At 46.1% G+C, this 57,671-nt stretch carries 57 protein-coding genes and 1 tRNA gene (2 of these 58 running past the window's edge); 27 read left to right on the top strand and 31 right to left on the bottom strand.

The window, feature by feature from the left end; all coding sequences use genetic code 11:
• Together MC24_RS05610 and MC24_RS09860 are read left to right on the top strand one after the other, a co-directional pair.
• A protein-coding gene (locus MC24_RS05610; protein WP_038053341.1) for a galactokinase crosses the window boundary here: on the top strand, window positions 1-951 show its 3' portion. 102 nt of this gene lie to the left of the window's left edge; only the last 951 of its 1,053 coding nucleotides appear in the window; its start codon lies off the left edge, out of view; its stop codon occupies window positions 949-951.
• Window positions 952-1,030: 79 nt separating this feature from the next.
• Window positions 1,031-2,581, top strand: a complete 1,551-nt coding sequence (locus MC24_RS09860; RefSeq protein WP_235280320.1) for a GGDEF domain-containing protein — start codon at window positions 1,031-1,033, stop codon at window positions 2,579-2,581.
• Between the two features lie 5 nt (window positions 2,582-2,586).
• Here MC24_RS09860 and MC24_RS05620 read toward each other — a convergent pair.
• Window positions 2,587-2,662: transfer RNA gene (locus tag MC24_RS05620), tRNA-Asn, on the bottom strand.
• 89 nt (window positions 2,663-2,751) lie between these two features.
• A complete protein-coding gene (locus tag MC24_RS05625; protein ID WP_038053348.1) occupies window positions 2,752-3,762 on the bottom strand; it encodes an acyltransferase family protein in 1,011 nt (336 codons plus the stop codon).
• Between the two features lie 43 nt (window positions 3,763-3,805).
• On the opposite strand from MC24_RS05625, the gene MC24_RS05630 reads away from it, so the two are divergent.
• Window positions 3,806-4,771: an AI-2E family transporter gene (locus MC24_RS05630; protein WP_038053581.1), complete on the top strand. Its 966-nt coding sequence runs from the start codon at window positions 3,806-3,808 to the stop codon at window positions 4,769-4,771.
• A 4-nt stretch (window positions 4,772-4,775) separates the two neighbouring features.
• Entirely contained in the window at window positions 4,776-4,982 is a 207-nt protein-coding gene (locus MC24_RS05635; RefSeq protein ID WP_038053350.1) for an FmdB family zinc ribbon protein, read from the top strand.
• Here the strand turns inward: MC24_RS05635 and MC24_RS05640 are convergent.
• From MC24_RS05640 to MC24_RS05650, 3 genes are read right to left on the bottom strand one after another with little or no spacing between them, the layout of a single operon-like run.
• Window positions 4,979-5,476 carry a methylglyoxal synthase gene (locus MC24_RS05640; protein WP_038053353.1) on the bottom strand — a complete coding sequence of 166 codons (498 nt, stop codon included), beginning with the start codon at window positions 5,474-5,476 and terminating at the stop codon, window positions 4,979-4,981. The two genes, MC24_RS05635 and MC24_RS05640, sit on opposite strands and share 4 nt — an antisense overlap.
• Window positions 5,469-7,400 (bottom strand): sensor domain-containing diguanylate cyclase, encoded by a 1,932-nt coding sequence (locus MC24_RS05645; protein ID WP_038053356.1) that lies wholly within the window; start codon window positions 7,398-7,400, stop codon window positions 5,469-5,471. Before MC24_RS05645 ends, MC24_RS05640 begins: the two co-directional genes overlap by 8 nt.
• Window positions 7,397-8,536 carry an aldo/keto reductase gene (locus MC24_RS05650; protein ID WP_038053358.1) on the bottom strand — a complete coding sequence of 380 codons (1,140 nt, stop codon included), beginning with the start codon at window positions 8,534-8,536 and terminating at the stop codon, window positions 7,397-7,399. The genes MC24_RS05645 and MC24_RS05650 overlap by 4 nt, the downstream gene beginning before the upstream one ends.
• Before the next feature lie 73 nt (window positions 8,537-8,609).
• Between MC24_RS05650 and smc the strand changes: the two genes are divergently transcribed.
• From smc to MC24_RS05680, 6 genes are read left to right on the top strand one after another with little or no spacing between them, the layout of a single operon-like run.
• Window positions 8,610-12,122: a chromosome segregation protein SMC gene (smc, locus tag MC24_RS05655; protein WP_038053361.1), complete on the top strand. Its 3,513-nt coding sequence runs from the start codon at window positions 8,610-8,612 to the stop codon at window positions 12,120-12,122.
• Window positions 12,123-12,124: 2 nt separating this feature from the next.
• Window positions 12,125-12,664: an NUDIX domain-containing protein gene (locus MC24_RS05660; RefSeq protein ID WP_038053366.1), complete on the top strand. Its 540-nt coding sequence runs from the start codon at window positions 12,125-12,127 to the stop codon at window positions 12,662-12,664.
• Entirely contained in the window at window positions 12,661-13,254 is a 594-nt protein-coding gene (locus tag MC24_RS05665) for a hypothetical protein (protein WP_011943992.1), read from the top strand. The genes MC24_RS05660 and MC24_RS05665 overlap by 4 nt, the downstream gene beginning before the upstream one ends.
• 11 nt (window positions 13,255-13,265) lie before the next feature.
• On the top strand, window positions 13,266-13,679 hold the full coding sequence (gene fliS / locus MC24_RS05670; protein WP_038053369.1) for a flagellar export chaperone FliS: 414 nt from the start codon (window positions 13,266-13,268) through the stop codon (window positions 13,677-13,679).
• Window positions 13,676-14,515 carry a GNAT family N-acetyltransferase gene (locus tag MC24_RS05675; RefSeq protein WP_038053371.1) on the top strand — a complete coding sequence of 280 codons (840 nt, stop codon included), beginning with the start codon at window positions 13,676-13,678 and terminating at the stop codon, window positions 14,513-14,515. The genes fliS and MC24_RS05675 overlap by 4 nt, the downstream gene beginning before the upstream one ends.
• Window positions 14,512-15,189 (top strand): YjjG family noncanonical pyrimidine nucleotidase, encoded by a 678-nt coding sequence (locus MC24_RS05680; RefSeq protein WP_038053373.1) that lies wholly within the window; start codon window positions 14,512-14,514, stop codon window positions 15,187-15,189. Before MC24_RS05675 ends, MC24_RS05680 begins: the two co-directional genes overlap by 4 nt.
• A 61-nt stretch (window positions 15,190-15,250) precedes the next feature.
• Here MC24_RS05680 and hcp read toward each other — a convergent pair whose 3' ends face one another.
• Window positions 15,251-16,546, bottom strand: a complete 1,296-nt coding sequence (gene hcp / locus MC24_RS05685) for a hydroxylamine reductase (protein ID WP_038053378.1) — start codon at window positions 16,544-16,546, stop codon at window positions 15,251-15,253.
• Window positions 16,547-16,635: 89 nt separating this feature from the next.
• Between hcp and MC24_RS05690 the strand changes: the two genes are divergently transcribed.
• From MC24_RS05690 to MC24_RS05700, 4 genes are read left to right on the top strand one after another with little or no spacing between them, the layout of a single operon-like run.
• A complete protein-coding gene (locus MC24_RS05690; protein WP_038053382.1) occupies window positions 16,636-17,241 on the top strand; it encodes a Crp/Fnr family transcriptional regulator in 606 nt (201 codons plus the stop codon).
• 17 nt (window positions 17,242-17,258) lie between these two features.
• On the top strand, window positions 17,259-18,356 hold the full coding sequence (locus MC24_RS09865; RefSeq protein WP_235280323.1) for a transporter substrate-binding domain-containing protein: 1,098 nt from the start codon (window positions 17,259-17,261) through the stop codon (window positions 18,354-18,356).
• Window positions 18,337-19,116 carry an HD-GYP domain-containing protein gene (locus tag MC24_RS09870; protein ID WP_235280324.1) on the top strand — a complete coding sequence of 260 codons (780 nt, stop codon included), beginning with the start codon at window positions 18,337-18,339 and terminating at the stop codon, window positions 19,114-19,116. Before MC24_RS09865 ends, MC24_RS09870 begins: the two co-directional genes overlap by 20 nt.
• Window positions 19,094-19,807, top strand: coding sequence for an SDR family oxidoreductase (locus MC24_RS05700; protein WP_038053385.1), 714 nt, complete (start codon window positions 19,094-19,096; stop codon window positions 19,805-19,807). Before MC24_RS09870 ends, MC24_RS05700 begins: the two co-directional genes overlap by 23 nt.
• 26 nt (window positions 19,808-19,833) lie before the next feature.
• Here MC24_RS05700 and malP read toward each other — a convergent pair whose 3' ends face one another.
• From malP to MC24_RS05735, 7 genes are all read right to left on the bottom strand, one after another.
• Window positions 19,834-22,302 (bottom strand): maltodextrin phosphorylase, encoded by a 2,469-nt coding sequence (gene malP / locus MC24_RS05705; protein WP_038053387.1) that lies wholly within the window; start codon window positions 22,300-22,302, stop codon window positions 19,834-19,836.
• A gap of 160 nt (window positions 22,303-22,462) precedes the next feature.
• Window positions 22,463-23,035 (bottom strand): hypothetical protein, encoded by a 573-nt coding sequence (locus tag MC24_RS05710; protein WP_004080202.1) that lies wholly within the window; start codon window positions 23,033-23,035, stop codon window positions 22,463-22,465.
• A complete protein-coding gene (gene hemW, locus MC24_RS05715; RefSeq protein WP_038053390.1) occupies window positions 23,032-24,156 on the bottom strand; it encodes a radical SAM family heme chaperone HemW in 1,125 nt (374 codons plus the stop codon). The genes MC24_RS05710 and hemW overlap by 4 nt, the downstream gene beginning before the upstream one ends.
• Window positions 24,153-25,001: a thiamine pyrophosphate-dependent enzyme gene (locus tag MC24_RS05720; RefSeq protein ID WP_038053393.1), complete on the bottom strand. Its 849-nt coding sequence runs from the start codon at window positions 24,999-25,001 to the stop codon at window positions 24,153-24,155. The genes hemW and MC24_RS05720 overlap by 4 nt, the downstream gene beginning before the upstream one ends.
• Window positions 25,002-26,678 carry a 2-oxoacid:acceptor oxidoreductase subunit alpha gene (locus MC24_RS05725; protein WP_038053396.1) on the bottom strand — a complete coding sequence of 559 codons (1,677 nt, stop codon included), beginning with the start codon at window positions 26,676-26,678 and terminating at the stop codon, window positions 25,002-25,004. It abuts the gene before it with no gap.
• Window positions 26,675-28,150, bottom strand: coding sequence for a GGDEF domain-containing protein (locus tag MC24_RS05730; RefSeq protein WP_038053399.1), 1,476 nt, complete (start codon window positions 28,148-28,150; stop codon window positions 26,675-26,677). Before MC24_RS05730 ends, MC24_RS05725 begins: the two co-directional genes overlap by 4 nt.
• 12 nt (window positions 28,151-28,162) lie before the next feature.
• Window positions 28,163-28,843, bottom strand: coding sequence for a metal-dependent hydrolase (locus MC24_RS05735; protein ID WP_011944003.1), 681 nt, complete (start codon window positions 28,841-28,843; stop codon window positions 28,163-28,165).
• Between the two features lie 207 nt (window positions 28,844-29,050).
• Here MC24_RS05735 and mgtE point away from each other — a divergent pair, with 207 nt between their 5' ends.
• Genes mgtE through MC24_RS05750 form a run of 3 tightly spaced genes read left to right on the top strand, consistent with a single transcriptional unit; the run spans window position 29,051 to window position 32,279 of the window.
• A complete protein-coding gene (mgtE, locus tag MC24_RS05740) occupies window positions 29,051-30,391 on the top strand; it encodes a magnesium transporter (RefSeq protein ID WP_011944004.1) in 1,341 nt (446 codons plus the stop codon).
• A gap of 12 nt (window positions 30,392-30,403) precedes the next feature.
• Window positions 30,404-31,324 (top strand): alpha/beta hydrolase, encoded by a 921-nt coding sequence (locus MC24_RS05745; RefSeq protein ID WP_038053402.1) that lies wholly within the window; start codon window positions 30,404-30,406, stop codon window positions 31,322-31,324.
• A 4-nt stretch (window positions 31,325-31,328) separates the two neighbouring features.
• The gene (locus MC24_RS05750) at window positions 31,329-32,279 is read left to right on the top strand and encodes a hypothetical protein (protein ID WP_038053405.1); all 951 of its coding nucleotides are present in this window, start codon (window positions 31,329-31,331) and stop codon (window positions 32,277-32,279) included.
• Here MC24_RS05750 and MC24_RS05755 read toward each other — a convergent pair.
• The 4 genes from MC24_RS05755 to MC24_RS05770 are packed head-to-tail and all read right to left on the bottom strand — an operon-like array spanning window position 32,193 to window position 34,787.
• Complete coding sequence (locus MC24_RS05755; protein ID WP_038053407.1) at window positions 32,193-32,915, bottom strand: hypothetical protein; 723 nt, start codon at window positions 32,913-32,915, stop codon at window positions 32,193-32,195. The genes MC24_RS05750 and MC24_RS05755 overlap by 87 nt on opposite strands.
• Window positions 32,916-32,927: 12 nt before the next feature.
• The gene (locus MC24_RS05760; protein WP_038053410.1) at window positions 32,928-33,611 is read right to left on the bottom strand and encodes a type 1 glutamine amidotransferase; all 684 of its coding nucleotides are present in this window, start codon (window positions 33,609-33,611) and stop codon (window positions 32,928-32,930) included.
• A 1-nt stretch (window position 33,612) separates the two neighbouring features.
• Window positions 33,613-34,407, bottom strand: a complete 795-nt coding sequence (locus MC24_RS05765) for a hypothetical protein (protein ID WP_038053413.1) — start codon at window positions 34,405-34,407, stop codon at window positions 33,613-33,615.
• On the bottom strand, window positions 34,404-34,787 hold the full coding sequence (locus MC24_RS05770) for a PspC domain-containing protein (RefSeq protein ID WP_038053416.1): 384 nt from the start codon (window positions 34,785-34,787) through the stop codon (window positions 34,404-34,406). Before MC24_RS05770 ends, MC24_RS05765 begins: the two co-directional genes overlap by 4 nt.
• 88 nt (window positions 34,788-34,875) lie before the next feature.
• Between MC24_RS05770 and zwf the strand changes: the two genes are divergently transcribed.
• Genes zwf through MC24_RS05805 form a run of 7 tightly spaced genes read left to right on the top strand, consistent with a single transcriptional unit; the run spans window position 34,876 to window position 42,447 of the window.
• Window positions 34,876-36,366 carry a glucose-6-phosphate dehydrogenase gene (gene zwf / locus MC24_RS05775; protein ID WP_038053418.1) on the top strand — a complete coding sequence of 497 codons (1,491 nt, stop codon included), beginning with the start codon at window positions 34,876-34,878 and terminating at the stop codon, window positions 36,364-36,366.
• Window positions 36,351-37,013 (top strand): 6-phosphogluconolactonase, encoded by a 663-nt coding sequence (gene pgl, locus MC24_RS05780; protein WP_038053420.1) that lies wholly within the window; start codon window positions 36,351-36,353, stop codon window positions 37,011-37,013. Before zwf ends, pgl begins: the two co-directional genes overlap by 16 nt.
• A gap of 25 nt (window positions 37,014-37,038) precedes the next feature.
• Window positions 37,039-37,944, top strand: a complete 906-nt coding sequence (locus tag MC24_RS05785) for an ABC transporter permease (RefSeq protein WP_052125269.1) — start codon at window positions 37,039-37,041, stop codon at window positions 37,942-37,944.
• Complete coding sequence (locus MC24_RS05790; RefSeq protein ID WP_038053423.1) at window positions 37,941-38,912, top strand: ABC transporter ATP-binding protein; 972 nt, start codon at window positions 37,941-37,943, stop codon at window positions 38,910-38,912. The genes MC24_RS05785 and MC24_RS05790 overlap by 4 nt, the downstream gene beginning before the upstream one ends.
• Window positions 38,899-39,876: an ABC transporter ATP-binding protein gene (locus tag MC24_RS05795; protein ID WP_004080230.1), complete on the top strand. Its 978-nt coding sequence runs from the start codon at window positions 38,899-38,901 to the stop codon at window positions 39,874-39,876. Before MC24_RS05790 ends, MC24_RS05795 begins: the two co-directional genes overlap by 14 nt.
• 15 nt (window positions 39,877-39,891) lie before the next feature.
• Window positions 39,892-41,397 carry an ABC transporter substrate-binding protein gene (locus tag MC24_RS05800; protein WP_004080231.1) on the top strand — a complete coding sequence of 502 codons (1,506 nt, stop codon included), beginning with the start codon at window positions 39,892-39,894 and terminating at the stop codon, window positions 41,395-41,397.
• A gap of 42 nt (window positions 41,398-41,439) precedes the next feature.
• Window positions 41,440-42,447: an ABC transporter permease gene (locus tag MC24_RS05805; RefSeq protein WP_004080232.1), complete on the top strand. Its 1,008-nt coding sequence runs from the start codon at window positions 41,440-41,442 to the stop codon at window positions 42,445-42,447.
• A gap of 20 nt (window positions 42,448-42,467) precedes the next feature.
• On the opposite strand, the gene MC24_RS05810 is transcribed toward MC24_RS05805, so the two are convergent.
• The 12 genes from MC24_RS05810 to MC24_RS05865 form a co-directional block, all read right to left on the bottom strand.
• Window positions 42,468-43,667 (bottom strand): NADP-dependent isocitrate dehydrogenase, encoded by a 1,200-nt coding sequence (locus tag MC24_RS05810; RefSeq protein ID WP_038053426.1) that lies wholly within the window; start codon window positions 43,665-43,667, stop codon window positions 42,468-42,470.
• Between the two features lie 159 nt (window positions 43,668-43,826).
• Window positions 43,827-44,486, bottom strand: coding sequence for a thioredoxin family protein (locus MC24_RS05815; RefSeq protein WP_011944018.1), 660 nt, complete (start codon window positions 44,484-44,486; stop codon window positions 43,827-43,829).
• Window positions 44,487-44,501: 15 nt separating this feature from the next.
• The gene (locus MC24_RS05820; RefSeq protein WP_011944019.1) at window positions 44,502-45,152 is read right to left on the bottom strand and encodes a cytochrome c biogenesis CcdA family protein; all 651 of its coding nucleotides are present in this window, start codon (window positions 45,150-45,152) and stop codon (window positions 44,502-44,504) included.
• Window positions 45,153-45,240: 88 nt separating this feature from the next.
• Window positions 45,241-45,888 (bottom strand): CBS and ACT domain-containing protein, encoded by a 648-nt coding sequence (locus MC24_RS05825; protein ID WP_012311257.1) that lies wholly within the window; start codon window positions 45,886-45,888, stop codon window positions 45,241-45,243.
• 12 nt (window positions 45,889-45,900) lie between these two features.
• Window positions 45,901-46,620, bottom strand: coding sequence for an ABC transporter ATP-binding protein (locus MC24_RS05830; RefSeq protein ID WP_004080267.1), 720 nt, complete (start codon window positions 46,618-46,620; stop codon window positions 45,901-45,903).
• Complete coding sequence (locus MC24_RS05835; protein WP_012311258.1) at window positions 46,613-47,467, bottom strand: ABC transporter ATP-binding protein; 855 nt, start codon at window positions 47,465-47,467, stop codon at window positions 46,613-46,615. The genes MC24_RS05830 and MC24_RS05835 overlap by 8 nt, the downstream gene beginning before the upstream one ends.
• A complete protein-coding gene (locus tag MC24_RS05840) occupies window positions 47,464-48,540 on the bottom strand; it encodes a branched-chain amino acid ABC transporter permease (protein ID WP_012311259.1) in 1,077 nt (358 codons plus the stop codon). Before MC24_RS05840 ends, MC24_RS05835 begins: the two co-directional genes overlap by 4 nt.
• The gene (locus MC24_RS05845; RefSeq protein ID WP_012311260.1) at window positions 48,540-49,439 is read right to left on the bottom strand and encodes a branched-chain amino acid ABC transporter permease; all 900 of its coding nucleotides are present in this window, start codon (window positions 49,437-49,439) and stop codon (window positions 48,540-48,542) included. The genes MC24_RS05840 and MC24_RS05845 overlap by 1 nt, the downstream gene beginning before the upstream one ends.
• 78 nt (window positions 49,440-49,517) lie before the next feature.
• On the bottom strand, window positions 49,518-50,630 hold the full coding sequence (locus MC24_RS05850; protein WP_012311261.1) for an ABC transporter substrate-binding protein: 1,113 nt from the start codon (window positions 50,628-50,630) through the stop codon (window positions 49,518-49,520).
• 83 nt (window positions 50,631-50,713) lie between these two features.
• Window positions 50,714-51,970, bottom strand: coding sequence for a hypothetical protein (locus MC24_RS05855; protein WP_012311262.1), 1,257 nt, complete (start codon window positions 51,968-51,970; stop codon window positions 50,714-50,716).
• Window positions 51,960-53,198 (bottom strand): DUF58 domain-containing protein, encoded by a 1,239-nt coding sequence (locus MC24_RS05860; protein WP_038053428.1) that lies wholly within the window; start codon window positions 53,196-53,198, stop codon window positions 51,960-51,962. Before MC24_RS05860 ends, MC24_RS05855 begins: the two co-directional genes overlap by 11 nt.
• On the bottom strand, window positions 53,195-54,112 hold the full coding sequence (locus MC24_RS05865; protein WP_038053431.1) for an AAA family ATPase: 918 nt from the start codon (window positions 54,110-54,112) through the stop codon (window positions 53,195-53,197). Before MC24_RS05865 ends, MC24_RS05860 begins: the two co-directional genes overlap by 4 nt.
• A gap of 159 nt (window positions 54,113-54,271) precedes the next feature.
• Between MC24_RS05865 and MC24_RS05870 the strand changes: the two genes are divergently transcribed.
• Entirely contained in the window at window positions 54,272-55,507 is a 1,236-nt protein-coding gene (locus MC24_RS05870; protein ID WP_012311265.1) for an aminotransferase-like domain-containing protein, read from the top strand.
• Between the two features lie 11 nt (window positions 55,508-55,518).
• Window positions 55,519-56,403, top strand: coding sequence for a phosphate acetyltransferase (locus MC24_RS05875; protein ID WP_038053435.1), 885 nt, complete (start codon window positions 55,519-55,521; stop codon window positions 56,401-56,403).
• On the opposite strand, the gene mtnN is transcribed toward MC24_RS05875, so the two are convergent.
• Both mtnN and MC24_RS05885 read right to left on the bottom strand, forming a co-directional pair.
• The gene (gene mtnN / locus MC24_RS05880; RefSeq protein WP_012311267.1) at window positions 56,400-57,053 is read right to left on the bottom strand and encodes a 5'-methylthioadenosine/S-adenosylhomocysteine nucleosidase; all 654 of its coding nucleotides are present in this window, start codon (window positions 57,051-57,053) and stop codon (window positions 56,400-56,402) included. The two genes, MC24_RS05875 and mtnN, sit on opposite strands and share 4 nt — an antisense overlap.
• A 40-nt stretch (window positions 57,054-57,093) precedes the next feature.
• A complete protein-coding gene (locus MC24_RS05885; RefSeq protein WP_012311268.1) occupies window positions 57,094-57,585 on the bottom strand; it encodes a ferritin in 492 nt (163 codons plus the stop codon).
• A gap of 84 nt (window positions 57,586-57,669) precedes the next feature.
• On the opposite strand from MC24_RS05885, the gene MC24_RS05890 reads away from it, so the two are divergent.
• On the top strand, window positions 57,670-57,671 hold a 2-nt sliver of the coding sequence (locus MC24_RS05890; protein ID WP_012896576.1) for a prepilin-type N-terminal cleavage/methylation domain-containing protein. 499 nt of this gene lie beyond the right edge of the window; only 2 of the gene's 501 nt are visible here; its start codon straddles the right edge of the window (only 2 of its three bases are visible, at window positions 57,670-57,671); its stop codon lies beyond the right edge, outside the window.

The raw sequence follows: 57,671 nt of genomic DNA on the forward strand, positions 1-57,671 counted from the left end.
TCGATCGAAGGCTCAGATAGATTCATCTTCCACTCAGAGAACATGAACGAAACGGTGGAGATGGAAAGGATAGAAAAACTCAACAAATGGACGGATTACATCTCGGGGGTCATTGCTTCTTTTGAGAAAAGAGGCTACAGGATGTCTCCTGTTAAAATCTCCGTTTCTTCCAATCTTCCCATGGGAGCGGGTCTTTCCAGTTCCGCTGCTCTCGAGGTGGCAAGCGCTTACGCGATTTCAGAGTACTTAGGTTTCAACGTTCCAAAACTTGAACTCGTGAAGATTGCTCGTGAAGCCGAAGTGGAGTTCGTGGGAGTCAGGTGTGGCATCATGGATCAGTTCACTTCCGCTTTTGGAAGGAAAGACCACGCGATCTTTCTGGATACGATGACTCTCGAGTACGAGTACGTTCCTTTGAAACTGAAGGGTTACGAGATCAACCTCGTCGATTCGAATGTGAAACACGCACTCTCCTCTTCTGAGTACAACAAAAGAAGACAGGAGTGTGAAGAGGTACTGAAGGTGCTTGGGAAAAAGAGCTTTCGAGAAGTGACAAAAGAAGATCTCGAAAAGCTTTCAGGCACTCTGAGAAAGCGGACCCGGCACGTGATCGAAGAAAACGAAAGGGTTCTAAAGAGCGTTCAGGCTTTGAAAGAAGGAGATTTTGAAACCCTTGGAAAACTGCTCTTTTCCTCTCATGAGAGTCTCAAAGACCTGTACGAAGTTTCCTGTGAGGAAACGGATTTCATCGTGGATTATTTGAGAGGAAAAGAAGGTATCCTCGGCGCGAGGATGGTCGGCGGCGGATTCGGTGGAGGAGTTATCGTTCTTTCGAAGAAAGGGGCTTTTGGGAAAGTAAAAGAAGAGCTGGCAGAGTCTTATAGGAAGCGTTTTGGAATAGATCTCACCTTCCACGAAATAGAGAGTTCAGACGGTGTTCAAAAAATCTAAGGGGGCCATGAGCTCCCTTTTTTGTTAAAATGAAGTTGGTATTTCCAGGTTCAGGGGGGGGTCTGCGATCTTTGTTTATTTGAAATACTATTTTCCATCCATAATGGTGGCGACCGCTCTGTTCATTTTGATATTCTTCATCTTCTTCTACGCTGTGAACGTGGAAGGATATCTGATCGAATCGTGGACAGCTGTGAGTGAATCCGGAGAAACAGGAACCCTGGGGTCCACGTTTGACAGAATGTTTTCACAGCCTTCCACAATCTTCCTCACCACCAGAATTGGAAGATCTGAACTACCATATCAGGACAGGTTGTACCTCTATATTCCACAGATGTACCGCTCTTATCTTGCTGTCTATGTCAATGGTGTGAAAAAAGGAAGTTGTGGTTTTGCAGAGAAAAGGGCCGGCTACTTCTGGAATCAACCAGTGATATTCGAACTTCCCGACGATTTCAATGAGATCACCTTAGAGGTGAGCGGTCTTTATAGAATTGGAACGGGTTCTGGTGTGTACATCATCCCATACCTGGAGACGAAAAAATACAGATTACTTTCGTTCATGACCAGGGTGATGATCCCACTGGCTATAGGTATGGCGCTTTCCATAGGGGTAGTACTGATTCTTTTATCAACGTCTCTTTCTTCTTCAGATGAGAGAAAATCTTACATTTACTTTGGAATGGCGGGTCTTCTTGCGGCCATCTGGTTGTTTGATTTGATCGACTACTCAAATATGGGATCTGTGGCTTTTCTGCTTTTCTTCAGAAAAACTGCGGTCAGTTCCGCGTATCTGGGGTTTTACTTTCTTGTGAAAGGTTTTTCGAAGATGTACAACAATAAAAACGGATTTTTTGATAGATTGATTCTCTTTCTCGATGTTTCAGCTGCTGTTGTGTTCTGGCTGGCACCTGATCTGATCACCATGGAAAAGTTCATAAGCACAGTGGCGATTGTGCTTTTTGTGAACGCTTTTTATTTTGTCTTCCAACTTCCAGAGATTCAATCTAAAGTTCTGGTGAGTTCTATTTTGTTTTTCATGACCTGCGTCGTGCACGATGGACTTGTAATAGGCTTTGGAATAGATAATTTGAAACTTCTCTCCAACTACGGAATAGTATCCATGTTCATCGGTTTCACGTATGTTTTGGTTATCCATTACAGAGATATATTGACTCGACTCACCATTACTCACACGAAAAGTCTCACAGATCCTCTCACGGGAGCCTACAATCGAGGAATCCTTGCAGAGCTTCAGTTCAGTGGGGACGAAACTTTTGTTTATGTAGATCTGGACAACTTCAAAAAGATCAACGATACCCACGGACACGAAATCGGTGACGAGATTTTGAAGACCCTCGTTCAAACAATAAGGAAGAATGTGAGGCAATCTGATGTCGTTGTGAGAATGGGAGGAGACGAATTTCTCGTGATACTGAGAGGATGCAAGCCGGAGAAAGCACAGGAAATCTTCCAGAAGATACTGATTGAATTCAAAAACAGCCATCCTCTTCAGTCGGAGTTTTCCTACGGTGTGGTTCTCTTTAAAGAAACTCTTGAAAAAACACTGAGAGAAGCCGATGAATTGATGTACAGGATGAAGGATGTTAAGAAGGGGACATTGAAATAAAAAAATGGCTCCGGCGGCAGGACTCGAACCTGCAACCACCTGGTTAACAGCCAGGCGCTCTACCGATTGAGCTACGCCGGAACCTCCAGGGATAATTGTACTACATACTCTCTCGAATTTCAAGTGGGATTGATGGTAAAATGAATGAAAAAATTGAAAAAAGGTTGATATCAGGCCCCGATGACTATTTTTCTTACCGGTTTTGGAAGGATCCGTGCCAGTTTCAGCAAAATTTCCATGAACATTAAAGAAAACATCACCATGATAGTCACCCAGCACCACTTGGGAAGATCAACAAAAGAGTCGAGAAACACGTAGAACATCCATTGAAACGGCATGTGAATCATGAAAAGAAGGAAAGAATACCTTCCCATCCTTTTCAAAAAAGGCAGATTAACTTTTTCAGCTAGCCAGGTTAACACTTCTATACTGTAGATTCCCAAAAACACTCCTGTGAGAGAAAACTGATCGATTCCCAGGAGTGTATGAAATTTTCCGTACGCGTTCCAATACTCCAGAGATCCGATCACAAAGAAAAAGACATATAGGAACAAAAACAACTTCCTTGGTTTTCTCTTCTTTCTCTCGGCAGCGTCTTTGTATCCTATCAAAAATGGAAAAAGCCAGTGAACAGGATTGAGATAAGTGATCAACGCACCTTCTATGGGAGGAAGGAGTCTGTCCTTCGTGAGAAACCAGAAACTCACGAAGGAAGAGTTAACAACAACTCCGGCGAAGGAAACCGGCAGAATCTTCCTCGGATCTTTTATGAAAATCGATATCAGCAGCAGAATCATTACAACCAGTACGAAATAGTACTGCCACGATCCTGTGAAAGAAAAGATAGTGATCAGATATTTTTTGAGTATTGAATCGTCAACGCTGAAAACCCTCTTTGTCACCCAAACGTTTGTGTATTTTCCATTTAACAACATATAAACAAGGAAAGAAAGAGAAGCCCAGAAGAGATAGAAGTGAAAGAAGGTAGAAGCCTTACGAATAATCCTCAAAGGGTTCTTTTTCACCCTTCCCTGTGAATAACCAAACAGATATACGAAAACAAAGACAGAAGGGCTCACGAATCTGAGCAGAGGAACGAGAAAGGTGAGGTCTCTGTACACCCCAACGATGGCGTGTCCCGTTAAAACGAACAGAATCAAAAGTCCTCTCAACGACTCCAAGTTTCTCACCTCTGATAAAATAGTATCGAAAGGAGTGAAGAACTTGAAGAACCAACACTTTGCCCTGCTGTATCTTGTTCTGTTTCTAGTACTCGCGAAACTTTCCCCTTTTATTATAACCGCCCTGATAATGGGGCTGTATCTTTCGATAATTATCGATTACATTGCACGCTTTTTGGGGGTATTCATAAAAAAACCGCGTGTTCTTCCTCGCGTGATATCGAACGTTCTGGTTTTCCTCACGATAGCTTACTCAGCTGTCAATTTCTTTCCGGTGATCGTAAGAGAAGCGCAGAAGGTTTTTTCTGAGATAGACAGAATAAGATCGGGTTTGGAGAACATCGACATACCCGGATGGTTGTCTTCCGTATTGAACAACATCAGCACATCCTTCTCGGAAGGAGCGCTCTCGTTTGTGAACAAAATCATAGGCTACGTTCCTTCTTTCGTAACGGCTGCAATACTCATAGTGATCACCGCTTTTATCGTGTCTTCATTGAAGAGACTCATAAGAAAAAATGTACACTACCTGTTTCCCACGAATCCCAGTGATGGTAGAGAGTTCCTGAAGACTACTTACACCGAGTTCGAAAGGTTCGTGGGTGGTCAGGTGCTCGTTGCAATATTCGTTGGTCTGTTCGTTGGCTTCGGTGCTTTCATTTTCAAAATACCGAGTGCGTTCTTTCTGGGAATGCTTGCTTTCGTGACGGATTTTGTCCCGTACCTTGGAGTGGTGATATCTGCTATTCCTCTTCTAATGCTCGCCTTCTCCGTTCATGGCCTGAGCGGTCTTCTCATAGGAACGATCATCCTCGTCGCAGCGAATCAACTGGAAATGTGGGTGCTCGCTCCAAAGATACAGAGTAACACCTTGAATGTTCACTGGTTCATTATTCTGATCACGATTCTCATTCTCGGCGATCTTTTCAGTTTTGGTGGCGTTCTAATTGCGCTTCCGTTTCTGATATTCCTGAAAAACTTCTGGAAGCAGTACGTGATGGGAGGCTGAGACAATGCCCACTTACACATTCAGATGCAAGAAATGTGGAGAAGAATACACAGTGTTCACCTCTTACAGCAAAATAGACGAGTTGAGATGTTCTAAGTGTAACTCAAAGGAGAAGGAAAGAGTGTACAGGAAGATTTCCTTCTCCGTTCAGGGTGGTTCCTCTTCCTCCTCATGTGGTGGAAGCTGTGGAGGGTGTTCGGGCTGTAGCTAAATATCCTCTTCACCCTCTACTACTTTTCTGATTCTTTTTTCCAGTTCTTCTTCGTAATCTATCTGAATCTTCTCGTACACATCGTTCATGAGCGGTGAGGAGATCAAAAAGTCCGCTGTGGATCTTGTGATGGCAACGGGGAGGTTGTACACCGTGGCTATTCTGATGAGTGCTTTCACATCCACATCGTGTGCCTGTGGTTCCAAAGGATCCCAGAAGAATATGAGCACGTCTATCTTTCCTTCGGCGATCATCGCACCGATCTGCTGATCTCCACCGAGAGGCCCGCTTTTCAGTCGGTGTACTTTGAGACCGAGTTTTTCCTGAAGGAGAGCACCGGTTGTGCCCGTAGCGTAAAGCTCGTGTTTGGAGAGCGTTCCAAGGTTGAAACTCACCCATTCAAGAAGATCTCTCTTTCTCCTATCGTGAGCGATGAGAGCGATCCTTTTCTTTTTATCCATGAATATCTTGTACCTTCTTGGTCTGTCAGACATTCTCTCTCCTCCTCTTTTTGCTGAATTTATTCATGTACATTCTTTCATCTGCGATCTTCAGGAGTTCTTCTATGCTTTCTCCGTCGTCGGGAAACACGCTGATACCATAACTGAAATTCACAGAAAACAACTCCCCATCCACCGAAACAGGCTCTCTAAAGTGCTCTTCCATTCTTTTCATGAGAATTTCTGCTCCTGCTCGATCCGTTTCAGGGAGTATGATACCGAATTCATCACCCCCGATTCTACCAACTACATCCGATTTTCTCAGAAGTGAGGTGAGTCTATTTACAAACTCCTTCAAAACCCGATCTCCAACCAAGTGGCCCTTTGAATCGTTTATACGCTTGAAATCGTCAAGATCGATGAAGACGAAGGAGAGTTTTCTGCTGTACCTTTTTGAAAGGTTGATGAGGTAAGCGAGTCTGCTTTCGAACGCTTCTCGATTGTACACACCCGTTAAGGAATCGCGTTCTGCAAGCCAGAGGATCCTTTCCTCTCCCTTCAATTTCCAGTAGATGAGTTCCAAGTGGTTTTTCAAGAGTCTGGTCATCTCAAAAAGTCTCTCATCGGCTTTTCTACAGCCAACGATAAGCACGGCGAAGATTTCCGTTTCATACTCAAGAGGAATTCTCAACATTCCGTTTTCACAATCTATGTCTTCTGGTATCTTAGGTAGAATCTCTTCGAAAGAACCGTTGAGAGAGGCTGTCAGAACGAAATTCCCGTTCTTTTTTTCGTATAGAGCCACACTCTTTGAACCGAATACTTCGCCGAGTGGAGAAAGATACTGTCTGAACACGAAATCGTTCCATCCGAGCGATAAAAGATTCTTTGAAAGATCCAAGAGAAGCTGATAGAATTTTTTGTCTTTTTCCAGAGATGTGAGATTTTCTTTCAACTCGGTGATGTCAAGACCAGTTACCATTACTCTATTTTCTTCGAGGGGTATGAACACCCATCTTATGATTCTTCCATCTATTCTACCTTCGTGCACCATTTTTTCTTTGAACGATCTTTCAAAAATTTCGTGAGGAAAACTTCCGGAGAACATGTCGAACCAGTTTTTGTTCAGAAGGTGTTCTCTGTTCACTCCCAGAAGTTTACAGCCTGTTTCGTTCACATCTTCAATCGTTCCATCTTCTCTCAGGATGACGCTCAAAACGGGAGTGTTGTTGAAATAAGCGAGGAATCTTTTTCTTTCTCTTCTGATCTGGTCCTCTATTTTCTTTATATCATCGATGGGACGAGCGATCTCTTGAATCATAGCGAGTTTCTTTCCTTCATATACTGGAATCAACTTGCTTTCACATATAACGGTTCTCCCATCCTTTGAAAGAAATTCTCTTTCCAGACTCTTTATCCCATCGTGTGAGAAATTCTCGATTTGAAACAAAAATCTTTCTTCAACTGAACCGGAGATCTCCTCTATGGTTTTTCCGAGAAGGTCAGTACGGGTGTACCCCAGGAACTTCTCGACGGCTTGATTCACTTCAACAATCTTTCCAGATGGATCGTAGTAGATCACCATGTCGTTGTTTTCTTCGAAGAGTCCTTTGAACATCAGGATTAATCTCTTCAGTTTTAAAAGTACCCTAGAAATTCCAATCAAAATCAGGAGGGAACCGAACACGTAAAATATCGATTTAACGGGATAGAACAAAGGCGGATAAACAAAGAAAAATTCCAGAAAATTTATCAGCGCTCCAAAAAACAGAGAAGCGCTTCCGAAAAGAACCACATACGATCCCGTCAGGGAAAACAGGGCGTTCAGCAAGAAAGATCCGAGAAGAAAAAGAACTCTGGGAAGGACAATTTCCCAGTGAGTCGCTAAGTGAATTTTAAGAGGGGTGCCGATCAAGAAAGAATAAATGATCAGAAGGGCGGTGCCCGCGAGGAGCACCTGCCAGACGAGTTTTTTCATTTGACCCCTACCAGCTCCTTGTGGACTTTTTTCAAAAGGTTCGGTATGTCGAGCTTTTGCGGACACTTACTGAGGCATTCACCACATTCAACACAGAAGGAAGCGGCGGATTTTTGACTCTCGAACCATCTGTACGTTCCTCTTCCACCTTCCCAATCTTCGAACATGATGGTTTCGTTGTACAGACGGAAGTTTCCGGGTATATCCACACCGTTCGGACACGGCATACAGTATCCACACTGAGTACAGTTTATCACAGCGAAAGATTCGAGGGTTCTTCTTATCTCTTCTATCATCTTCATGTCTTCGTCTGTGAGATTGCCGGGAGTGATCTTGCTCATGATCTCTATGTTTTGTTTCACCTGTTCGAGGGTGCTCATTCCACTCAGTATGGTGGAAACTTCCGGGTGATGTCCAAGCCATCTAAAACTCAGTTCCACTGGAGACCAGTTTCTGTTGTATTTCCTTAGAATTTTCATGACCTTCTCTGGAAGTCTCGCGAGCTTTCCACCTTTGAGCGGTTCCATGATCACAACGGCAAGTCCTTTTGATCCAGCGTATTTCAATCCTCTCAGCCCTGCCTGGTAGTTCACGTCCATGTAGTTGAGCTGTATCTGACAGAAGTCCCAGTCGTACCCATCGACGATTTCTTTAAAAACTGGATAGCCGTCGTGGAACGAAAAGCCCGCGAATCTTATCTTTCCATTTGCTTTCGCTTTCTCGAAGAAATCAAAGAATCTCAGATTCCTGATTTTTTCCCATCTTTCTTTGTTCAGAGCGTGCATGAGGTACATATCAACGTGATCCGTCTGGAGCTTCTCCAGCTGTTCATCAAGGATCTTCTCGAAATCTTCGTGTTTTTCCACTTTCCAGACGGGAGACTTGGTTGCAAGGAACACCCTCTCGCGGTATCCGTCTTTCAGTGCTTTCCCCACGATTCTTTCACTGTTTCCTCCGTGGTAAGGATAGGCAGTGTCAACGTAGTTCACGCCGTGATCGATGGCGTACCGGATCATTTCGATGGCTTTCTCTTCATCGATATTCGAGTGATCCTCTCCAATAACGGGAAGTCGCATGGCTCCAAAACCAAGGAGCGACGTCTTCACTCCGGTTTTTCCGAAATCCCTGTACTGCATATTTTCACCTCCTTGCAGTTATCAATTTTATCACTCTATGATGATAAAATCTAACGTGTGGGAGGGGATCGGTTTGAGACTGAAAAAACTATACTTAAAGGGTTTTAAATCCTTTGGAAGACCTTCCCTGATAGGTTTCTCCGATCGTGTAACCGCTATCGTTGGCCCCAACGGTAGTGGAAAATCTAACATCATAGATGCTATAAAATGGGTGTTCGGTGAACAGTCGAAGAAAGAGCTCCGCGCGAGTGAAAAGTTCGATATGATCTTTGCGGGATCAGAGAACCTTCCACCCGCTGGTTCTGCCTACGTGGAACTCGTCTTTGAAGAGAACGGAGAAGAAATAACCGTGGCCCGTGAATTGAAGAGAACAGGAGAGAACACTTACTACCTCAACGGAAACCCGGTCAGATTGAAAGACATCAGAGATCGCTTTGCAGGTACCGGTCTTGGAGTGGACTTCTACTCCATTGTGGGACAGGGACAGATAGATAGAATTGTTAATGCCTCTCCAGAAGAATTGAGGTTGCTGCTGGAAGAGGCTGCAGGGGTTTCCATATACAGGGAGAAGAAAAAGGAAACAGAGATGAACCTCGAAAGAACGAAGGTGAACCTCGACAGAGTGAAAGACGTTCTGTTCGAGCGTGAAAGGCAGATGAAATCTCTCTACCTCAAGGCCAAGCGTGCTGAAAGGTTCAGGGAATACACTGCTCAGATTGAAGAACTTCAAAGAATCTACTACGGAAACGCTTTGAAGAGAGAAAGGAAAAAACTGGAATTCTACCAGGAAGAAGAGAAGAAGACAAACGAGAAAATAAAGAATATCCAGAAAGAACTGGTGGAACTGGAGACGAAGTGGAGTACTCTGAGAAGTGAGTTCGGAGAGATGGACCAGGAGATAGAACGTTACACGAAGCTCCTCGAGGATTATAAAAAAAGACAGAATGATCTTGTGGAGATGAAAGGATTCTACTCTTCAAAGCTCGCAGACAGTGAAAACAAGTACGTGGAGTTATCCACCAGGCTCGACGAGCTGGAAAAGCGAAGAGAAGAGCACAAAAGACGTCTTGAAGAAATGGAGTACATATTCAAGGGAGTGACAGGAGAATACGAGAAAAAGGCAAAAGAACTCGAAGCGTTCGAAAAAGAAAAAGAAAATCTTCTCTCAAGATTCAGTGAGAAAGAGAAAGAATTTCTGAAAGTCAGGGACGAGATCTCCAGGTTAGAAAAGCAGATACTCAAACTGGAGAGCGAGCTTTTGAGGATAGGAGAAACACTCGAGGACCTCGAAAAGAGAAGAAAAATAACGGAAAACCAGATACTGACAAGGAGAAGAGAACTCGAAGATAAGAAGAGCGAATTCAAAGAAATATCAAAGCGTGTGGAAGAATTCGATGAGAAAGAAAGAAAATTGACAGAAGAATTGAACACTGTTCGTGAGAGATTGGAAGAGGTCGAGAAAGAAATCAGAAAAATCACCTCGGAAATAGACGTGAAGGAGAGAAGACTGAGAGAGATCCTGTTCGAAAAAGAAATGATCGAGCGTGACATGAGAGAGTACAAGGGATTCTCACGGGCCGTGAGAGCAGTTTTCGAGGAAAAGGAGCGCTTTCCCGGACTCGTTGATGTAGTCTCGAACCTGATAGAGGTGGATGAAAAGTACTCCCTCGCTGTGAGTGTACTTCTCGGTGGGATGGCTCAGAACATCGTGGTGAGAAACGTAGATACAGCGAAGGCGATCGTGGAGTTTCTGAAGCGGAACGAAGCAGGAAGAGTGACGATACTTCCACTCGATCTGATAGACGGTTCTTTCAACAGGATATCCGGACTGGAAAAAGAGAAAGGGTTTGTGGGGTACGCCGTTGACTTGGTGAAACTTCCTTCAGATCTCGAGGTTCTTGGAGGATTTCTCTTTGGGAATTCCGTAGTGGTGGAAACACTCGACGATGCGATCAGGATGAAGAAAGAATACCAGCTGAACACCAGAATCGCTACCCTCGATGGTGAACTCATAAGCGGAAGAGGGGCTATAACAGGAGGAAAGGAAGAAAGATCGATCAACGTGTTTGAAAGACACATAAAACTGAAGCATCTGGAGCAGGAAATGGAAGAAACAGAGAGACAAATCGCAGAAAATAGGGATGAACTGGCCAGTCTGAAGACAGAACAGGAAAACCTGCGAAACCAGGAAACGCTCGTCCAGAGGGAGCTGTTCGAACTCTCCAGGAAATCGTCTTCGACCAAGACTGTTCTGTCCGAGATCCTGAGAACCATCAATCAGCTTCAAGAAGAAGTGGAAAATCTGGAGAAGCTCCTGGTTGAGTACAGAGCAAAAGAAGAAGGACTGAACGCGAGAAGAGAAAAGATCTTCGAGGAAATCGACGAACTGAAACAGAACAGAGAAGACCTTCAAAAATCGTTGGCCGAATACTCCGAAGAACTCGAGAAAGAAAAGAGGATCCTCGATGAACTCAACGAAAAGATTTTCACACTCAGAGCAGAGGTTGGAAATCTCCTGGAAACAAAAGATCGATACGAAAAGGAAATGCGAGACACAAGAAAAACGATAGAACGAATTGCTCGGGAAACGGAAGACATAAAGTTGCAGATGACGAGCCTTGAAGAGGAAATGGAAAACTACAGAAAGTTCATAAGAGAACACGAAAGAGAAATCGAGCACTTGAAGAAAGAAATGGACAATGTGTTCGAAGCCATGAAACTCCACAGATCAGGTAAAGAAGAGAAGATGCGAGAACTTCAAGAAGTGGAAAACAGAATGAACGAACTGAAGGAAGAAAAGGAAGGACTGAGAAACCACCTCCATCAGATAGATCTGGCTCTCCAGGAGACCAGGTTAAAGATAGCGAATCTTCTGGAGGAGTTTTCCGGAAACGAAGAAGATGTAGAGGAACTCGGTGAGGAAAAGCTCGAGGAGATCTATAGACAGATAAAAGATTTGGAAAACAAAATAAAGTACCTCGGCCCCGTCGATCTCACGGCGATAGACGAGTACGAAAAACTCCGCGAAGAGTACGAAGAAATACTGAAACAGAAAGAAGATCTCGAGGAAGCGAAACGAAAACTCGAAGAGATCATAGAAAAAACGGATCGAGAAGCAGAGAGTTTACTCTTCGACGTTTACCAGAGAGTGAACGAAAGCTTCAACAGGTTCATTTCTCTTCTCTTCTTCGGTGGTGAGGGAAGGCTCAACATCGTTTCTGAAGCCAAAAGTATTCTCGACGCGGGTTTTGAAATATCCATAAGAAAACCGGGAAGAAGAGATCAGAAACTGAGCCTTCTTTCGGGTGGTGAGAAGGCGCTCGTGGGATTGGCTCTGCTTTTCGCCCTCATGGAGATAAAACCGAGCCCCTTCTACGTGCTCGACGAGGTTGATTCTCCTCTCGATGACTACAACGCTGAAAGATTCAAGAGGCTCCTCAAAGAGAACTCGAAGCACACCCAGTTCATCGTGATCACGCACAATAAAATCGTGATGGAAGCTGCCGATCTTCTACATGGGGTGACCATGGTAAACGGTGTGTCGGCCATCGTTCCGGTAGAAGTGGAGAAAATACTGGAGGTGTAAAGGTGAAGTTCTACGAAGAGAGAATCGAGAGCAAAAGAGTCTTCGAAGGAAAGATGATAAGTGTGAGGGTAGACCATGTGAGGCTTCCAGATGGCAAAGTGTCCACCCGTGAAGTGGTGGATCATCCCGGTGCTGTGGTGATCGTTCCTGTGCTCGGTGAGAAGATTCTTTTCGTTGAACAGTACAGGTATCCAATCGAGCAGGTCCTTCTGGAGCTTCCCGCGGGAAAGATGGATCCCGCAGAGTCTCCTGAAGAGTGTGCAGAAAGAGAGCTCGAGGAGGAAACTGGCTACAGGGCGAAGAAGCTTTCTTATCTCGGAAAGATCTTCACCACGCCGGGTTTCACCACGGAAGTGATACACATATTCGCTGCCGAAGACCTGGAAAAGACCACTCAGAACACAGATCCGGATGAGTTCATTGAAGTTAAGGAATTACACATCGAAGAGGTACTTTCTCTGCTCAGGAACGCGGAGATAGAAGATTCCAAAACCATCTGTGCGCTAACACGGTTTTTCTTTGCGAAAGGAGTGATTCGATGAAGGTGATCGTGAACGGTGAGGAGATAGTCGTTGAAGGGGTCCAGACTTTGGGAGAACTTCTCAATCGAGTGAGAGAAAACAAAGAGAATCTCGTTGTGAAAAGAATAGTTATAGACCAAGAAGAACAGCCTCTCTCCAGACTGGAAGACTTGAAGCAGATGGAAATAAACGAGGAAATGGAAATCGAACTGGAACTCTCTCCATTGAGGGATTTTCTCCTCGAAACAATTGAAGAGGTGCTCAGGTACATAGAACGGGTGAAACCTCTCCTTAGTAAGGTGGCAGACGCAGTTGTTGCTGGAACCACAGAGGGATACAGGAGTATAAACGATCTCGCCGAAGGACTGAACGCGATGGAGAACGTTCGTATGAACACCGTAAGAATCACCGGGATCAATTCGAAAGAACTCGGACTGAAAGTTGAAGAGGAGAACCTGGTTCGTATCCTCACAGACTTTGTGAACGCTCTTCAAAGTAAAGATCTGGTGAAAATAGCGGATCTTATAGATGGGGAGCTCAAGGACGTCTTTGGATACTATGAAGAGTTCTTCAGAAGAGTTGAAGAGTTGCTTCAGAAAGAACCGTCCTGAGAGGTGAAAAGATGAAGGAAAACACCTATCTTGAAAAGATGGTGATGACCGCAAGTCCCGCTAAGCTCGTTCAGATGCTCTACGAGAAGGCGATAGAAGTTTTGAAAGAGGCCGAGAATTTGTTGGCCGATAAAAAATTCGTTGAGTTCAACGAGAAAGTGACGAGGGCACAGGACATCATCACCGAGCTCAACCTTTCCCTCGACATGGAAAAGGGTGGGACGATCGCACAGAACCTGAGAGCCCTTTACAACTACATGTTCCAGAGGCTTGTTGAGGGGAACGTGAAAAAAGATGTGGAAAAAATCAAGGAAGTTCGTGGAATGCTCGAAGAACTGCTCGAAGTTTGGAAAGAAGCCGTGAAGAAGGCGGGAAACGTGACTCCTCCCGAAAAAAAGCAAGGGGGGTTGAATCTCATGGGGTGACCATAAAGAAAGCGAGTGAAGTTTCTGTGATAGATCTTGTGAACCTCGTGAATGAGATTTTCAGGGATTATGCGGTACCCGTGAACTGGGATGTTTACAACTTCAACCTCGATGTGAGAGAAAATTCGATCTCTCTTGACGATTCTTTCGTGTTTTTTGAAGATGGAGTTCCGGTGGGATTCATCCTCCTATGCATAAGGAAAGACAGAGGTAGAATAGACTCCATGGGAGTGATCAAACCGAAAAGAGGAACAGGCCTCGCAGATATGATCTTGAAGCATGCGCTGGAACATCTCATGTGGAAAGGTGTAAAGAGCGTTGTTCTCGAAGTTGTAGCGGATGATCAAAGAGCGGTTCGATTTTACGAGAAGAATGGTTTCAAAAAGAAAAGGGAGCTCTACAGTTATTTCTTTGACAGGAGGATAGATGGAACGGGTACGGTGAAGTTCTTCGAAACGGACGAGAAAAGGATCCATATGTACGCCCTCAAGGCGAGAACGGATTTTAAAAGAAACCCGAACTGGCAAAGGGAGTGTACCACTCTCCTTCTTGCGGATGGGCGATATCGAATGGAGAGAGCAAGCTGGAGAGAGGGAGAAGGGTACCTGGTCTGGGGTGAGACTTCCCAGAGTGTCTACATAGTGGACGCTTTTGCCCTGCGTGGAAGCATGGACGAGTTCATCAGAGAGTGTGTGGATCATATACAAAAAGAGAGCGGAAAAACTACTGTGACATGCACAGCAGTGCCCGAAGATGATCCTCTTTCTCGTTCATTCGAAATGAATGGCTTCCAGAGAGTTCTCGTACAGTACGAAATGGAGTTGAAATTGAGTTGAAAAAAGGAGTTCTATTCGATTTAGACGGGACGATTTTGGATTTTGAAAAGAGCGAAGATCAGGCTCTGAAAAGAACGTTCTTGAAGTACGGAATTCCTCTCACCGAGGAACAGGTGTTTTTGTACAGAGAAATAAACAGAAAGTGGTGGAGGTTACTCGCAGAAGGCAAGGTATCGAAAGACGTCGTTGTTATAGCCAGGTTCGAAGAATTTCTGAAAACGCTGGACCTTCCGCTGGATCTGGGAGAGGTTGCAAAAGATTACCTGGAGTTTCTCTCTGAAGAGGCCTATTTCCTTCTAGGTGCAGAAGAATTCCTCGAAAAGCTGAAGAAGAAAGATCTCCGAATGGCTGTTGTGACGAACGGAGTCAAATTCGTTCAGGAGAAAAGAAGCAGGAAACTGAGACTCGATAGATTCTTCGATTTCGTTCTCACTTCCGAAGAAGCGGGAGTTGAAAAACCAGATCCTCGCATTTTCTGGATGGCACTCGAGAGAATGAAATTGAAAAAAGAAGAAGTCCTCTACGTGGGGGACGACCTCAACAGTGATCTCGAGGGTGCCAGGAGCACCGGAATAGATTTCGTACTCTTCTCACCTGAAGGTGATTCCTCTGGAGATTTCCCGGTTGCAAGAAATTTCGAAGAACTGGGGAAGATCGTAGAAGAGTTTCTATGAGATTCGTAAAGTAAAAAACCCCGCCGGGTGGCGGGGAAAATCATACCTTCAGTATTTCTTTTCATACCTTCAGTATTTCTTTTATGTCCTTTTCCGGTTCCGAGATCGTCTTCAATCCGAACTCTGCGGTGAGTACTTTCAGAATGTCCTCGTTCACCCACGCGGGAAGAACGGGTCCAACGTATATGTTCTTCAGACCGAGCGCGAGAAGTGTCCACAGGATCGCAACTGCCTTCTGTTCCATCCAGGTGAGAACGAGCGTGAGAGGAAGATCTGTGACTTCCACACCGAAAACTTTCGCGAGTGCTTGGGCGATTTCTATCGCCACGATCGTGTCGTTACACTGTCCCACATCGATGAGTCTCGGAATGCCTTCTATGTCTCCAAGATCGAGGTCGTTTATCCTGAACTTCCCACATGCGAGTGTGATCACAACGGTTTCCTTAGGGAGTTTCTGAACGAACTCTCTGTAGTACTCGTTCCTCTTGAACGGTACATCGCATCCTCCTACGACGAGGAAGTGTTTTATCTTCCCAGCCTCCACGAGTTCTTTTATTCTGTCTGCAAGAGAGACCACTGCGGACGTGGAAAATCCTGTTCTGAGTTTGTAACTTCCCGGCTTTTCTTCAAGATCTGGCAAGCTCTTTGCCTTCTCTATCACCTCGGTGTAGTCGTATCCATCTATGTGTTTCACACCGGGGAGTCTTGCGATGCTTGTTGTGAACATCCTGTCTCTGTACGATTCAGAGGGAATCAAGACACAGTTTGAAGTTCCCAGGATGGCAACGGGGTACTCTGCGAACAGCTTTCTTTGATCGTACCAGGCTTTTCCTAAGTTCCCCACGAGATTCTTGTACTTTCTCAGACCGGGGTATCCGTGCGCTGGGAGCATCTCGGAGTGTGTGTAAACGTAGACGTTTGTTCCTTCGACCTGTTTCAGGAGTTCTTCGAGGGCTTTCAGGTTGTGACCTGTCACGATGATTCCCTTTCCTTTCTTCGTTCCAGTTTCCACCTCGACAGGAGTGGGTTCTCCGTAAGTTTCGATGTGTGCCTTCTTCAGAAGCTGCATCGCTCTCAGATTCATTCGGCCCGCCTCGAGTGCGTACTCCACAAAGGACTGTGCGTCGAAATTTACGTTGGTGAGAGTACTGTAGAGTGCTTCATCGAGGAAACCTGCGATCTCGGGATCATCGTAACCGAGTTCTCTCGCGTGGTAGTAGTAGGCGGAGATCCCTTTTATGGCAAAGACGAGGTTGTCTTGGAGCCTTGCAACCGTCGGACTCTTTCCACAAACACCGTACTCTGTACAACCAGTACCATTCGCAGCCTGTGAACACTGATAACAGAACATCTGCATGCTTTTCCCTCCTTTTTCTGGGTTTTCCACCATGAAGTATAATTAGGTTGGGATAATCCTGTCTGTAACAATTGTTACGAGGTGAGAGAATGGATCTGAAAAAACTGCTCCCATGTGGGAGAATAATCGTGTTCAAAAAAGGTGAAATCGTGAAATACCAGGATGAACCGATAGAAGACGTGCTTGTTCTCTTGGAAGGAACTTTGAAAACGGAACATGTCTCCGAAAACGGAAGAACCCTTGAGATCGATGAAATAAAACCCGTTCAGATCATCGCATCTGGTTTCATCTTCTCCAGCGAACCTAGATTCCCGGTGAACGTGGTGGCAGGAGAGGATTCAAAGATCCTCTCAATACCAAAAGAGGTTTTTCTCGATCTTCTGATGAAAGACAAAGAGCTTCTTCTTTTCTTTTTGAAAGACGTATCGGAACACTTCAGGGTAGTTTCTGAGAAGCTCTTTTTCCTCACCATGAAGACGCTCAGAGAAAAAGTGTTGAACTTCCTGGTGCATCACATGAACGAAGAGAGAGAATTGATACTCCCTGTCACCTTAGAAGAGCTCTCCAGACTTTTTGGTTGTGCCAGACCGGCGCTTTCGAGGGTCTTTCAGGAACTGGAGAGGGAAGGATACATAGAGAAACATGGAAGAAGGATAAAGGTTCTCAAAGATCCTCTCGAACATGATAGAATCTAAACAGAACAGGGAAGAGGGTGATAGGGATCAGGGGGATTGTTCTTTTCTTTCTGATTTTATCGATTTCGATTTTTTCTCAACCCCTTCGGATAGCCCTCGATGAGGACTACGCACCATTTTCTTTTTACGATGAAAACGGAAATCTTATCGGGATCTCCGTCGATTTCTGGAAGCTCTTTTCAGAAAAAACCGGTGTAGAAGTTGAGCTCGTGCCTGTGAAGTGGTACAAGGCGCAGGAATTGTTGACTGAAGGAAAGGTTGACGCGATCGATCAGATCTTTAAAACCCTCGAGAGAGAAGAAAACCTTTCTTTTTCCAGACCTGTCTTCGTAATGAATTCCTGTGTATTCTTCAGAAAAGCCCTTCCCATAAGAGATTTTTCGGACCTGTCCTCTTACGTTGTCGGCGCTCTCAAGGGAGAAGGTGTTGTGGAAACTCTTCGCAAGAAAAATCCGGATGTGGAGTTCGAGTTCTTCGACGATTATTCCTCCATTGTGAAGGCGTTGAAAGAGAGAAAGATATCGGTTTTCCTAGGTGATGATATAGTGGCAAGGTACTACCTTTCAAAGGGTGATCTCCTTTCTGAATTCCGAACTCTTCATCTTGAGACGAATTATCTCCATGTTGCTGTTTTGAAGGGTAACGAAAGTATCCTGTCGCTTATAAATTCTGGACTGAGCCGTATTTCCGAAAGAGAAAGAAATGAAATCATCAGAAACTATATACCGCTTGTCTTTGTGACACCTCCGTGGTTCTTGAGGGTAGTCTTTTATGGAATCGCAGCTTTCCTGGTAGTTTTTGGCATTGCCCTGACGTTCATCTATTTGTTGAGAAGAAAAGTTGAGGAAAGAACCCTTCAGCTGAAAGAGGCAAACGAAGAGTTGAAAGCCCAGAACGAAGAGATAGAAGCCCTCTATCAGGAGGTCTTTGCGAACCAGGAAGAACTCGAGAAGCTCTACGGTGAGATCAGAGAGCTCAACGAGAGGTTCAGAGAATCGGTGAGGAGAATGGCCAAACTGGTTTTCATCGAAGACAAATCCAGGTTCTCTTTCGAAATGGGGCAAATCGTGAAATACCTTCTGAACGCAAAAAAAATTGAGAGTAATTCTCGATGATCGTATACTTGAGAAAGTCGAAGGGACGGTATTTGAAATATCTCATTCAGGCGAAAAACACGGTTACATTGTGCTGGAAGACGACCTCAGCGAAGATGAAAAAGGAGTTCTCAAGTCGCTTCTAACCATCATTTCTGCCATATACACGTACAGAAAGTTGATAAGCAGAGAAAGGAAACTCTACAAAGACATTGTGAAAACTTGGGTGAAAGCACTGGAGTATTACGACTATTACACGAAAGGGCATTCAGAAGAGGTGGCCTATTACGCTGTTGAGATCGGAAAGATGTTTGACTTGGGCGATGAAAAGCTGGAAAAACTCTACTGGGCAGGCCTTCTACACGACATTGGAAAGATCTACGTACCCCAGGTTGTTTTGAACAAAACGAGCAAGCTTGATGAACATGAATTCGAACTGATAAAGATACATCCCGTCAAGGGATGCGAGCTGGTCAAGGAAATCGACGGCTTTGAGGATATTGCAATCTGGATAAGGCATCACCACGAAAGATGGGACGGAAAAGGGTACCCGGACGGTCTCAAAGGCGAAGAAATACCCTTCGAAGCCCGTGTTCTGTGTGTGGCGGATTCCTACCAGGCGATGAGAAGCAATAGACCCTACAAGAGAGAAAAAAGTGTCGAAGAATCGATTCAAGAGCTGAGAAGAAATGCGGGGCGACAGTTCGATTCTGCTATCGTGGAGAAATTCATAGAGTTCTTGGAAGGGGGAGGAGACCTTGGAACTGGGCATCGGGGATAAGAAAGCACTCGTTCTTGCGGCGAGCAGGGGTATTGGAAGAGCCGTGGCGAACGCTCTGAGTCAGGAAGGAGCGGAAGTTACCATCTGTGCGAGAAATGAAGAGCTTCTGAAAAGAAGTGGACACGGATACGTCGTCTGCGATCTCAGAAAGGATCTCAATCCGTTGTTCAAAAAGGTGAAAGAGGTGGACATTCTCGTTCTGAACACAGGAGGGCCAAAGGCAGGGTTCTTCGATGAACTTATGGATGAGGATTTCAAAGAAGCGATCGACAGCCTCTTTTTGAACATGATCAAAATCGTGAGAAACTATCTTCCAGCGATGAAAAAGAAGGGCTGGGGAAGGATCGTGGCCATCACCTCTTTTTCCGTGGTCTCACCGATAGAGAATCTCTACACATCCAATTCCGCGAGGATGGCCCTCACTGGATTTCTAAAAACACTCTCTTTCGAAGTGGCACCGTACGGTATCACGGTGAACTGTGTGGCACCAGGCTGGACGGAGACGGAGAGGGTGAAAGAACTTCTCGATGAGGGAAAGAGAAGGCAGGTGGAATCTCATATTCCCATGAAAAGAATGGCGAAACCTGAAGAGATAGCCAGTGTTGTGGTGTTCCTCTGTTCCGAAAAGGCCTCTTACTTAACAGGACAGACCATCGTCGTAGATGGCGGGCTTTCCAAATTTCCACTATAAGGAAAATGAGGGGCAGAAGCCCCTCGTCAGAGAACCTTTTTCCAGACAATCGGTATCTCGGGGAGGAACTTGATGGGAAGTCTGGGATGGTACGGTATCACTCTCACCGCGTAGAACCAACCGGGAGATCCAAGGTGACCGAGAACTCCATTGTTGTAAGTGTAAACAAATAGATCGTTCTTTTTCCTGTACCTTCTGATGTGTATCACTTTCCACACTTCAAGATCTTCCATTCCCTCTCCTCTTCCAGCCATAAGTTCGACCAACACATCATCAGGGGTGAGATCTCCCAGCCTCACAGTTACTTCCACACTTTTTGAATCTTCAAGAACAACGCGTTCTATGGATACATTTTCCCAGTTCTTGAGGATCCTTTCTTTCCAAGCACCGATTTTTTCGACGTTTTCTCTCCTCTCCAGCCATTCCCTGTTCAAAAGTCCCTTTATGTAGAATTTTTCCGTGTACTCTTTGAGCATTCGAGTGGTGCTGAATTTTGGAGCCACGCTCTTTATGCTTTCTTTCATCATGAGAACCCACTTTTCTCTATTTTCGTAGTAGGTAGGAATTATTTCGTTTTCGAGAAGTTCGTACAGGGCTTCAGCGTCCTTTGGATCATCCACTTCTGTTTCTGGAAGCACGCTTTCATCGCCTATCACCCATCCGTTTCTGCCGTTATATCCCTCAACCCACCAGCCATCGTACACGCTCGCGTTCAGAACACCGTTCGCTGCGGCTTTCATTCCGCTTGTTCCACTCGCTTCCATGGGTCTTCTTGGATTGTTCAACCACACATCAACACCAGACACCATGAGTCGAGCCATTCCGATGTCGTAATTTTCAAGTACGATGATTTTGTTCTTGAAATCAGGCATCTGTGAAACTTTGTAGATCCTTCTGAGAAATTCCTTTCCACCCTCGTCCCTCGGGTGGGCCTTTCCAGCGTACACAATGTAAACCGGCCTTTCGGGATTATTGACAATTCTCTTGAGTCTTTCCAGGTTACTGAAAAGAAGAACCGCCCTCTTGTAAGTTGCGAACCTTCTGGCAAATCCTATGATGAGTGCGTTTTCGCTGATCTCCGGCAGTGGCTCGTCGATTCCGAGTCTTTCGTTTCTTCTTTTAATGGACTCTCTTATGTAATCTATGAATCGCTTCTTTGCATTCAGATGCGCTTCCCAGAGTTCTTCATCGGGTATTCTGTCAACTCCGTACCATATTCCTTCGAGATCAGTGTGCTCCCTCCAGATTCTTCCGAGGTACCTGTCGAACAGTTTTCTCATCTCACGGTTGATCCAAGTTCCCATGTGAACACCATTCGTGATGCCTTCAATGGGGATCTCCTCCACCGGAACTCCCTTCCAGACATTTTTGAACATCCTTCTCGATACGTCAGCGTGAAGTTTGCTCACTCCGTTTATAAAGGAGGAGGTTCTCAAAGCAAGATACGTCATGTTGAAATTTCCGTCTTCGTCTCTTCCAAGGTTCATAAGCAGTTCTTTGGATTCGAATCCTTCGAAGAACTTTGTCAGCTTCTTTTCCACGAAATCGAACGGGAACCTGTCGTGACCTGCGGGGACGGGGGTGTGTGTCGTGAAAACTGTGGTCTGTCTGACGATCTCAAGGGCCTCGGTGAAGGAATATCCTTCTTCCATGTAGCTCTTTATCCTTTCGAGGGATGAAAAAGCGGGATGACCTTCGTTCAGGTGGATGACTCCAGGTTTTATCTTGAGAGTCTTCAGGAGTTTCATTCCACCAATGCCGAGCAGAATTTCCTGGGAAACTCTCACATCAGGCTCGGGATTGTAGAGATAGTCGCAGATCTTTCTGAATCTATCCTCGTTTTCCTCGAAGTCAGTGTCGAGAAGATACAGTTTCACCCTTCCGACCTGTACCTCGAACACACGCGCTTTTACAGTATCGTTGTCTATGGGTACTTCTACGATCACCTGGTTTCCGTCTTCATCCCTGAGAGGTTTCATCGGGAGTTCTTCGATGTCGTATTCTGGAAAGATCTCGATCTGTCTTCCGTCACTGTCTATCTGTTGAGTGAAATACCCGTGTTTGTAAAGAAGACCTACGGCTATGAGAGGAAGGCCAAGATCACTGGCTGATTTGAGGTGGTCTCCGGCAAGGATACCGAGTCCTCCGGAGTAGATCGGAAGTGCTTTCGTCAGTCCGTATTCCATACACATGTAAACTATCTTTTCGTCCCATTCGGGATAGTTCACGTTGAACCAGGTGTCTTCCCTTTCCATGTAGTCTGTGAATCTCTCGAGCGTCAGTTCGTAGAGAGCGATGAAGTCCTCGTCTTTCGATAGTTCTTCCAGTCTTTCCTTTGAGACTTCTCTCAGTATTTTGACGGGATTTCTGTGTTCCTCCCACTTTTCTGAATCGATCATTCTCCAGAGCCTCTGAGCAGGTCTGGACCAGCTCCACCAGAGGTTGTAGGCAAGGCTCTCGAGCTCTTTCAGGTTCTCGGGAAGTTTCTCCAGCACAATTTCTCCTCCTCTCAGAGAGGTTTCTTTCAGAAGTATTCTACGTTGATTATAAGATGGTGTCAATTAAAAAATATTTCTGTAAACCAGAACATAGACATGATTAATGAAAGGAAATCTGAAAAGGACAGACTCCTCAGGGGAGGGTGATGAAGAAAATTCAGAACCCAGCCACTTCGTAGAGTTTGTAGGCTATCTCGTGTGTTCTCTTCTTCAGTTCCTCGAAGTTTCCACGGAAGATTTTCCACAGGATCTTTGTCGTGTAGAGAAGAGAGAATCTGGAAAGCATGTTTCTGAGCTCTTCCGTGTTTTCGCTTGGAACTTTCACCATTATTCTGTCAAGCCACTCCTCATAAACACCGATGTGCAGTGAAGAACCTTCTGTTTCGTCTATGAGAGAATTTATAGAGTGAACCAAATCGTAGAGATGGAAGTACTTTGTGAGCTGAGAGATGAGTTTTTTGTCCACGTCCCAGTTGAGTTCCGCAGGAACCGGTTCATAATAAGAAAAAAAGACCACACCATTTGGAAAATCCGCCGATGAGATCTCGAGTTCCCTTTCCATGAAAGCCTTGTTGTCGTAGTAACTCATCATAAAAACTGGCACCTTTTTCATCAAGAGCTTCAAATCCTCGGGATGAACCTTCAAGCTTCCGATCTTCATGTTCAGATTGAGTGAAACCTTCTGTGGTTTTACAAAGAAATCGAGACCCTTGTGAACTATGTGTGTCATCTCCCGCCCTCCCTGTACCATTCGATGAGATCAGAGAGTATCTTCTTTGAGAGGTTCATACCATCCTCGCTCAGAAAAATTTTACCATTTTTCACTTCCACATAACAAGGATATTTTTTTTGTAACTTTTCCAGCAAGGGAAGGAGGATTCTCACCCGGTTTAACTCTACTCCCTCCTTTATCCTCAAACCCATGAAGACGGTCTCCAGTGCTTCCTCTTCTTCTGTGTTTTCATGCACGTATTCGTAAGGTAGTTCTCCTCTGGTGATTTTTTCCTCGTACTCTTTGAGATCAGAGACATTCACGTATCGAAGCCTTCCGATGTGTCCACCCGCGGAAACACCGAGTCCCAGATAGTTTTCATTTCTCCAGTAGAAGATGTTGTGAAGAGATTCCTTCTCTGGCTTGGCAAAATTTGAGATCTCGTATCTGACGAATCCCCGTTCTTTCAGAAATTCGACGAAAAGGTCGTGTCTCCTTTCCACATCGTCTTCTTCGGGGAGTTCTACAAGACCTTTCTGAATGAGATCGAAGAGTTTTGTTCTTTCGTCTACCTCGAGGAAGTAGATCGAAACGTGCTGAGGAGGAAATTCTTCAAGGAAACGAAAGTTCTTCTCCAGTGTGATGTCGGTCTCACTGGGAAGTCCAAGGATGAAATCGAAGTTCACGTTTTCGAACCGCTCTAGGATTATCTTTGCTTTTTTCTTGAGAGTTTCTTCGTTGTAGAGCCTTCCAGTGTTCTTCAGCACAGTGTCGTCGCAGGCCTGAACACCGAGGCTGATTCTGTTGATTCCAATTTGTTTGTAGATCTTCAGTTTTTCTGGTTCAACGGACTCCGGATTGACTTCGATGGTTATTTCAATTGGTGTGAAACTTCTGGAGACTCTCTCCAGTTTTTCCAGAACCATTCCCAAAAAAGAAGGAGAGACGACCGAAGGAGTCCCTCCACCGAAGTAGGCGGTTTTTATCTCGCTTTCCCTGAGTACTTCTTCGTAGAGATCGATCTCTTTCAGGAGACAAGAGAAATACTCGTCGAATTTTTCAGAAACAACGGAGTAGAAGTCGCAGTACACACACTTGCTCTTGCAAAAGGGAACATGGACGTAAACAGCGAGTTTCATGACTTTTTGCTTTCGATCAACTCCTTCAGTCTTTCAAAATTCACTTCGTACTCATAGAGAGGTGTTTTGTCACCTTTTCTTGCGAGTTCCTCGAAGGTCTCTTTGTTTTTGTTCACATAGAATATTCCAAGTGGGAGTTTCTCATCTTCTATAGCTCTTTTGAAGGCGAGTTCTCTATCTGTGGGATCGTGGTCTTTCAGGTAATATGTGTTCTCTTTGTACCATTCGTACGTGTTCAGCTTGTTGAAAGTGACGCACGGCTGGAAGATATCCACGAGGGCGTACCCTTTGTGCCTTATCGCTTCTTTCAAGATGTCTTTTGTGAACTCCATATCTCCTATGAAAGTCCTTGCAACGAAGGAAGCATCGAGTGCTATAGCAACAGCTAAAGGATTAAACGGTTCCAGGATCACACCGTCCACCTGTACGGGTGTTTTGAAGCCTTTCAGACTCGTGGGAGAGGCCTGTCCCTTTGTGAGACCGTAAACCTGATTGTCGTGGACTATGTTCACAATATCCGGGTTTCTTCTGATCGTGTGTATGAAGTGGTTTCCACCTTCACCGTACATACATCCATCTCCACTTTCTGCGATCACAAGGAGGTTCGGATTCGCCACCTTTATCGCCGTCGCTGCGGGAAGTGCTCTTCCGTGAAGTCCGTTGAACATGTTAACACCAACGTACTGGGGCATCTTCGCTGCCTGACCTATACCTGATACAATGACCACCTGTCGTGGATCGACGTTCAGTTCCTCCAGTGCCTTCATGAGAGCGGTTCTTATTCCGAAGTTTCCACACCCTGGACACCAAGCAATATCCTTGCTTATGTATTCATCCAGCCTCATTCACAACACCTCCGCTATTTTCTCTTTCAACTCTTCGACGGAAAACTGAAGGCCACTGTACTTGAGAATTCTATCCTTTATGTGGAAACCCGTCACCTGGCGGATCAGATTCGCGAATTGCCCTGTCGCATTTCCTTCCACTGCCACAACTTTTTCGGCCTTTTCGAAGTACCTCGAGACGGACTCATCGATTGGCCAGACCTGAGAAAAATGAAGGAGCGCCACTCCATTGAGATCTTCTATCGCTTCCTTTATCGGTTCCAGAGTGGAACCCCAGGCCACCAGAAGAACCCGGTAGTTTTCATCACCGATCAGTTTTGGTTCTACAAGTTCTTTTTTCAAAGCTTCTCCTTTTCTGAGCCTCTTGTTGACCATTCTCACACGGGTATCGAAATCTTCAGTTATGTGACCGAATTCATCGTGCTCGTCGCTGTCGACCTTCACAAGACCCTCACCGTATCCGGGAATTCCTCTTGGAGAGATACCATCTTCGGTGATAACGTACCTGATGTAGTCTCTTGTTGTTTTTATGAAGTGTTTTTCCACCTTCAATTCGTCCAAATCAAAACCAGGAAGGTTGTAATACGAGTCAACAAGATACTGATCCGTCAGCACAAAGACCGGCACCTGGTATTTGTCAGCAACGTTGAAGGCTTTCTGTGTCAGATAGAACGCTTCTTCCACGTTTCCGGGAGCATAAATGACCCTTGGAAAATCTCCGTGTCCAGCGTACAGAGCCAGGTTCAAATCTCCCTGCTCCGTTCTTGTGGGAAGACCGGTCGCGGGTCCAGGTCTCTGTGCCAGATGAATCACAGCGGGTGATTCTATCATTCCGGCAAGACTGAGGGCTTCTTCCATGAGGGCAAAGCCTCCACCCGATGTGGTGACAAGACCTCTCGCACCGGCATACCACGCTCCGATGATCATGTTCATGGCGGCGATTTCGTCTTCTGCCTGTTCCACCACTATTCCGAAGTTGTTCTTGTGTTGGGAAAGAAAAACAAGTACGGAAGTGGAGGGAGACATGGGGTAGGAGGAGACAAAATTACAGCCTCCAGCGATCGCTCCGAGTCCCACAGCCTCTGCTCCATTCAGAAGAACCTCATTCTTTATCGATGAATCTTTTTCAACGTCGAATTCGATTTTCTGAGAGAGTTCTTGACCTTTCTTGTATCCTTCCAGCGCAGCGCGGATGTTGTCGTTCACGATGTCTTCACCTTTACTGCTGAACTGTCTGGTGATCTGGTCTTTCAGAGCGGATTCATCGGCGCCGAGCAGTCCAGAGAGAAAACCTATGGCAACTGAATTCGCGTATATGCTCTTTCCAATCTGTTTTGCTATGTTCAGGAAAGGTACCACGATTTTTTCTCCGGGTGATTCTTTGATGAACTCTTCCTCTCCGATGACCAGTGTTTTTTCCGTGATACGATTCTTCAGCCTTTCTGTGGCCCCCTTTCCCAGGGGTATGAGCACGTCTATTCTGTCAACGAAGGAACGAACCCTTCTCGATGAAACCCGGATCTCCGTGGTGTTGTTTCCTCCTCTCACTCTCGACATGTACTCTTTGGTGGCAAACACATGGAATCCGGAGTCTTTTAAAACCCGTGTTAGGACGTTCTCGACTGTCTGTATTCCCTGTCCCGCTTCCCCACTCAAGACAATGCTCACATCTTTCATTCTGAACCACCTCTCTTTTTGAACTTGTTTTTGTAGAGGAGATCGTCTGCTCTCGAGAGCACTCTTTCTATCGGTATGAAACCGTCTATCTCTTCATAACCAACGGAGAATTCTATGTTGAAGGGCAAGTCTACATTTTTAAGGTTTTCTTCTACCCTTTTCAGAACACCGGCAGCGTTCTCTTTGGTGCTATCGACGAGCACCAGGAGAAACTCATCGCCACCGTATCTGAAAACAAGATCTGACTCCCGAATGGTTCTCTTAAGGACTTTGACAAATTCAATGAGTGCTTTGTCACCCATCAAATGTCCGTAAGTGTCGTTTATCATTTTCAAACCATCTACATCCATGATCACCAGAATGGACTTCTTCTGGTTTCGCCTGAGCCACGCCATGTGAGAGAATATCCACTCGTTGAAGTAGTGCCTTGAATAAGCTTCGGTTAGGGGATCTTTCAGTGCGAGTTCGCGGTACTTCTGGTGAAGATGATATTCCCTCAGGTAGAGAGACACCACTTCCGCAAACGTATTGAGAACGCCAAAGAATGAAGGTGCTATGTTTTCATTCGACAGAAAAACCATGTGGTAAGAAGGTATGTTTTCATCCTTCAGATTCACGATGATGTAATGAGCACCTTCTTTCTCCAGTTTTTCTATTTTTTCTGTCTCTTCTCGGGATTTTCCAAAATCGAATTCCGGTATCTTCTCCATACCCATATGAAATACGGGGATGTCCCCTTCGAATACGATTCCCCCTGTGAAAACATTACTCGCTTCTACGATCTTCTGCAGGGCCTCTTTGAGAAATTCTTCGGCTGAGATGGGTTTTCTGAAAAGGAGCAAGAGGGTGAATATGGTGCTCATGATCTTTTGAAGTTGCTGTTCGTTTGTCAGAGTTTTTCTCATGAGAAGATAGGTGCTCGTAAGGTTTCCAAGTGATTTCAAGATCTTTTTTGAAAGTTCTGAAAAGCCAAAGTAAGGACTGTCGAGGGCGATGTTTCCCACAAATTCGTCTCCAGAAAATATACCCACAACGAGGCTCTTTCTCGTACCTCGGAGAGTCTTTTCAAAGAATTTCCACATGTCGTCTGGAAAAAGTCCCCTGTCATAGTCAAGGAAATCAACCTCTAATGGATCTTTTCCAGCTCTGAACAGATATCTGGATGGAAATCTTTTTCCAAACAGATCTACAATGTGTCCCCTCGAGGCAACAAAGACCCAGTCTCCTGATGGGGTGATTCTGGAGACGCTTCCTTTTGTTGCTTCTGGAACCACTTCCATCGCGATATCCAGGATTTTCTGAAAGAACTCTTCTTCAGGCGAGTTCGGATCGAGTTTTGAAAGTCCATCAACTATGGTATCGAGGCTCTTTTCCAGCTGTCTGTAGTACTCGATCTTCCTTCTCACATGACAGAAAAGATAAAGCGCAAACACAAGAAATCCAAACGAGATAACGTAAAAGAAAACCTGCAAACTATTTCCCCCTCACAATTCCAGCGATTCTCCCGGCTCAAGAATCACACATTCAACACTCATTTCCGTCACTTTCTTCTTGAATAGTTCCACATCCGCGAAGATGAGTTCCCATGTTCCATAATGCATGGGAACAACCTTCTTCGGTTTTATCATCGCCGTTGCTCTCACGGCGTCTTCCACGTCCATGACGAAATTTCCACCGATTGGAAGAAACGCTACATCCACGTTCTCTTCTCCGAGAAGTTCCATCTCCCTGGTCAAACCGGTGTCTCCTGCGTGGTATATCTTTTTTCGCTCGAGCGTGATGAGAAAGCCAGCAGGATTTCCTCCGTAGATCATACTGTCTCCATCGAGAATTCCAGAGCCATGAACGGCAGGTGTCATCTTCACCCTGCCAAAATCGAAGAGGTAGCTTCCACCTATGTGCATGGCATGGGTCTTCACACCTTTTTTTCCGAGGTAATGGCAGATTTCGTAGTTGGATATCACCGTGGCATCGTTTTTCTTTGCTATTTCTACAGCATCCCCGAGGTGATCTCCGTGTCCGTGTGTCACGAGTATGTAATCGATCTTTGGAAGATCCTCCAATTTTACAGGACAAACCGGATTTCCTGAAATGAAAGGATCGATGATGATGTTTTTCTTTCCCTCTATCAGCACCACGGCGTGTCCCAGGAATGTGACTTTCATGTTACCACCTCCTACTTTAGATTATACTCTTTTCGGAAATTAACGTTGAAGAAGGAATATGTTCGTTGAAAAATTCTTCTTTCTGTACTGGTTTCTCTTCCAGCGTAATGTTAGAATAGATCTACGCAGATTACATTTCGGGAGGTGGATCCTAAGTGGAAAGCACCAGTCTTCCTCCGTAAAAAAGCAGCCTGAGGAGGTGTGAGAATGAAGATCAAAGTGGAAATTGATCTTCAGGAATTGATCGAAAAAGGAGACTTCAAGACACTCAAAAGAGTTCTCGAACAACAGGATCCCGCCGACGTGAAGGAGATGATTGAAAAGCTTCCGCCTGACCTGAAAGTGGTCGTTTTTAGACTCCTTCCCAAGGATAAGGCCGCTGAAGTGTTCAGCGAACTCGAACCCGATGATCAGTTGGAACTCATAAAACTTTTCAGAGAGGAACGGCTGAAGGAGATTTTCGAATCGATGGATCCAGACGACAAGGTAGAACTGCTCGAAGAGATGCCCGCGAACGTGGTGAAGAAGCTCCTTTCATACCTTCCTCCACAGGAGAGGGAGGAATTGCTTCACATCCTGAATTATCCCGAAGATTCTGCGGCAAGGCTTGCCACCACAGAATACGTAGAGCTTTTCGAGGATATGACCGTCAGGGAAGCACTGGAAAAGGTGAGAAGAGAAGGAAAGAAGAAAGAGAACATCTACTCTCTCATGGTGATAGATAGAACAAGAAAACTCAAGGGAACCGTTGAGCTCAGAGACATGATCGTTGCCGATCCCGATCAGAAGGTATCGGAAATCATGAACAAGGATCCTGTTTTTGTTCACGCCACTGATGACCAGGAACTCGCGGCGGAACTCATGAAGAAATACGACCTGATCATACTACCGGTAGTTGACAGCGAAGAGAGATTGATTGGTGTGATCACCTTTGACGATCTCGTTGACGTCATCGAAGAAGAGGCAACGGAAGACATACAGAAGATGGCCTCAATGAGTGTTACTTACACACCCTATTTCCACACTCCTGTATGGAAGTTTATTTTGAAAAGATCCCCATGGCTTGTGGCGCTTCTTCTTCTTGAAAGTATAAACAGCAATATCATATCAGGCTATGAAAAGTTCCTCGCATCAATACCACTGATAGCAGCCTTTATTCCAACGATGATGGATGCTGGAGGGAACATTGGTTCTCAGATATCTGCTCTCATAATAAGAGGAATGAGTTTAAACGAGATAACCGCAAAAGACTGGTGGAAGGTTCTGCTGAGAGAATCTCTGATAGGTTCTATCTTAGGTTTTATTCTTGCGGGTGTTCTGTACCTGAGGGCTTTTCTGATCTCTTCTGATCCCACATTGAATTTCGCCGTTGCAACAGCCTTACTCGTAGTAATTCTGTATGCAAATATCTTGGGCGCGCTTCTTCCCTTCATCGCCCGTATCTTCAAAATTGACCCGGCCTTCATGGCAGGACCGCTTCTCACCACGATCGTCGACGTGACAGGCATCATGATATATTTCTACGTGGTGCACAGTTTCTTGAGTTGAAGAGGAGAGACCATGGTTAAGCTGATAATCAAGTTTGGCTTGATAATAATCTCTTTCGTTGTGTTGTTTTCAAATGCCCTTCTGGGGCTTCTTTTCTTTTTCTTACTCTCTCTTCCTGTGGTGAGAAACGCTGTTTTGGGAAGACTTCCGATAAAATTGAAAAAATCGGTAACGGGCAATGTTTACACTTACGAATACAAAAATGGCCTGAAAATGGACATATATTATCCATCTGTGAAAAGAAAGAGTTATCCGTTCGTGCTTTTTGCACACGGTGGTGGATGGATCTCCGGATACAGAAGGCAGCCCAACAACGTTTCGTGGTACAGATTTCTCAATGCAAACGGTTTCGCTGTGGCGACATTTGACTACAGATACGGTTACTTTCATTACATCGAAGATATTCTGGAAGATCTGAAAAGTGCTGTCTCTTTCCTGAATGAAAACAGGGAGCATCTGCTGATTAAAAACCTGAATCTCATGGGACTTTCAGCGGGAGGGCACCTTGTTCTGTACCACGCGATGAGATCTTCGAAGGAAGGAAAAAAAGATTTCGATGGTCACGTGGTAGCCTGGTATGCTCCCTGCGATCTTCTCGACCTGTGGAGCATGGAAACATCCTCTCTCTTCGCGAGGTTCTCTGTTGCAACGACGTTGAAGGGACTTCCCGTACGAAAGAAAGAAGATTATGTGTTCTACTCTCCTGTGACCTGGGTGAACCCGAAGGTGCCTCCCACCATGCTGGTTCACGGCATGAAAGACGACGTTGTGCCTTACATCTCATCTGTTAAAATGTATAAAAAACTCAGAGAAAACGGTGTGCAGGCAAAGCTGAGGCTTCATCCGAAGGGGAAACACGGTTTTGAGTTCGTTCTGAAAGATCCTTTGACGGTGAAGATCCTCTACGAAACGGTATCGTTTTTGAAGAGGTGAAAGTGTGTTCGAACACGTAAAGGTGCCTTCCGATTATTCCCTCGGATACGTTCACAGGACAAAGAATGTCCGGATTTCCATTTTGAAGTTCAAATCGACCTATCCAGACGCGGAAAAAGGAACAGATCCTGTGGAGGTGTACATCTTCTCACCGAAGAGGAAAAAAGTGGGGTCGGTGATGATACTTCAGGGACTTGGAAGCCGAAACGTTCTGTATCTTCTTCGGATGGCTTACTATCTTTCCAAAAGGAAGATAGAGGCGATAGTTCCTGTTTTGCCGGGAAACTTCATCCGCGTAGCGCACGGTTCTGTGAGCGGGAAGGACTATTTTTCCTCCGACCTGGGAAAGATGACCAGGTTCTGGGAACACGCTCTCACAGATCTACTCAGTCTTTTGGAACTTTTGAAAGTTAAGAAGATGTGGCACGAGAGGAACTGCCTCTTCGGGTACTGTCTTGGTGGGATGATCGCTGTTTTACTCAACGCGATGAGCAGCGATTTCAAAAAGACGATCATCATGATGGCTGGTGGTGACTTTGCCACTCTGTTCTGGAAGTCACCCACTCTGTCTTTTGTGAGGCGTGAGTTGAGAAGTGGAAAGGGAGAAGAACACGGAATGACAAATGAGAAAAATTTCTACGACACCTACAGAAACGATCTGGAGAGACTGAAGGAATTTTCCTCGGTTCAGGAAATGTTGAATTCAAACATACATCCTCTTTTGAAGCTCGATCCGCTCGCTTACGCGAAGTTCGTGGATACCTCGCGGATCGTGATGATGGAAGCGATGTTCGACAAAGCACTTCCAAAGAGCACAAGAGACATTCTATGGGAGTACCTTGGAAAGCCCAAAAGGATAAGGGTTCCATCAAGTCACGTGAGCTGGCTTCCGTTCCAGATGCTCGCTGCCAGGTACATAGTGAAGCTTCTCAAAGAACAGGGCGCTGAGGATTGAGAGATTGATCTTCTCGCTTTCTTTTATCTTCCAGAATTCCAGCGGATCCGGTTCACCGCAGATATCCAATCCCAGAATCTTTCTCAAGGGAATGTGACGTAGCACGTTGAGGAGTTCTTCCAGTGAAACTCTTCCTCTTTCCCAGCCAGTTATTCCGATATTCAGAACATCTTTGTCAACACTCAGATACACCGGATATCTTCCAAAAAGTTTCAGGATCTTCTGAGGATCTGTTTCGGAGTAAAACACCCTGTGGATCTTTTCCTGCTCCTGAGTGCCTACAACCACAACTTTCACCAGGTGTTTCAGTTTCAGAGCTTTTCTGATCCAGCTGTCGCAGGTGAGAAACTCCTCCTCTCTGGCATCGAGGTGATTGTCGAACACAACCAGTACGAAAGGCCTCTTTATTTTTTTGATGATGAGGTAAGTGAGGTGGTGAAACTCTCCATCCCCCAGAAACGTTACTCCCGGGTGTGGAGGAAGGATGTTTTCAATTTCAGGGATCTTTTCGGGAAGAACCATGTACCTGACACCTTCGATTCTTTTAAAAAACACAAACTCAGCGAGTGATTTCAGAGTCCGCTGTTCTTCGTAAACTCCGTTGAAATCGAGGATGTGGATCTGAGGAGATCTCACACTAGCACCTCCTCAGTTTTCCACCATCCTTTCCAGAAGAGACCTCAAAAGTCCTTTCAGGACTTTTTCCTCCCTCTCTGCTGTTTCGAGAAGAACCCTGGGATCTATCTTCTTCTCTTCGAGTTCACTCCTGTATGCCTCTATCCAGCGTTTCATGGTCCTGGCTCCTACCTCTATATGAAACTGAAGACCCACAGCCTTTTCATAGACGAACCCCTGGTTTTCGTACTTTTCGGAAGTAAAGACCCTGGTTGCTCCATGTGGAAGATCGAAAGTGTCTCCGTGCCACTGGAACACCAGCAGTCTGTCCGGAAATTTCCCGAAGAATCTATCGTCGGAGACCTTTTCGACGAAGAACCAGCCTATTTCCTCTCCGTTTTTTCCCCTGTAGACACTTGCACCAAGAACTTTGGCGAGCATCTGAGATCCCAGACAGATTCCAAGGAAGGGAATTTCTTTCTTCAGAGTCTCTTCTATCAACTGGAATTCGTATTTCAGGAAAGGGAATTTCTCTTCCTCGTAGGCCCCCATGTAACCTCCAAGAAGCACCACGAGGGAGTACTCTTCGAGAGGTCTTTCAAGTTTTTCTCCTTTTGGAGTGTCCAGGTATTCGAAACCCCAGTTCTTCTCCTTGAAGATATCTTCCATCATTCCAAGGTCCTCTATCTCGACGTGTCTAATAGCGAGCACCTTCACATTAGATACCTCCTTCAAGATGAATACTGAAGACACCGTCTTTCAGGTTGAAGAAGAGATCAGGATTGAGATCCGACTCGACAAGGTTCTCGATGGTCTTCAGAAGAAGTCCGTCTTTCTTATCGATGAAGTAAGAGATCCCGCCGGGTACTCTGAACAGAACTTCCAGAACGCAGTCTTCTGCCTCGAAGTAAAGCGGGACGTTCATCTTTTGAAAGCCGAATCTTATATTCAAAACACTGTCTCTTGTTTCAATCCGTGTGAACCTGTTTTCTTCGAATTCGCCCTTCACCGTGAAAGCACCTTCTTCAAATGAAAGTTCAAATGTATCCCTCGGTAGCTCGACCTCCACCATCTTTGGCCCGAGTTTTTTCCAGAGAGAACCCTTCACGATTAGATTTGAACCGACTTTTGATACTTCTATTCCGCTTGACGTGGACACCCTGAGCTCTTCACCCTCGATGAACCTGACAGTGAATCCTCCACTTCTGAACGAAATTCTATTCACACCGGTGAAAACCTGATATTTTCCAGGTGTCGAAACATACTCGTATGGCCACACAAGAAGCAGTATCAGAAAAGCGGAAAAGACTCCCACGCTCAGGAAGTACAACCACTTTTTCTTCACGCTGAGGTAGATGAAATAAATACCGAAAGTTATCAGCATCATCGGCCAGAAGAGACCAAGATTGTGAAATATTCTTGTGAAGAATGAAAGAGAGAAAAGATCCAGAAAGATCGTTGTAAGGAGCAGAACTCCCAGGAAAATGAGAAATATACCAAATATTATCTTCATTTTTCATCTCTCCTCAGAAGAAGGAGAACACCAAAGATCACTAACAGAACGGCAAGAACCACCTTCCATGCCACACCGAAGAAGATTGGGAAAAAAGCGGACGCGAGAAAGACGATTCCCAGAAAAATGAGAAGCCCACCGACTAACACTTTCAACCCTTCTGCGTTTTGAAGTGGTTTTTCTTCGCTTTCTGTTTTCACCTCTTCTTCAGGTATGATCAACCAGGCGATCATGTAGAGCAGAAGACCCGCTCCCCACGCGAGTGTGATGAGAACCCAGATCAATCTTACGAGAGTCGGATCGACGTTGAAGTACTCCGCAAATCCTCCACAGACACCCGCTATGATCCTGTTCTTTCTGGACCTTTTGAGCTGTTTCATAAGCATCCCCCCTTTCAGAAGATTTTAACATAAAAGAAATTAGACATCCCTTATTTTATGGTAAAAAATTTATAAAGAAGGTGAGAATATGAAATGCAAACTGGGGTTAGAGAGATGTCCAGATGATATCCTCCGGTGTTTCCCCAGGATTGAGCAATCCTTCGGAGTGGTGATTTTCGGTGCTTCTGGTGACCTCACAAAAAGAAAGCTCATTCCCGCTTTGAACAGGTTGTTCGAGGCAGGTATTCTGCCCGAACGCTTTTTCGTTCTCGGTGCGGCACGAACGAATATGGATGATGAAGAATTCAGATCCAGATTCGAAGCTCATCCCGACTTTTTGAGACATTGCAGTTACATCAGCGTGGATTATCAGAATCTTGAGAGCTTCAAACCGTTGAAAAACACCGTTGACGATCTCATGAAGAAGATCGGCTCCAGTAACCTGATCTTCTACCTTGCTGTTCCACCGGATCTGTACATTCCTATTTTGGAAAATCTCTCGAAGGCTGGATTGAACAGGAAACCCGCGCGCGTCGTGATTGAAAAACCGTTCGGGAAAGACTTGGAGTCAGCCAGAAGATTGGAAGATACTCTTCAGAAACACTTCCAGGAAGATCAGATTTTCAGAATTGATCATTACCTTGGAAAAGAAACCGTTCAGAACATACTGGTGTTCAGATTTGCCAACTTCATATTCGAGGAGATCTGGAACAACAAGTTCGTGGATCACGTTCAGATCACGATGGCCGAAGACATAGGAGTCGAACACAGGGCAGGATACTTCGAAAACGTTGGACTTCTCAGGGATATCTTCCAGAACCACATGCTTCAGGTCCTCGCATTGATCGCTATGGAACCTCCTTCTTCTTTCAATGGAGAAAATTTCAGAAACGAGCGGGTGAAGCTTCTCAGATCGATCAGGCCGTTCCCTGTAAAGGAACTGGAAAACTGGATCGTCAGAGGGCAGTATGGAAGAGGAGTTGTAAATGGGAAAGAAGTGCCAGCTTACAGAGAGGAACCGGGTGTGGCCAACGACTCGAACGTGGAAACCTTCGTTGCCATGAAACTTTTCATAGACAACTGGAGATGGAGTGGAGTACCTTTCTATCTGAGGGCTGGGAAGAGGCTTCCCAGGAAGATAACGGAAGTCGCTGTTGTCTTCAAGAGGATTCCTCACTCTATCTTTGCCGGTGTACCTTCCGATAAACTGGAACCAAACACAATAGTCTTCACCTTGCAACCAAACGAGGGAATTTCTCTTGAGTTTCAGGTAAAAAGGCCCTGTCCCGGCATGTTTCCACAGCTTCTCAGTATGGATTTCAAATACGAGAATTACTTCGGTGTGAAACTACCAGACGCTTATGAGAGGCTTCTTCTGGACGTGATACTTGGAGATGCCACGCTCTTCATGAGAAGAGACGACCTCGAAGTTTCCTGGGAACTTCTCGATCCCGTTCTGAAAGCCTGGGAGGATGACCCCGTTCGTTTCTCTCTCAATATATACCCAGCGGGAACGTGGGGACCGAAGGAAGCCGATCTCCTCATAGAGAGGGACGGTAGAAAATGGAGAAAACTGTGATATACCTGCTCGAAGATGGGTACGTTGATTTTGCCGTCGAGAAAATTCATAAGAAAATGAAAAAGCTTCTCGAAGAAAAGGAGAAGATCTTCGCCGTCCTCGCCGGCGGGAGAACCCCCCTTCCCGTTTATGAGAAACTGGCAGAACAGAAACTCCCATGGAATCGCATTCATTTCTTTTTGAGCGATGAGCGGTATGTATCTCTCGACTCTGATCAAAGCAATTTTAAGAACATAAACGAGGCACTTTTCAGCAGAGCAAAGATCCCTTCCAGTAATGTTCACTACATTGACACTTCCCTTTCCATTGAAAAAGCCTGCGAGAAATATGAAAGGGAGATAAGATCGATCACCGACCAGTTCGACCTCGCCGTTTTGGGGATGGGTCCCGATGGCCATGTTGCGTCCATATTCGATCTTGAAACGGGAAACAAGGATGTCTTTGTGACCTTCACTGACCCTTCTGGTGACCCTGAGGTTCCCAGAGTCACCCTGACGTTTCGTGCACTGAACACATCGCGGTACGTACTCTTTCTCATCAGGGGAAAAGAAAAGATAAACAGACTAGCGGAAATTCTAAAGGAAGAACCTCTTCCTGCCTACTTTGTGAGGGGCAAAGAGAAGACCGTCTGGCTTGTGGGAAAATAATTCGGAAATTGAAACTTATTCCAGTATGTGGTATTATTATGAAAAAAGAGAAGCGAGGTCGAAGGTTGTGATCTCTGAGAAAGTCTTCAAGCCAGTCTTCAAACTGTTCAGACGAAGAACGGGTGTTTTGGCTTTTGTTGGAATGATCATTCTTTTGTTTTACATCTTTCTGGCCATCTTTGCTCCTGTTCTTGCCCCCTACGATCCCACTGTGCGAGTGGGAAGGTCTTTGCAACCTCCTTCAGAGAAACACATATTCGGTACCGACAATCTCGGAAGGGATGTCTTCAGCAGGGTGATCTATGGCTCGAGAATCGCTCTGATGGTGGCGTTCCTTGCCGTTGCCATAGCGTCCACGATAGGTATTCCCCTCGGTTTGATTTCTGGATACGTTGGAGGGGTTTTCGACCGTGTTTTAACCCTTGTTATGGATGCTGTTTATTCTTTTCCGGGTCTGATTCTTGCCATAGCGGTTGCGGCAGTTTTGGGACCTGGAATGATGAACATAGCCGTTTCGATCGCCGTTGTCTATGCGCCCACGTATTTCAGAGTGGTGAGAAACCAGGTTGCGAGTGTGAAAAACGAGCTTTACGTGGAAGCGGCAAGAGCACTCGGTGCGAAAGATTGGGAAATTCTGGTTAAATACGTGCTTCCCAACGTTTTTCCATCGATTGTGGTGGTTCTCTCCATGAACCTCGCTGATGCGATCATGACAGAAGCGGGTCTCAGTTTCCTTGGGCTTGGAATAGCCCCTCCCACTCCGGACTGGGGATTCGATCTCAGCAACGGTCAGAGGTTCATCTTGAGCAGAGCCTGGTGGGGTGTGTTGTTTCCTGGACTTGCAATCATCACTTCCGTTCTTGGTTTTTCCATGTTCAGTGAAGGGTTGAGCGAAATTCTCAATCCGAATATCGAGGAGAGAAGCAAATGAAGGTGCTTGAACTGAAAAACGTGAGTGTGAGATACAAAACCGGAGAAAGAACTGTGAACGCCGTCGAAAAAGTCTCCTTTCACCTAGAGAAAGGTGAAACCCTGGGTCTCGTCGGTGAATCCGGCTGTGGAAAGTCTACCCTCGGTTTTTCCATAATGCGGCTTCTTCCAAAAGGAACAAAGATTGATGGGAGTATAAAAATTGAAGGAATAGATATTTCATCTCTTTCGGACGAGGAAATGAGACAGATAAGAGGTTCAAAAGTTGCGATGATTTTCCAGGATCCGATGACGTCGCTCAATCCGATTCTCAGGATAGAGGATCATTTTGTAGAGATGATCCTCACCCACAGACCCGAACTGAGTAAGGAGGACGCCAGAGAACTTGCAGCGAAGGCCTTAGAAGATGTCGGGATAAACAGGAACAGACTGAAGGATTACCCGTTTCAGTTCAGCGGTGGAATGAGACAGAGGGTGATGATCGCCCTCTCCATAGTTCTCAATCCCGCTGTTTTGATCGCCGATGAACCCACTACATCTCTGGATGTGATAGTTCAGGCTCAGATAATGGAACTGCTTGAGAAGTTGACGAAAGAGCACAGAACCGCCATGATTCTGATCACCCACGATATGGGACTGGTCGCGGAAGCCGCAGACAGAATAGGGGTGATGTACGCAGGGCACCTCGTGGAACTCGCATCGAAAGAGAGGATATTCACCAATCCTCTTCATCCATACACCGTTGGTCTTCTGAGGTCTATTCCGAACACGGACGTGAACGATAAAGAACTGAGATACATTCCAGGCTCTCCTCCTGATCTTTCGAATCCCCCTGAAGGTTGCAGGTTCGCTCCAAGATGTGAGAAGGCAATGAAAATTTGCTGGGAGAAAGAACCACCGGAGTTCGAAATAGATGGAACGCGCGTGAAATGTTGGCTTTACGGAGGAGATCAAAATGGCACTGATTGAAGTGCAGAACCTTAAAAAGTATTTCCCTGTGAAACAGGGACCGATAGATGTGCTTTTGAGAAAACCCAGGAAGTTTGTGAAAGCGGTGGATGGTGTGAATTTTCAGATTGATGAAGGAAAGAGTCTGGGGCTGGTGGGGGAGTCGGGATCCGGAAAAACCACAACGGGAAGAGTCATTCTGAGACTTGAAGAACCCACCGATGGCAAAATCATTTTTGATGGTAGAGATATCACAAAACTCTCAAAAGAAGAAATGAGGAAGCTGAGAAAAGAAATGCAGATCATCTTTCAAGATCCAATGGCCTCTCTGAATCCATATATGAGGGTGGGAAAAGCCATAGAACACGCCCTTGAAATTCACGGAATCGGAGACAGATCGTCGAGAAAAGAGATGGTGCTTGAGATGTTGAGGAGAGTGAATCTGGAGCCCGCGGAGGATATCTACAGAAGGTATCCGAGGGAGCTTTCCGGTGGCCAGAGGCAAAGAGTTGTCATTGCCCGTGCTTTGATTTTGAAACCCCGTCTGGTGGTGGCAGATGAAGCGGTGGCTATGCTCGATGTTTCCGTGAGATCGCAGTTGTTGAGGCTCCTTCAGGAACTCAGAAAGGAATTCAACCTCACCATGCTCTTCATCACACACGACCTCGCTACGACCAAATACGTCTGCGACGAAATCGCGGTGATGTACCTCGGAAAGATTGTGGAGATCGGTGATTTTGAGGACATATACCTCAATCCAAAGCATCCTTACACACAGGCTCTTATATCCGCCGTACCGGAACCTTCTCTCAAGAAGAAAAAGAAGTTCATCCCTGAGGGAGAAACACCAAACCCGATAGACGTGCCATCTGGTTGTAGATTCCACCCGCGCTGCCCTTACAGAATGGATATCTGTATGAAAGAAGAACCTCAACTCAAGGCTGTGGAGGAAAATCATAAGGTGGCATGTCATCTTTACAACTGAAGGGAGGTAGTGGGTATGAAAAAGTTAGTCTGGTTGTTTCTGATCTTAACAGTAACGCTCTCCTTCGCGGCAAAAGACATCATCGTGGTGGGTACAACGGACAAAATCAGAACTCTCGATCCTGCCAACTGTTACGATTACTTTTCTTCAAACATCCTTCAAAACGTCATGGTTGGACTGGTTGATTACGAAATAGGAACCAGCGTTCTCAAGCCCGTTCTGGCAGAGAGATGGGAAGTCGATGAAACAGGAACGGTTTACACGTTCTATCTGAGAAAGGATGCAAAGTTCGAGGATGGAACACCCATCGATGCACACGTCTTCAAGTACTCTTTCGACAGGGTGATGAAACTGAATGGAGATCCGGCATTCTTACTCTCTGATGTCGTCGAAAAAACAGAAGTGGTGGACGACTACACCTTCCGTGTAACTCTGAAGTATCCATTCTCTGCGTTCGTTTCCGTCCTCGGTTACACCGTTGCGTATCCGGTGAATCCGAAGGTTTATCCAGCTGATTCCTTCTACGAAGGTATCCCGTCAGCTTCTGGTCCATACAGGGTCAAGGAATGGATCAGAGATGTGAGAATCGTTCTCGAAGCGAATCCGAACTACTTCGGTGAAAAACCAAAGACAAAGACCATCGTGATCAATTTCTATGAGAACGCTTCCACACTCAGATTGGCACTCGAGACGGGAGAAATCGATGTCGCTTACAGACATCTCGACCCCAGAGATGTTATCGATCTCGAGGGAAGAGAAGACATCGTCGTTTACAAAGGTAACAGTCCACAGATCAGATATCTGGTGATCAACGTCACACAACCCCCGTTCGACAACGTGAAGGTGAGACAGGCACTCGCCTATTCGGTGAACAGAGATGTCATAGTTGAAGATGTGTTCGTGGGACTTGCAAAACCACTGTACTCGATGATCCCGGAAGGCATGTGGGGACACAAGGATGTTTTCCCTGAAAGAGACCTAGAAAAGGCAAGAGCGCTCCTCAAGGAAGCTGGCTACGATGAGAACAATCCCCTCGTGATAGACCTGTGGTACACACCTTCACACTACGGAACGACAGAAGCGGATGTCGCTCAGGTGCTGAAAGAGTCGTTCGAAGAAACCGGTGTCATAAAAGTGAACCTGAAGTATGCGGAGTGGTCCACCTACGTGGAGTACTTCCTGAACGGAACGATGGGTCTCTTCCTCCTTGGATGGTACCCCGATTACCTTGATCCGGATGACTACGTCTGGCCGTTCCTCAGTGAGAGTGGTGCGAAATCCCTCGGTAGCTTCTACTCGAATCCTGAGGTAGAAAACCTGATGATAGAAGCGAGAAAACTCACCGATCTGGAAAAGAGAACAGAGATCTACTACAAAGTCCAGGAGATTCTTGCAAGGGATGTTCCTTACATACCGCTCTGGCAGGGAGTTGCAACCTGTGCAGCGAAAAAACAGGTGAAAGGAATTCTGCTTGAACCCACACAGATATTCAGATACTACATACTCTACTGGGAAGAGTGAACTCCGCCGCCCCTTCCCGGGGCGGCTTTCGGAGGTGCCGTGATGTCTCTTAAAAACTACGTGATAACAAGAATTCTCCTCGCTGCCCCCATGATATTCATCCTTCTGGCACTCATATTCCTGGTGCTCAGGATCATACCCGGGGATCCGGTGCTCGCTATTCTCGGAGGGAAAGCACCGAAGGAGGTCATCGAACAAAAGAGACACGAACTCGGTCTCGATAAACCTATCATCGTCCAGTTTTTCGATTACATCGGAGATCTTCTCAAAGGTGACCTGGGAAAATCTACACTGACGGGAAGACCCGTTTGGGAAGAAATAAAGGAGAGATTTCCCGCGACTTTGGAGCTGACACTCTTCGCTTTCATCGTAGCCGTTCTCATAGGCATCTTCTGGGGAAGCTTCGCTGCGTACAAAAGGGACAGTGGAGTTGATATAGGTGCCAGGATGTTTTCAATGGTGATGTACGCGGTTCCGGTTTTCTGGTTCGGTTTGATGATGCAGTACATCTTCGGAGTTATCTTGAGATGGCTTCCCGTTGGCGGACGATTGTCACCCACTATGAATTTGAAAGTGATAACGGGTATCTATTCGATAGATGCGCTTTTCACAGGAAACTGGGAAGCGCTGAAAGACGTTTTCGAACATCTCTTACTTCCGGGACTCACGCTCGGCCTTGTGATCTCCAGCGTCTTTGTCCGTATGGTGAGAAACAACACCGTTTTAACACTGGCCCAGGATTTCGTGAAGGCGGCTCGTGCTCGCGGTTTGAAGGAGAGGGTGGTTCTGTTCAGGTACGCCCTGAAAAACGCTCTGGTACCCATCTTCACGATGATGGGATTGCAGTTCGCACTCCTTCTGGGAGGTGCGGTCCTCACAGAAACCACTTTCTCATGGCCCGGTCTTGGAAGTTATCTTGTGATGAAGATCAGGTACAGGGACTTTCCTGCCATACAGGGCACGGTCGTTTTCTTCGCTTTGATCGTGGTGGTGATAAGCATTCTCGTCGACGTGATCAACGCTCTGATAGATCCCAGGGTGAGATATTGAAAAGAGCGGGACACGCCCGCTCACAGTAATTTTTCGAGATTCTTCTTCACTTCGTCTATGAACTCTTCGAGAGTGACATACTTGTCGATCGGTGGTTCTGTGAAGGGCTGAAGGTCTTTTGTGATCACACCAGATTCTATGGTGTTTATCACGGCCTTTTCCAGTTTGTCTGCGAATTCACACACCTCCGGTGTTCCGTCGAGTTCTCCTCTCTTTCTTATGGCACCTGTCCACGCGAAGATCGATGCGGTTGGATTCGTCGAGGTCTTTTCTCCCTTCAGATATCTGTAGTAGTGTCTCCTCACCGTGCCGTGGGCTGCTTCGAACTCGTAGACACCATCGGGGGAGACGAGAACCGACGTCATGAGACCGAGACTACCGAATCCTGAAGCGATCATATCGGACATGATGTCCCCTTCGTAGTTCATACAGGCCCAGAGCATACCCCCTTCACTTCTCAAAATCTGTGCAGCCGCATCATCTATGAGCATGTATCTGTAGTTCACGCCGGCTTTTTCGAGTTCTTCTTTTCTTTTGTCGACCTCTTCCTGGAAGATGTCTTTGAAGTACGCGTGGTACACCTTGGAGATCGTGTCTTTCGTCGCAAACCAGATATCGACCTTTTCAGAGATGGCGTAGTTTATACACGACTGAGCGAAGCTTCTGATCGATTTCTCCAAGTTGTGCATTGCCATGACAGTACCGTTTCCTTCGAATTTGTGTACGAGGAGTGTTTTGTTCTCTTTGTTTCTGACCACGAGTTCCACTTCCGCCGGGCCTTCCACTTTCACTTCCACAGCGTTGTATATGTCACCGTAAGCGTGCCTTCCTATGATGATCGGTTTCTTCCAGCGCTTCACTAGTGGTGGCACGTTTTTCACCATGATGGGTTTTCTGAAAACCGTTCCATCAAGGTACGCTCTGATCGTTGCGTTCGGACTCTTCCAGGCTTTCTTCAGATTGTACTCCTTTACCCTCTCCGCATCCGGGGTGATCGTTGCACACTTGACGCCGACACCGTACTTTTTGATAGCCTTTGCCGCTTCGATCGTGATCTGATCGTCTGTTTCATCTCTCTTCTCTATTCCGAGATCGAAGTAAACCAGCTGGATGTCGAGATAGGGAAGGATGAGTTTTTCTTTGATCATCTTCCACATCACGCGTGCCATCTCGTCACCGTCGAGTTCGACAATGGGGTTTTTAACCTTGATCTTCTCCACTCTTCGTACCTCCTTTTCTGTGATCGTTGCTATTATTAATGATACCATCCTTTTTTGGACTTCAGATGTGGAGTTTCATCGTTTCATTTAACGCTTTCGTGAAATTTGACTCAAGAGGAAATCGTTGCAAAAAGTAAAAGGGTGCGGAAGCACCCTCTTTCATTTAACGAGCAGAACACGGAGAGCGCCTTTTTCCTGAAGGGTCTTTGCAACATCTGGCGAATCCGTCACGTATATCCTGTCTCTTCTCACTTCGTTCGGTACGGTATCCACTTTCACAGCGTTTTTATCTTTTTTCAGAACGAAATCTGCGTCTTCTTTGGAAATTTCGATGATCAACGGCTCACCCACGAACGGATCGTCTTTCTTCAGGTAGGTCTGGAAGTCTTCTTTCAACTCCTGAGCGACGTATTTCAGAATCTTTATGAAGTTGTCTTTGTCCACGTAGCCAGGAAGGTATCCCAGACCTTCTTTTCCCTTGAAAAAGAAAAACGTAGGCGTTCCTCTCACACCAAATCCAGCGAAGAGATCCCTGTAGCTAACCGATTCCTCTCCCAGAACTTCCTTCGCAAAGAGTGTGGTTTTTTCATCTGTGGCGTACAGCTCAACGAAGACGAAGTTTGGAATCAGAATTTCCTGGAAATCTTCTTTCGGGAATACTTCTTTCTTGAACAGATTACAGTAGTAACAGGTTGGACTCGAGAACATCATGATCAGCTTTCTCTGGGTGATGTTTGCGAGTCTGTAGGCATCATCTAAAGTGAGGGCCAGTGAGATCACACTCAAAGCCAAAATCGCGATGATTAAGAACCTTTTCACAGTACCATCCTCCCATCAGTATGTGATGAACCTTCCCGTGAGAATGAGCACTCCAACGAGAACGAGTGAGAGAGAACCCACTACTTTGAGAACATTCATCCACACAGGTTTTTTGAAACTGACGCGGTTCAAAAGTCTGTTGACGAATCCTCCCATCAGTATGAACGGAATCGAAATACCCAGAGAGTAAAGGAAAAGAAGTACTCCTCCCTTCACCGGTTCTCTTCCACTCGCCACTATCGCGAGGATACTCCCCAGTATAGGACTCGAGCAGGGAATCCACACGAGTCCCACACTACCACCGAGTAAGAAACCATTCAGGAATCCTTCCCCTTTGTAGCGCCACACGTTGGGATTCTTTTTCATCTTCACAAGTTCAACATCGAACAGGTAAAACAATCCAAAGACTACGAGAGCAAGCCCGGAAATCCACGTGAGTATGTAAGTAGGAATGAAATTTCCAAACAGTCCAAAAAGGACTCCTATGACTGAAAAGAGAGAAGATATTCCCACGAAAAAACCTATGATCTTCAGGAAATCTCCTTTCGAGGCAAAGAGTACGCCAAGAAAAGCGGGGATCAGGGGCAGGACACACGGACTGAAAAATGCGAGAAAGCCATATCCGAGAGCCATCCAGTAACTCACTTCTGCGACGGCGAAACTCATGTTCTCTCTCCTCTTCATTTTTTCTACTGAAAAAGTCCAAAATAATTATAACACAGAAACACCCCCTCACAGCGAGGGGGCTAACGATTCAGTTTGAATGGTAGTACAGAAGCTTCACATCGATTTCATCGAGGGATTTCACGAACTTTTCATGGTCGATGTTTTCCACCCTGAGTGTGGCAAGGTAAGAATCCTTCCCTTCTTCGAAAAGTGTTGCGATGGAGATGATGTTCCCGCCTGCTTCGTAGATTCTCTTTGCCACTTCGAGAAGTTCACCCGGTTTGTCTGGCATTTCCATTGTGTACCTTATGGTTCCTTCCCTCTTGGTTCCGAATATCTCTACGAAGACCTTGAAGATATCAGTCTGTGTGATGATTCCAACAAGATGTCCCGCATCGTCAACTACGGGGAGTCCACTTATATCCTTCTCCTCCATTATCCTTGCCGCGTCTTCTATCGGTGTGTTTTCGTTCACTGTGACGACATCTTTTGTCATGATCTCCTCGATTTTGAGCTTGGAAAGAAGATAGTGGAGTTCCCAGATGTTTAGTGTCGTGGCTTTAGAGGGAGATGCGTAGAGAAGGTCCTTTTCTGTCACGATACCGACGATCTTTTCATCCTTCATCACTATGAGGCGTTTGATTTTGTTCTGTTTCATGAGTTTGAGGGCCTCAGAAAAAGAGGTCTCTGGAGCGATGGTGATGGGATTTCTCGTCATGAAATCCTTGACAAGCATGTTTTCCCCCCTTTATGCAACACCGAGATAGGCCTTTCTGACCATTTCGTTGTCCAGAAGCTCACTGGCTTTTCCTTCGAGAACGATCTGTCCAGTCTCGAGGACGTAACCGTAGTGGGCAACCTTCAAAGCACCGAGGGCGTTCTGTTCCACCAGGAGAATGGTGGTCCCCTCCTGGTTGATCTTCTGGATGACCTCGAAAACTTCGGAGACCAGGATGGGAGCAAGTCCCAGGGAAGGTTCGTCCATCATCAGAAGCTTTGGCCTGCTCATCAGAGCTCTTCCGATTGCAAGCATCTGCTGTTCTCCACCGGAAAGAGTGCCTCCGAGCTGTTTCAGCCTCTCTTTCAACCTCGGGAAAAGCGAGAAGATCCATTCCAGGTCACGTTTTATTCCTTCTTTGTCCTTCCGGTTGTACGCTCCCATCATGAGATTCTCATAGACGGTGAGTTCCGGAAAGATTCTCCTTCCTTCGGGAACCAGGGCTATTCCCATTCTGTTTATCACGTGGGCTGGCTTGTTTGTTATGTCCTGGCCGTTGAAGATGATCTTTCCTTTCTGCGCTCTCACGAGTCCTGCTATCGCGGAGAGTGTTGTGGTTTTTCCCGCACCGTTTGCTCCGATCAGCGTTACGATCTGACCTCTCGGGACTTTCAGGTCTATTCCCTTGATGGCGTGGATCGCACCGTAGTAAACGTGGAGAGACTGGACTTCAAGGACGATGTCAGACACTCTCCCACTCCCTTCCGAGGTACGCCTCTATCACACGTGGATCGTTCTGAATCTCCTTCGGCGTTCCTTCCGCTATGATTCTACCGTAGTCCATCACTATGATTCTCTCACAAATTCCCATGACCACTTTCATATCGTGCTCTATGAGAAGCACCGTTAGGTTGAAGTCCTTTCTGATCTGTTTTATGAACTCCATGAGGTCCTCTGTTTCCTTCGGGTTCATACCTGCGGCGGGTTCGTCCAGCAAGATCAGCTTTGGTTCCGTTGCAAGGGCTCTGGCTATCTCCAGTTTTCTCTGCTCTCCATACGGAAGCGAGGAAGCCTTCTCGTACATCACCTTTTCGAGTCCTACCCTCTTGATGAGGTCTTTGGCTCTTTCCACCATTTCTTTTTCTTTCTTCAAATATCCGATTTTCGTGACAGCCCTCCAGAACCAGAAACGTCCGTGGCCCTTTCTCGGTTTTCCGTGCTTCACAAGAATTCTGTCTGCATCGGGATTGGAGAGAACGTGGTGCTGAGCCACAAGAACATTTTCGAGAACGGTCATGTCAGAAAAGAGCCTGATGTTCTGGAAAGTCCTTGCGATTCCAAGGTGTGTGATCTGGTACGGTCTCAACCCCGTGATATCTATATCGTTGAACACGATTCTTCCCTTCGTAGGGGTGTATATACCCGTTATCACGTTGAACACGGTTGTTTTTCCCGCACCGTTTGGTCCTATGAGTCCGACGAGTTCTCCTTCTCTGATCTCGTTGGTGAAATCGTCCACCGCTAAGAGTCCACCAAACTGCATTGTCACATGATCCAGAAGGAGGAGAGGTTTCTTGGAAAGATCCGTGACCGTCATTTCTCTTCACCACCCTTGCGACGAGCAAAGAGCCATCTGTAAAGGTTGTTCCAGGTGAGTTCTTCCCTTCCCATGATACCCCTCTGCCAGAAGATCATCACAAGGATAAAAATGGCGGATATCACGAGGATCCTCATTCCCTTTATACCGGGAACGTGTATGCCGAAGAACGTGAAAGGCTCTTCCAGATCCCTGAGCCACTCGAAGAGTATGGCGAAGAGAGCGGCTCCTATGAGCGAACCCGATATGCTGCCGAGTCCACCCAGAACTATCATGATGAGAACGTAGAAGGTGAGCATGGGACCGAGTGTGGTCGTTCTGGGATCTATCGTGGTGAGCCAGTGCGCGTAGAGCGAACCAGAAACACCCGCAAAGAAGGCTCCTATGACGAAAGAGAGAAGCTGATGTTTGAAAACATTTATTCCCATGGCTTCGGCTGCTATTCGGTCTTCTCTGATGGCCTTCAAAGCCCTTCCGTAGCTACTGTTCACAAGGCTTGCCATGAACAGAACCGTTACAAACAGCCAGCCGTAACACCACCAAATATTTGAGTATTCCGGAATTCCCTTGAGACCGAGAGGGCCGTTTGTGATGCTGATGGCGTTGAGGGCGATGATCCTTATCACCTCTGCGAACCCAAGGGACGCTATCGCGAGGTAATCACCGGAAAGCCTCAAAACCGGCCACCCTATGAAAAAAGCGAAGACGGCTGCCAGAACACCGCCTGCCACTGTGGCGGTGAAGAAGTCGGTGTGCGCGTTCGCAAGCCAGGGAACGATCGGCTCTATTATGAAAGACATCGCTTTCTGCTCTGGTGAAAGTGTGAGAAGAGACGCCGTGTAAGCACCTATCAGGATGAAACCGGCGTGTCCAAGAGAAAAGATACCCGTGATACCGTTTATCAAGTTCAAACTCACCGCCATGATACCGTATATGGCGATGAGCCTCACTACTCTCAGCTTGTAGCTGTCCATGTATCTATCGGCCAGATAGAGAAGAAGGGCCACGAAGATCAGGAAAACAACCGTGAGAATGAAATTCGTTCGTGCAGATAGTTTCTTCTCCATCTTCATCACACCTTTTCCACGATTTTTTTACCGAGAAGTCCTGAAGGTTTGACGAGCAGTATGACGATCAGAATGATGAAAGCGAACGCGTCCCTGTAACCCATAAAAGCCGGAAAATAAGCTGCGAGGAATATCTCAATGAGACCGAGAAGAACACCACCGAGAACAGCTCCGGGGATCGAACCTATTCCTCCAAACACCGCCGCAATGAAAGCCTTGAGACCTGGCATGAAACCCATGTAAGGATGTACATTTGGAAATCTCATTGCCCACATGATCCCACTCGCAGCAGCGAGTGCCGAACCGAGGGCAAACGTAAAACCGATGACGGCGTCCACGTTGACACCCATGAGAGCAGTCGTTGGAATATCCATGGAAATCGCTCTCATAGCCATACCGATCTTCGTTCTGTAAACGATGAAGAACAAAACTATCAGAATGACGACGGTGATGAAAATCACGAGAAACGTGAGGAGTGGTATTCTGGCTCCCGCTACAGTCAGTACCTTGTTCAGTATGGTCCTGTCCTTGAAGACCTTCAGAAAAGACTTGGGAATGGCACCGAACACGACCACAGCGAGACTCTCAAGGAAGAAAGAAACACCGATAGCGGTGATAAGAGCGGAAATCCTGGGAGCGTTTCTCAGAGGTTTGTAAGCAACTCTGTCTATGAGAAAACCCAATAGCGCTGCTCCGAGGATCGCTACGATGGCAGAAAAAAGTGGATTCAGAGAAAGAAGAGTAGCAGCGTAGAAGGCGAAGTAAACACCCATCATCATAACATCGCCATGGGCGAAATTGATGAGCCTCAGAATACCATAAACCATGGTGTAACCAATCGCTATGAGCGCGTACAAACCTCCGAGCATGATTCCGTTGAAGAGATTCTGGAGGAAGAATACCACTCTTTCACCTTCCTTTCTTCAATCAAAGAAAGCGAAGCCCCTGAGGGGCCTCGCTTTTGCTTGTTTTAATGGAAATTTTTACTTGAGATCATCAGGATTGATGACAGCCTCAAAGTCAACTGAACCGTTCTTCACAACGTTTACAACGACGGATTTGATGGCGTCTCCGTTCTTGTCGATGTTTATGATACCGCTGGCACCGTTGAAATTCTCTGTTTTTCTGATCTCTTCAGCGATCTTTTCCCTGTCAAAGCTTCCTGCCCTTTCGATCGCGTCGAGAAGCACCATGTAAGCATCGTATCCGAGAGCGTTGAGCGCAGCTGGTTCTTTTCCGTATTTCTCCTTGTACACTTCAACGAACTTCTTTGCAACAGGGTTGCTGGCTGCCTTCGGATGGTAGTGTGTGGTGAAGAGGAGTCCTTCCACTGCTTCTCCACCGATTTCTATGAGTTCCGGTGCGTCTGCACCATCACCTGCCAGAATGTAACCGGTGAATCCAAGCTGTCTTGCCTGTCTGGAGATGAGGGCGATCTCCGGGTAGTACCCTGTTATGTAGATTGCATCCGGGTTGAACGACATCGCAACGGAAAGCTGTGCGGAAAAGTCCTGATCACCGCTTCTGAAGAGCACGCTCTTCACCTGTCCGCCGAGTTCAGTGAACTTGTCTTTGAAGAAATTAGAGAGTCCGACGCTGTAGTCCTGCTCGACATCCGTGAACACAGCTACTCTTTTTGCACCCAGATTTTTGTAAGCGAATACTGCCATGGCTGATCCCTGGAACGGGTCGATGAAACAAACCCTGGATACGAACTTTCTTCCCTGTGTTACGAGTGGATTCGTGGAGGCAGGAGTCACCATAGGAACTTTGTTCTCTTCTGCAATAGGTGCTACGGCAAGAGAATGTGCACTGGCCACTTCACCGATTATTGCGAGGACCTTTTCTTTGTCAATGGCTCTTGCTGCTGCGTTCGCTGCTTCTGTTTTTTCACTTCTGGTGTCGAGGAGAACGAGTTCTACCTCTTCTCCCAAAACTGTTGGTTTCTCTTCGTGAGCGATCTGAATTCCTTCCCACACCATTCTTCCAAAAGCGGAAATACCACCCGTCATTGGAAGAATCACAGCGATCCTAACGGCCGAGAAAAGACTCAAAACCGTAAATACAAGAAGAACCGTTACCAGTACCTTCCTCATATCTCTTCCCTCCCCTCACAAGAATGATTTTTATAAGTATTTTACAGGCTCACCATAAAACGGTCAAGAAATCCTTTTGAATCTTAATGCAGATTTTTCTGGGGGTTAATGTTTGCCTTTTTCAGTTCTTTCTCTGATTCCGAGAAAATCTTTGCTATTTCTTTCTCAGGCAGTTTTATTCCTTTTCCTGCATATTTACTTTCGACGTACAGCTCGGTCAAACCTCTAAAGTGTCGAAACTTTTTCCCGGATATCAACTCGTACGGAGTGAGATGTTCCTTCCCTGGAAAATATTTCCACCTCAGGAAGAGGTACGCGTCTTCTAACGTGTGTATTTCTTTCCGTTCAGTGCGATGTTCCTTTTTTTCAACATCTTCTTTTTCTTCCTCTCTCGATTCTTCCGTTTCAATTTCTTCGCTCGACGTTTTCAACGTTCTAAGGAAGAGCTTCAAAGTGGTGTGGAAGAACAACAAAGCCACGAAAAGAGAAACAACGGTTAGGATCCATCTTACCAAATTCCATGAAGGATTTCTTTCGATTTCAACGATAGTTACGGAAGCGGAAGGAGTGGACGAAAGCATCTGACCTACTGGTGTGAGTTCTGGAATTCCTACGTCGAGGTTCACGTTCTGAACCACCATGTTTACAAACAACACGAACAGATAAAAACTGACCACAAAAACACCGAGAGCAGCAAGGACATAATGTGACACCTTTAAATTCATTCGAAACTCTTTGAAGAAAACAGCAACGAGTAGCACCACACCTGCCACAGCGACCCAGAAAATGACTTCCCAGAGAAGTTTCATGGCAGAGCTTCCACTCTGGGTGAATTTTTCTATCACGACCACAACGTTCCTCACCATCTGTTGAACTGATACACCACTTTCTGGCTGATGCGTTTCTGGAAGAAGGAATGGAAGTCTGAATTCTGGAACAAAAGCCAGGAGTGGAACCACAGAAGCGTAGAGGAACTTCTTCTCATAAAGGAAAAAGAGGGCCATAGTTCCGGAGGCAAAAAGGAATGAAGATGGATTTTTCTCAAATATCAACGAAAGCACGAAAAAGAAGACCAGCGAATACACTTTTGACCTTTCACTTTCGAAGTCTGAAAATACAAGAAAGAAAGTAACTATGAGAGATGCGAAAATCAAGTCTTTTTCTTTTGAAAGTATCCAGAGGAGGATCCCTGCGATCGGAAGAACGATCAAGTAGGCTCTGGAGATTCTCTTTAATATCGCTGCTACCGCTGAGCCTGAAAGGAGCCACAGAGAGTAGATGTTGATATCTTTCATCAGAACCAGAAGTAAAGCGCTACCAAACAACACATCATGGAACACTTTCTACAACCTCCTGAACGGTCATGTTCTCCCGCACTCCTCTCACGATCACGTGGTTCTCTTCGAGTAGCTTCACCTTTTCCAGAAGATCGAGGAGATCTTTCCTCATGAGGAGATAGCTCCTGAAAGGCTTCGTGTTTGGATCGCGTAAACCGTATGGTATGACAAATACTATCAATTTTGAAACCTGAGACCTCACTCTGAGAAGTAAGGGAAGCTCCTGCTCCGTCAGGTGTACGCAGAAAAGGAGAACAGTATCTGAAGGATCAAATACGACCGTCTCCAGGACACTCTTCGTATCGAAACGAGGATTGTCCGTTCCTCTCACGGTAGCGAGCAGTTCAAAATCCATCACCCAGTCTCGATCGTGATTTTTCCAGATTTCTTCACCTATGACTGTTAATTCCACAGGTGTGTGACGTTCTTTCAGGTCTTTCACCACGCTCGCTACAAACCGCACCGCTTCATCTTCGTAGTACCTCCTCAGTTCTTTCCAGACTTCTCCCAGCTGGACATCTTTTGGAAGGTTCAAATCGAGAAAAATCTTCACCCTTCCCAGTGCGGTGTGATCGTGTTCTTTCACGAGCAACCTTCCATATCTCGCGGAGGCCTTCCAGTGTATTCTGTTCATCGGTTCTCCGTTGTAATCTCTGAGTCCCTTCAGCATCGTGTTGTCGTCGAGAAGCCTCTGGGGACTTTTTCTACCCGGCAGGAGCTCTTTCAGGGCCTCTTTGTAGAATTCGATCGGCACGTACTCGGGAAAAACGATCACCTCGTCCTCTGCGTTGAACTCCTTTTCCACAGAAAAAGTTGCGAACGTGTCTTCGATTTTTATGGAAAATCCCTTCAGGATCTTTCTTCCACGTGTTCCAAACGAGAAAATGAACACCAGCTTTTCCGAAGAAGATGGTCTCAGAGAAATTTCTTCGGTATCTTTTTTGAAAAACCTGACGGGAGAAAGACTCGGATTGAGTTTCATCGAAATCCGCAAGAGGCCGGAATAGCTGATCTCGTAGATCATCTCTGCTTTTTCATCCACGAAGAGTCTGGTTTTTGTGATGTGCCTTTCTATCTTTATTTTTGGAATGGCTTTCAGAGTCAAGAAGAGATCCAACCACCTTGTTGCGGTAAAGAAAACCATCAGAAGAAAAATGTTGTTCTGTGTGAGGATCCATACTGCAACGGAAAAGATTGTGAGAATCACAAGTGGTTTCTTCCTTACCCTCATTTGACCACCTTCACGCGGTCGAGAATTTCTCTCACTATATCCTCCTTTTTCTCCCTTTTGAGTTTGGACTCCGCAGACTGGATCACTCTGTGGGGTATCACGTACACAGCGGCTCTTTTCACGTCGTCTGGAAGGACAAAATCTCTCCCATCCATGAAAGCGAGAGCCATGGAGAAGTGCATGAGGGCTATACTTCCACGGGGGCTCATGCCCAAAAGAAGCGACGGATGATTTCTTGTGGCACTGGCTATATCGACGATGTATTTCTTCACTTCATCACTCACAAAAACATTCCTCACCTTTTTTTGAAGTTCTGAAAGCTCATCAGGGTTCATGACCGGTTCCAGCTGACTTATGGGATGTTCTTTTTCCTGGGATGTGAGCATCTGAATCTCTGCTTCTTCATCGGGATACCCCATCTTCACGCAGATCATGAAGCGGTCGAGCTGAGCTTCCGGGAGGGGGAAAGTCCCTTCGTACTCGATTGGGTTTTGTGTAGCGATCACGAAGAATCTCTCAGAAAGCTTGTGTGTGATTCCATCCACAGTCACTTGACCTTCTGCCATTGCCTCAAGGAGCGCAGATTGTGTTCTCGGTGTTGCCCTGTTTATCTCGTCCGCGAGGAGAACATCGGTGAACACGGGCCCCTTTTTAAAGACAAAGTCTTCTTTCTTTCTATCGTATATGTACAGACCGGTAAGATCTGTCGGAAGGAGGTCCGGTGTGAACTGAACCCGTCTGAAATCCACTCCAAGGGATAGCGCAAGGGCTCTTGCAAGCATCGTCTTTCCAACTCCTGGCACATCTTCCATGAGAACGTGCCCTTTTGCAAGAAGCGCTGCGACAACAACTTCGATGGCTTCTCTCTTTCCTTTTATCACCTTTTCGATGTTGTTTATCACCCGCTCTATCAACCCAGGATCCCTCCAGAATAGTGTTTGCATACTTCAAAGTATACCAGTTTTTCTATCAAATTCTCAATTTTTAGAATACACGTTGAATTTTAATGCAGAAATTTCACCAGTACTGGTGTATAATTCTTCAGAAGAAAAAATACCCCAGGAGGTGTTGTTGTGAATCTAGAAGACAAGATCTCAAAGATAGGCCGAAACATGAAATCCTCCATCATCAGGGAAATTCTCAAATTTGCTGCGGACAAAGATGCCATTTCTTTCGGAGGGGGAGTGCCCGATCCTGAGACTTTTCCGAGGAAAGAACTTGCAGAAATCGCAAAGGAAATCATAGAGAAAGAGTACCATTACACCCTTCAGTACTCCACAACGGAAGGCGATCCCGTTCTTAAACAGCAAATTTTGAAACTTCTGGAGAAGATGTACGGTATCACAGGACTCGACGAAGACAATCTGGTATTCACCGTTGGATCCCAGCAGGCACTGGATCTAATTGGAAAACTCTTCCTCGACGATGAGAGTTACTGCGTCCTCGATGATCCCGCATACCTCGGAGCCATAAACGCGTTCAGACAGTACCTTGCGAACTTCGTGGTGGTCCCGCTCGAAGACGACGGAATGGATCTCAATGTTCTGGAAAGAAAGCTTTCCGAATTCGACAAAAATGGAAAAATAAAACAGGTGAAGTTCATCTACGTTGTTTCGAACTTCCACAACCCAGCGGGAGTCACGACTTCTCTGGAGAAGAGAAAAGCGCTCGTCGAAATCGCAGAAAAGTACGACCTCTTCATAGTAGAAGACGATCCCTACGGTGCTTTGAGGTACGAAGGAGAAACTGTGGATCCCATCTTCAAGATAGGTGGACCAGAAAGGGTGGTTCTTCTCAACACGTTCAGCAAAGTCTTGGCACCGGGTCTCAGAATAGGGATGGTGGCGGGAAGCAAGGAGTTCATCAGAAAGATCGTTCAGGCAAAGCAGTCTGCGGATCTGTGCAGTCCCGCTATCACTCATCGTCTCGCTGCCCGTTATTTGGAGAGGTACGATCTTCTCGAGCAGTTGGAACCCACCATCGAACTCTACAGAAGAAAGAGAACGGTGATGCTCAACGCTCTTGAAGAGTACTTCTCCGACATACCAGGCGTGAAATGGGTGAAATCGGAAGGTGGTCTCTTCATCTGGCTCACCCTTCCCGAGGGTTTCGACACCTGGGAGATGTTCGAGTACGCGAAGAGAAAGAAGGTGTTTTACGTTCCTGGAATGGTTTTCAAAGTATACGACGAGCCGAGTCCCTCTATGAGGCTTTCCTTCTGTCTGCCGCCAGATGAAAAGATCGTTGAAGGGATCAAAAGGCTCAAGGAAGTTGTCCTCGAGTACGGCAAGGAAAAAGGTCTTCTGTGAGGAGTGATAGAATGTTTCTGGAAAAACTGGTTGAGATGGCTCAAGGAAAGGGAAAAAAGCTCGCAGTTGCGGCTGCGAACGATGATCACGTGATAGAAGCTGTCTGCAGGGCTTGGAAAGAGAGAGTGTGCGAGCCCGTTCTGTTCGGTCCAGAGGAAGAGATCACCAGGATCATCGAGGAACTCGTCCCTGAATGGAAGACGCCCCAAATCGTAGATTGTCCCCCAGAAGAAGCGGGAAGACTCGCTGTGGAGGCCGTTTCAAAGGGAGAATGCGATTTTCTGATGAAGGGAAAGATAAAGACAGGAAATTTGATGAAGATCTATCTGGACGAAAGGTACGGACTTCGAACGGGAAAAACGATGGCGATGGTGAGCGTGATGGAGATACCCGATTTCCCGAGGCCTCTCATAATCTCCGATCCCGGTATGCTGATAAGCCCCACTCTGGAACAGAAGGTTGACATGATAGAACACTGTGTTCGAGTGGCAAACGTCATGGGTTTAGAAACACCGAAAGTTGCCGTTGTCGGTGCCATAGAAGTCGTGAATCCAAAGATGCCCATCACGATGGAAGCGGCCGTTCTCTCGAAGATGAACCAGAGAGGGCAAATAAAAGGGTGTATCGTCGATGGGCCCTTCGCGCTGGACAACGTTGTGTCGGAAGAAGCGGCGAAAAAGAAAGGGATACAAAGCCCTGTGGCGGGAAAGGCCGACATCTTGATACTGCCAGATATAGAGGCGGCGAACATTCTGTACAAAGCTCTGGTTTTTCTTGCTAAAGCGAAATCCGCATCTATCATTCTTGGTGGGAAAGTCCCTGTAGTTCTCACATCACGTGCAGACTCGGAAGAAACGAAGTTTTATTCCATAGCCCTCTCGGCGGTCTTCGCTTAGAAGACACACTTTTTCAGAACGTCGAGGAGGATCAGGTTGGAGAGGAAGCCATATCTCTCGTAGTTTTTTCTGAACTCTTCTTCCGTTTCCTTTCCACATATGTCAACGATCGTCTTTATGGCGAGGAACTTCTTCTCGTTCTCGTGGCACACTTTTGCCACAGCGGCGGAGTCCATATCGACACAGAGGGCTCCCGTTCTTCTTTTTATCTCCTCGGCTTTCTCCTTCGCTGTCACAAAGGCGTCTCCGCTTGCTATCAGTCCTGTCTTGATTTCTCTGTTTGAATAAGCGATCACCTTGTCTTCGAGATCTTCACTGCCCGAGACGATGATTCCTTCATCACCAAGGGCCGTTTCGAAATCGTACTCGACGTAGGAATCTCCTATCACGACATCCCCAACTTCAACACCTTCCAGACCACCGGCGTTTCCCGTCAAGAAAACAGCATCTATGTTGAACCTGTCCAGAAAAGCCTGAGTAACGAGCGCGGCCTCTACCTTCCCGATGAAACCGTAGCTCACGACCACCTCGTTTCTTCCTACAACTCCCCGCTGGTAGTATCTTTTCAAGAGACGTCCTTTTTCCAGGACTTCCATCTCTTTAAGCATGGGTTCCACTTCTATCTTGAACACACCGAGAACCAGGATCACGTTCCCACCTCCAGATGAGAAAAAGGGGCGCAGTGCCCCTTCACTCTCTCTGTCCAAGATACCTGTCGAGCTGGAAGATCACAGACATCTGACCATTTGCCTTTTCTAAAAGATCGAGGATTTCTCTCACCTGGTCTTCTTCTTCCACCTGCTCGTCAACGAACCATTTGAGGAAACTCACGGTGGCGTGATCTTTCTCTTCCAAAGCGAGTTCCAGGATGTTGTAAATCGACTGGGTGACGAATTCTTCGTGTTTCAGAGCCGCTTCAAAGGCGTCTTTTATTCCGTTCCAATTCGAAGGTGGCTTCTCTATGGCTTCGAGTTCGACCCTTCCTCCTCTTTCGTAGATGTATTCGTAGAACTTCATCGCGTGAGTTAGTTCTTCCTGCGCTTGCTTTTTCATCCAGTGGGCAAAACCCTTGAATCCTTCAGCATCGAAGTAAGTTGCCATCGAAAGATAGAGATAGGAAGAGTAGATCTCCCTGTTCAACTGATCGTTGAGCGCTTTTCTCACTTTTTCTGAGATAACCATCATCTCACCTCCTACTGTACAATTCTACCACTTGCCACACTTTTGCCACATTTTTCTGTTAATAATCGAAATGGAGGTGAAATTAT

It is taken from the genome of Thermotoga sp. Mc24 (genome assembly GCF_000784835.1).
Taxonomy (GTDB): domain Bacteria; phylum Thermotogota; class Thermotogae; order Thermotogales; family Thermotogaceae; genus Thermotoga.

Bases quoted from the DNA above. Each gene is read 5' to 3' on its own strand.
- MC24_RS05885 (WP_012311268.1), bottom strand. From the start codon at position 57,585: ATGGTTATCTCAGAAAAAGTGAGAAAAGCGCTCAACGATCAGTTGAAC.
- pgl (WP_038053420.1), top strand. From the start codon at position 36,351: ATGGAGAAAACTGTGATATACCTGCTCGAAGATGGGTACGTTGATTTT.
- MC24_RS05650 (WP_038053358.1), bottom strand. From the start codon at position 8,536: ATGCAGTACAGGGATTTCGGAAAAACCGGAGTGAAGACGTCGCTCCTT.
- MC24_RS05840 (WP_012311259.1), bottom strand. From the start codon at position 48,540: ATGAAGATGGAGAAGAAACTATCTGCACGAACGAATTTCATTCTCACG.
- hemW (WP_038053390.1), bottom strand. From the start codon at position 24,156: ATGAAACTCGCTGTTTACGTCCATGTTCCCTTTTGCAAGAGCAAGTGT.
- MC24_RS05795 (WP_004080230.1), top strand. From the start codon at position 38,899: ATGGCACTGATTGAAGTGCAGAACCTTAAAAAGTATTTCCCTGTGAAA.
- MC24_RS05860 (WP_038053428.1), bottom strand. From the start codon at position 53,198: ATGAGGGTAAGGAAGAAACCACTTGTGATTCTCACAATCTTTTCCGTT.
- MC24_RS05835 (WP_012311258.1), bottom strand. From the start codon at position 47,467: ATGACGGTCACGGATCTTTCCAAGAAACCTCTCCTCCTTCTGGATCAT.
- mgtE (WP_011944004.1), top strand. From the start codon at position 29,051: ATGAAGATCAAAGTGGAAATTGATCTTCAGGAATTGATCGAAAAAGGA.
- MC24_RS05690 (WP_038053382.1), top strand. From the start codon at position 16,636: ATGGATCTGAAAAAACTGCTCCCATGTGGGAGAATAATCGTGTTCAAA.
- MC24_RS05765 (WP_038053413.1), bottom strand. From the start codon at position 34,407: ATGAAGATAATATTTGGTATATTTCTCATTTTCCTGGGAGTTCTGCTC.
- MC24_RS05745 (WP_038053402.1), top strand. From the start codon at position 30,404: ATGGTTAAGCTGATAATCAAGTTTGGCTTGATAATAATCTCTTTCGTT.
- MC24_RS05790 (WP_038053423.1), top strand. From the start codon at position 37,941: ATGAAGGTGCTTGAACTGAAAAACGTGAGTGTGAGATACAAAACCGGA.
- MC24_RS05875 (WP_038053435.1), top strand. From the start codon at position 55,519: ATGTTTCTGGAAAAACTGGTTGAGATGGCTCAAGGAAAGGGAAAAAAG.
- MC24_RS05665 (WP_011943992.1), top strand. From the start codon at position 12,661: ATGAAGGTGATCGTGAACGGTGAGGAGATAGTCGTTGAAGGGGTCCAG.
- MC24_RS05770 (WP_038053416.1), bottom strand. From the start codon at position 34,787: ATGAAACAGCTCAAAAGGTCCAGAAAGAACAGGATCATAGCGGGTGTC.
- MC24_RS05720 (WP_038053393.1), bottom strand. From the start codon at position 25,001: ATGAGGCTGGATGAATACATAAGCAAGGATATTGCTTGGTGTCCAGGG.
- MC24_RS05640 (WP_038053353.1), bottom strand. From the start codon at position 5,476: ATGTCTGACAGACCAAGAAGGTACAAGATATTCATGGATAAAAAGAAA.
- MC24_RS05825 (WP_012311257.1), bottom strand. From the start codon at position 45,888: ATGCTTGTCAAGGATTTCATGACGAGAAATCCCATCACCATCGCTCCA.
- MC24_RS05785 (WP_052125269.1), top strand. From the start codon at position 37,039: ATGTGGTATTATTATGAAAAAAGAGAAGCGAGGTCGAAGGTTGTGATC.
- hcp (WP_038053378.1), bottom strand. From the start codon at position 16,546: ATGCAGATGTTCTGTTATCAGTGTTCACAGGCTGCGAATGGTACTGGT.
- zwf (WP_038053418.1), top strand. From the start codon at position 34,876: ATGAAATGCAAACTGGGGTTAGAGAGATGTCCAGATGATATCCTCCGG.
- MC24_RS05800 (WP_004080231.1), top strand. From the start codon at position 39,892: ATGAAAAAGTTAGTCTGGTTGTTTCTGATCTTAACAGTAACGCTCTCC.
- MC24_RS05820 (WP_011944019.1), bottom strand. From the start codon at position 45,152: ATGAGTTTCGCCGTCGCAGAAGTGAGTTACTGGATGGCTCTCGGATAT.
- MC24_RS05710 (WP_004080202.1), bottom strand. From the start codon at position 23,035: ATGACACACATAGTTCACAAGGGTCTCGATTTCTTTGTAAAACCACAG.
- MC24_RS05735 (WP_011944003.1), bottom strand. From the start codon at position 28,843: ATGAAAGTCACATTCCTGGGACACGCCGTGGTGCTGATAGAGGGAAAG.
- MC24_RS05635 (WP_038053350.1), top strand. From the start codon at position 4,776: ATGCCCACTTACACATTCAGATGCAAGAAATGTGGAGAAGAATACACA.
- MC24_RS05850 (WP_012311261.1), bottom strand. From the start codon at position 50,630: ATGAGGAAGGTACTGGTAACGGTTCTTCTTGTATTTACGGTTTTGAGT.
- fliS (WP_038053369.1), top strand. From the start codon at position 13,266: ATGAAGGAAAACACCTATCTTGAAAAGATGGTGATGACCGCAAGTCCC.
- MC24_RS05805 (WP_004080232.1), top strand. From the start codon at position 41,440: ATGTCTCTTAAAAACTACGTGATAACAAGAATTCTCCTCGCTGCCCCC.
- MC24_RS05725 (WP_038053396.1), bottom strand. From the start codon at position 26,678: ATGAAAGATGTGAGCATTGTCTTGAGTGGGGAAGCGGGACAGGGAATA.
- MC24_RS05645 (WP_038053356.1), bottom strand. From the start codon at position 7,400: ATGAAAAAACTCGTCTGGCAGGTGCTCCTCGCGGGCACCGCCCTTCTG.